Source organism: Microcoleus sp. Z1_A1 (assembly GCF_036700305.1).
GTDB lineage: Bacteria > Cyanobacteriota > Cyanobacteriia > Cyanobacteriales > Microcoleaceae > Microcoleus.
Map to the genome: position 1 here is coordinate 1 of NZ_JAUBOR010000004.1, position 57,671 is coordinate 57,671.

Genomic DNA, 57,671 nt, shown 5'->3' on the forward strand with positions numbered 1-57,671 from the left:
AGTTGTCCCAATATGAAAATATGTTCGATACTCTCTCCAATATTCCAAGGTGACTAAGACCTGTTCTTCGAGAGTTAGGATAGTGCGACGCCCTCTTTTGTCTTTCTGATTTTCTGACTTGAAATTTTCCAATGCGCTAACCATTGCTTTCAAGGTTTCAATCTTGATACCAAATCTACGTTGAAATTGATCGGGTTTTAAGTTTAGATAAAATTGATTTTTCATGATTTACTCGTTTTGTAACTACAACAGCACTTTATAGCATTTTATTTTGTTGATAACAAGACAAGAGTGAAAATAAGTTAAGAGTTGGGATTCAATCAACTTTCAGCAAAACTTTTCATTATATCATAAAATTATTTTGCAAGAGGTCTAATGAAAGTTTCTTATTCATTTTGGTTTGGCGGTCGTTATGGGAGCGAATCTCAAAGACGACTTGAGGAGCAATATTGTCCTCTCGATATTGTATGTAAGAAGGCCGATCGCCCTTTGGTCTGCCAAATACCACCATCGTATCAGGTGCTTGAGAAATATCGGGTCTGCCCTCAACCGGATACCAGAGTAAATCGGCTGCTACAAAAACGTTTGGGTCATTCTTAAACAGCGATTCGCAACCTTCTTTGATTGTGACAATTAATTTGTATTGAATTGTGCTATCTGCCATCGGCTGACCGTCGCTGGAAGGATAAATGATTTCTGCGGTTGTGACTTGCATTGTGGTTGTCTCCGAGAAGTATCTGAGCTGAATTATACTATTGTTTGAAGCAGCTACTGGGGTCGGAAACGGCACTGCATTTTCCCGCATGACATATTCAAAATAGCGTGCAGCGGCGCTTCAAAGCTGCTTGCAAAAGAGTGTTGTACAGTTTTTCCTTAACAGTATAAGCTCCGAATCTTTCCAAGTGCGGGTTGTTCATTTGAGCGTCGAAAAGTAGATAAGATCGATCGCGCAATCTCTCCACCAACTTCACCATCGCCACCTTAGAACCTTCGGGAATTCGGTAAAACATCGACTCCCCAATAAACGCACCGCCGATCGACAATCCGAGAATACCGCCCGCCAATTCGTCCCCGCACCAAGTCTCGAAGCTGTAAGCCCAACCGGCCTCATACAAACCCCAGTAAATCTTCTTGAGCTCCTTAGAAATCCAAGTCGTTTCGCGATCGGCACAACCCTCAACCACCGCCCCAAAATCGCGGTTCACAGCCACCGAAAATCGATTTTGATTGATTTGGCGACGCAGGGATTTCGGATAGGTAAATCTTTCATCCAGGGGAATCAGCGCCCGCTGTCGGCTGGAATACCACCCCAAACTCTCCTCGCCGTCATTTGCCATCAAGAAATAGCCTTGCGCGTATCCTTGTATAATTGTCGGTATATCATATTGCATATATTTATCAGTTGTCATTTCTCAGTTAACTTTTCAAAGTCAACATTAGCAATTAGGAATAATTATGTCTGAAACCATTGAACCTATTACCTTACCGCCCGCCAAAAACCCCGAACAAGAAGGCCAATGGCTCCAACAAACGCTGCTGGCATGGCTAGACTCCGAGTTTATCCCAGAAGCAGCCAACCAGCAAATAGCTAAAAGAGCTGCCCAAATCTATGTCCGCCAGCGCATGGAAGGCGAAAATGACGTGGGCAGCCTCGTAATTGCGATCGTCACCGAAATGCAGGCCTATGATTTTTCTAAAAGCTTCTACGGCGAATTTGCGATCGCCAACGCCGTCAGCGACTTGTTACTCGAAAGTCTCGGCATCGATAAATGCTGTGGCCAGTGAAGCAAGAAGGAGGAAAATTTAACTCATAAGTCTGAAACAAGAATCAACCCCAAACATAATCTTGCCGATTATTTATAAGTTTTTTTCCTTCTTCCTTCTTCCTTTTTCTTTAGAATAAATCTCCAGAAACACGACAATTTCAGAAAAACATCATCCGTATATCCGTGTCATCATCCGTGTCGTGCCTTCTTTCTTCCTGCTACCAGCTAGACTTCACAACACCGGGCAAAAGACCTTCGTGAGCCATTTCTCGCATCATGTTGCGAGACAGTCCGAAGTCACGATAGTAACCTCTGGGCCGTCCAGTTGCCCAGCAGCGGTTCCGCAAGCGAGTCCGCGAACTGCTGCGGGGTAGCTGTTGTAGTTGGCGGTGAATCGCCATTTTGTCCATCTGATTGTTAGCTTGGTCAAACTGGTCTTTCAGGTCTTCCCGCTTGTCGGCGTACTTGTCTACGAGTCTCTGGCGCTTTTTCTCGCGCTCGACCATGCTCTTCTTAGCCATAATCTGTTGATATCCTTAGATTAATCACAATCTACTATTTTACTATATTTTGGTGATTTCGGATCGCTTTTATTTGAATTATTTCTTTTGTCAACAAGATTTTTAGCAACAGGCAAGATGCCTGTTCCACAATAACTCTACATTTTTAGCAACAGGCAAGATGCCTGTTCCACAATAACTCTACACTTTTAGCAACAGGCAAGATGCCTGTTCCACAATAACTCTACATTTTTAGCAACAGGCAAGATGCCTGTTCCACAATAACTCTACACTTTTAGCAACAGGCAAGATGCCTGTTTCACAATAAATTAACACTTTTAGCAACAGGCAAGATGCCTGTTCCACAATAACTTAACACTTTTAGCAACAGGCAAGATGCCTGTTCCACAATAACTTAACACTTTTAGCAACAGGCAAGATGCCTGTTCCACAATAAATTAACACTTTTAGCAACAGGCAAGATGCCTGTTTCACAATAAATTAACACTTTTAGCAACAGGCAAGATGCCTATTCCACAATAAATTAACACTTTTAGCAACAGGCAAGATGCCTGTTCCACAATAAATTAACACTTTTAGCAACAGGCAAGATGCCTGTTCCACAATAAATTAACACTTTTGTGGTACAGGCATCTTGCCTGTACTTAGCATTTGTGCAACACCTAATTATTAGCAGAAGGGTAAAAATCTGCAATAACTCATTTTTTTTGTGGTACAGGCATCTTGCCTGTACTTAACCTTGGTGCAAGACCAAACTATTAGCAGAAGGACACAAATCTGCCAGTTCGCAAATATTGCAAGCCGGATTTCTCGCATTACAAACTGCCCTGCCGTGATAAACCAACCGAATCGACCAATTTTCCCAATCCGGCTGCGGCAACAATATCATCAAATCCCGCTCGATCCTTATAGGATCGGTATGTTCGGTCAATCCCAACCGCTGAGTCAAACGTTTGACGTGAGTGTCTACCGTCACGCCCATATTAATACCAAAAGCGTGGGCGAGAACGACATTAGCCGTTTTGCGGGCAACTCCGGGCAATTCTAGCAGCAGTTCCATCCGCTGCGGCACTTGATTGTTAAATTTATTGACGATCGCCTGACAAGCACCTTTAATGTTTTTAGACTTATTGCGGTAGAAACCAGTCGATCGCACGAGATTTTCCAATTCTTCTATATCAGCATTTGCCAAAGCCACCGCATCGGGAAAACGCTCAAACAAAGCCGGCGTTACCAAATTTACTCGCTCGTCCGTACACTGAGCCGAGAGAATCGTCGCCACCAGCAACTGCACGGGAGTTTCGTAGTTGAGAGTACAAGGAGCTTCTGGATAGAGGCGTTTGAGGCGAATCAAAATTTCTAGCGATCGTTGTTTTAAACTTAACTTTTTAGTCATTAGTCAGTAGTCATTAGTCATTAGTCAGTAATCAGTAGTCATTAGTCATTTGTTATTTGTTTTTAAATGGTTCCCAGGCACGACCGGGGAACCCATAACCAGAGGCTCTGCCTCGCTTGCGTAGGAAAAAAAGAGAGGGAAAAATAGGAAAATAGGAAAACGAAAAACTAGACATAAATCTTCCTTCTTCCTTCTTCCTGAAATCCGTTACATCCGTTACATCCGTTACAGAATCCGTTGCCGAACTTCCTTCTTCCTTCTTCCTTCATTTACTATTGCATGAAATTTCGCAAATCAAACCCAGCCAAATTAGCAGTATCGCGAATAATCAAGAAAACTCCCAAACCCAGCAACAACACCAAACCTGTCTGCATGACATTTTCCTGAATGCGGTTCGGCAGAGGCTTGCCCCGCAGTCCTTCGATTAAAAGAAAAGCTAGCTGACCGCCGTCCAAAGCAGGTAAAGGCAAGATATTAATCACAGCCAAATTGACGCTAATTAACACCGCATACTGAAACAAACTCGCAGCATCCGATTTGGCAATCCCTGCACCAATCGCCACAATCGCCACAGGCCCGGACAACTTGTCGGCAGTCTGGCTGAAATTGCTAAGTAACTGCCCGAAGCCTTGAACCGTCAGCACCACAATCCGCTCAAATTCTTTGGCGGCCTTGCTAAACGCCTCTACAAATCCGGCCCTCTGCCGCACCACAGTGCCGTTAGAAGTTAGTTGCACGCCAATGCGACCTTTGCCGTCGGGCGACTCTTCAGGAGTTACTGTCACCAGAAATTTTTGTTCTTGGCGCTGAATTTCCAACGCTAGGGGTTGGTTGGGATGATCTTGGATTGCTGCGACCAATAATTTGACTGCTTCGCCGGAAGCGCCCAATTCCTTGCCGTCAACAGACAGAACAACGTCGCCCGATCGAATTCCCGCTTGTTTGGCGGCCGAACTGACTTCCGCAGCGACTTCCGGGACTTTAACTCCCGGTAGGTAGTTGATTTCTGCAGCGCCGACAGTGCTCAATTGCACCACCAGCAGGAAATAAGCAAAAATTAAGTTGGCAACTACCCCTGCGCTAATGACGATCGCCCGATCGAGCACGGGGCGATTTTTGAGCAAATTCGGGTCATTTGGGGGAATTGTACTGTCGGGATCGTCGTCCGGGAAACCCACGAAACCTCCCAGGGGAAACGCGCGGAGGGCGTATTCAGTTTCCGGGCCTTGGTACTTCCAGAGGATTGGCCCGAAACCGATGGAGAAGCGGTTGACGTGGATGTGTTGAAGTCTCGCCGCCAAGAAGTGGCCGAGTTCGTGAACGACAATCAAGATACCTAAAACTGCGATCGCTGCCAAAACTGACATGAAGGATTCCACTAACACTTTTACTGGACTTTGATTTATTTTAATATCTTTTTAATATCGGTGGCTTCGGAGGGACAATTTTCAGTCAAACTGGAAGGTGGTGTTTTTGTCGGAAGTCCCGGCTGCTGCGATCGACCCGACGCTGCCAAACCGATCGCGCGATCGTACCTGAGTTTACCTCTAAAACCCATTCCCATTACCCATTCCCTATTACAAATTACCCATTACCAATTCCCTGTTAGCCATTCGCCATTATGAAAGACACTTCTTTGAATATTATCGCTATTTCTATCTTTGCCATCACCGTTTCCATATTGTTGGGCCCCCTATTCAACTTGCCAGAAGCCGTACCTGCGATCGCCACTTTTTGCCTGTTGGGGCTAGCCACCCTCGACAGTTTCCAGTGGCAAGGTCAAGGCGGTACAATTTTATTAGATTTGCTGGGAGGAACTTCCAAACAAAAGCGCGATCGTATCCTTCACCACGAAGCCGGACACTTCCTAGTCGCCCACCTATTGGGAATTCCCGTAACCAGCTACGCCCTCAATGCTTGGGAAGCATTTAAACAAGGCCAAACAGCCCAAGGCGGCGTCCGATTTGAAGACCAACAATTAGCATCTCAACTCCAAAGTGGCACTCTTTCCGCCCAACTTTTAGACCAATACTGCACCGTGTGGATGGCCGGAATAGTCGCAGAAAAATTTGTTTACGGCCGTGCAGAAGGAGGAGCAGAAGACCGCACCAAAATCAGTGCAATTTTAACACAACTGCGCCGTCCAATTTCCGAAATTCAACTCAAACAAAACTGGGGTTTGCTGCGAGCAAAAAACCTGATCGAAAGCCACCAATCAGCTTACGAAGCCCTAGTATCAGCCATGGAAAAAAGAGCAAGTGTTGCCGAATGCTGCGACATCATCCAGCAAAATTTATAGCAAAAAAATTACGCAGTTTTGCCTTATAAACCCGGTTTATATCTAGATTTCTCACAAAGACAGGACTTACGCACCGCCTCAATATATAGTGTTTTCTAGGGGCAAACCCCCGTGGTTGCCCCCATACCTGGAATGATGGCGTAAGTCCTAAAACACAAAAAATTTGCGTAGAAACCGAGTTTAAGAGCGTATTATAGGGATTAAAAATTAATGTCAGAACCAAATATTTTCCCAACAACACTGCAAACAGCAAACCCAAATACAGAAAAATTGTTGTGGCTGTTTGGTTTGCGGATCGACCCTGGCACCGAAATACCAAATCTATATACTCTAATTGTCTATGGAGAACAAGAGCCGCCCTTAGTAGCCGGCGGTCAACTTGTATTTTTTACCCGTCCAGAACTAGCGATTAACGCTCTCCAATTGTGCAATATCGATGTCAGCAAACTGGGAAAGCCACCCACACAAATAGACGCTATTTGCGACATTGCAGAAACGCTATACCTGCTCGATGCCGAAGATTTTGACGAGTCAGCTACTATCCTCAACTGTTTGAACGCGCTTTTCGATTTAGTGAAAGCTACTTTAATACCGATGCCAACTGAATACAAGCGCATACTTTATGATTTTGCCGACCATTTGAATATTGAGGAAGAGTTTGCAAGTTTTTTAGACACAGAAGATATTCAGCGATCGGAAATTGTCAATGCCATTTTGTGGTGTGTGGGAGCAATTACAGCTAAATCGAGATTGCTGACATAGCAATTTTAGATTTTAGATTTTAGATTTTAGATTGGGGATTTGGGATTTAAAGTAGTCCGGGACTATACTAATTACCACAACGTTGTAGGGGCGGGTTCACAAACCATACATAACAATGACCGACAATTCATATAAACCCGCCCCCACCCCACCGTAAATCTGAACGTACATTTAGCTGGGAAAGTTGGGTGGGGGCGGGTTTTTGAGATTGTTTGTTTTGGGGCGATTATTGTTGGTGAACCCGCCCCAACAAATCTATCAATTACCAATTATGAATTACCAATTATTCAGAATAATCCCGATCGCTACAAAAAACTTAGTATTAGGGCGTAGCGCGAGTTATACTCCTACTGGAAAGACTGTGACTGCCAAAAAATCTCGACATCAAAGTTTATGAGCAACACTTCCGGGCTTCGACCTGCAGCCGACAACCCCAAAACACAAAAACTCAGCCTCTCAACAAAATTAGCTTACGGTGCCGGCGACCTCGGCCCGGCAATTACCGCTAATGTTTTGGCATTTTACCTCCTAGTTTTCTTTACCAATGTTGCTGGTTTACCTGCCGGTTTAGCCAGTAATATTTTGGTAGTTGGCAAGATTTGGGATGCTATAAATGACCCGATTGTGGGGGTTTTGAGCGATCGCACTTCTCACCCTTGGGGCCGCCGATATCCTTGGATAATATATGGTGGCATTCCCTTCGGCATATTCTTCTTATTGCAGTGGATAGTACCTAGCACGGATCACACAGTGTTATTTTGGTACTATGTTGCAATCAGTATTTTGTTCAACACCGCCTACACGGCTGTCAATCTTCCCTACACTGCCCTGACTCCAGAACTTACTCAAGACTACAACGAACGCACTAGCCTTAATAGTTTTCGGTTTGCTTTCTCCATTGGCGGCAGCATCTTTTCATTAATCTTAGCTCTAATTATCTTTCGTGTATTTGAAAAAGACCCGAATCAACAATATTTAGTATTAGGTGCAATCTGTGCAGTTATCTCTGTCTTGCCTTTGTACTGGTGCGTTTTGGGAACTCGCAAGCACGTCGCAGCCCAACTATTAGAAAACGCCGAACTCGATAATTCTACATCCTTGCCACTGAAAGAACAGTTGCAGATTGCATTTAGCAATCGCCCTTTTTTGTACGTCATTGGAATTTATCTTTTTTCTTGGCTGGGAGTGCAGTTGACGGCTACTATTATTCCCTACTTTGTTGTTAACTGGATGCAACAGCCACAGTACGTTTTTAGCTTGGTGGCGATCGCAGTTCAAGGCACTGCATTAATCATGCTATTTGTTTGGAGTAAAGTCAGCGAGAGATACGGCAAAAAAGCCGTATATTTTATGGGCATGAGTCTGTGGATTATTGCTCAAGCTGGACTATTTTTTCTCCAACCAGGACAAGTATTGCAGATGTACTTATTAGCAGTCATGGCAGGTGTCGGAGTTTCCACGGCTTATCTAATACCTTGGTCGATGATACCGGATGTGATCGAACTAGACGAACTGCAAACAGGAGAAAGACGCGAAGGGGTTTTCTATTCGTTTATGGTACTGCTGCAAAAAATCGGATTGGCAGGGGGTTTGTGGTTGGTAGGTCAAGCATTAGAAGGAGCTGGATTTCTATCTACAGTTCCGGGACAGCCTGCACCCGTACAGCCGGAGTCGGCACTGTTTGCGATTCGAGTTGCGATCGGGCCGCTCCCCACAATTGCTTTAATTGCTGGGATGATTCTCACATACTTTTATCCCATAACCCGCGAAGTTCATGCAGAAATATTGTTGAAGCTGCGAGAAAGAAAAGCAGAAAATCAGTAAGCGCTAATAACCAATAGTTGGTAATTCGTAAAATCGAAAAATAACAACTACCGATAGCTAATCCGGGCGATATTAATAGCAATCCTCCCATCCTATGCAAACTATTTTTTTCTTGAACAATGTGTCATCTTCTTATGGCATCGGTTAATTTAAAAAAAACGTTGCGCGTTTCCTGAAAGGATTGCTATAGCTTGCTCGGAGGGCGAATAAAAGCGATAGTTTTAGTAATAGCCCCGGAACGCAGAAACCTAGTTTTTTTTACGAAAATACATAAATCGCGCCGCGCCATCCGCCCCAGTAGAAAAACCCCGAATGCTTGAGTTGTTCTAAATGTCGATCGAGCTTGAGAACACAAATTATTAAATTTTATGTCGCTCGCGCACTATCGAAATGAGTTTGCGATATGATCGCCACGGTAAAATAAGTATATACACTTAATCATTCATCTAACTCCTCAAAAAGTTTATAATTAAAAGAAGAAACAGATTTTTTTCGGAAATTGATTCGATTAGTTGCCGTTCCCAAAAATCTGCCGAATGTGGCTAATTATATCTACAGGGGAAATGCAACACTTTTTAGCCGATCAGTTAGCGCGTAAGTTAACAAGTGCTTTTGTCGTTGACTCCGAACCGAAAAATGGCATAGAGGACAAACCAATACCAGCGCAAGCGGCGGCTGAGGTGTTACGGTCAATTGTAAAAGTTTGGTAAAGTTATGGAACCCGCTGTCGCGAAGCTGAGCAACACCTGAAAAAGTTGGCTTCGTCGCCCGGAAACCCTAAATACAAGCACAACGCAGCCGAGCCAAATGCAGTCCGATCTAACTCTCCAGCAGTTGTAAAAGAACTTTTACCGCCGGCCTAGCATAAGGATTTAGTGATTTTTGTATACTATGTGAAAGTAGTGAGAACTATTAGAAGGAAGTGGGATCGACCAACCAATAATTTCGTGTGATATCCTTAAGCCAATGCTCAAAGTATCAACCTGAAGGCTCGCAGAAGAAAGCTGATTTTACCCACAAAATATCAAAGAGGTCAACATGGAAAGAGAACAGGACGCTCATATCGTACCCATTAGCAACCAGAGCCGACAGGTGCAGCAATTTTCCGTTGACGAGGGAGAAGATTTAAGCGCGCAGCCTCAGAAAGGATTGAATGTAAAGCCGTTGTTGAGGACTGTTCAGCGAAAAGCCCTAATCATTATTGGGATTATAGGTCTAGTAGTCGGCGGAGTTGTTTATCAGATCAAGGGAGCCAAGAAAACATATCAAGGCGATTTTCGGATGCTAGTGGAACCCGTGACAACGGAGGCAAGAATTGCTGACCCCTCTGCCCTAGCCAATCGCAGCGAGGGGGGAGGAGTACCTAGTAGAGATTTTTTTAGTTTGGACTACGCAACTCAACTTCAAATTCTCCAGAGTCCTCAGATGCTGTCAGCTATTGTTAAACAAGTCCAAAAACGATATCCAAAATTCACTGAGAAAATGCTTCAAAAAGAATTAGTCGTTTTGCGGCTCGGAGAAGATCAGATGACGATGACTAAAATTTTGGAAGTTCGCTTCATGGGGAATGAGCCTGAATTTGTTGAGTTCGTTTTACAAGAAACTAAAAAGAAATATTTAAAGTACAGTCTTGATGAACGCAAGACTCGGATTGGTGAAGGTGTTAAATTTATTGAAGACCAGCTTCCGGGACTCAATAAGCGCGTAAACGACCTGAAATCGGAGTTACAGGTGATACAGCAGGAGCAACAGATTACCAATCCTCAAGAACAAGGCGCGCAATTAATCCAGCAAGTTCGTGCCGTAGAAACTTTAGAGTTAGAAACTCAAAGGCTACTGCAAGAACAGAAAACGCTGTACGCTAACTTGCAAAAACAATTAGATTTTACACCAAATGAAGCTATTGCTGCTTCTGCTTTAAGCGAAGAACCTCAATATAAAGAGTTGCTGACCAAGGTTAAGGAAGTAGAAGGTCAGATTGCTGTAGAAACAGCTCGGTTTAAATCTGCTAACCCTATAGTGGAAGCTTTAGAGCGCAAGCGGGCAAATTTAGTAGCTTTGCTCAACCAGCAAACTGATAGAATTTTGGGGCAAAATTTAGTCGGTACCCAAGCCAATTCTAAAGTTCAGAATTTTCAAAATTCTATTCGCATAGGCTTGATTAAACAATTGGTTGATACTGCTAACCAAGTTGAGGTCTTAGAAGCTCGCCGTCAGGCCATCAGCCAAACTAAAAACAATTTAAACAGGCAAGCAACAGAATTTCCCACCATAGCCCGCCGCTACAACGAACTGCAACAGCAATTAGAAGTAGCCGCCCGCACCCGCGATCAACTTCTAAGCCAGCGGGAAACTCTGCGCGTCCAAGCAGCTCAAAGCCAAGTACCTTGGGAAATAATTTCTGAACCACGGATACCGCTAGATGAGAAGGGCAACCTGATGCCAGTTCCATCGAAAGCTAAAAACAAATTAGTGATGGCAGTTGTTGGAGCGCTAGTTTTGGGTCTGGGAACTGCTATCCTCATTGAAAAAATTCGCAATATTTTCTACTGTGCTGATGACGTGAAAGATGCGGTTGATGTGCCTTTATTGGGAGCAATTCCTCTGGACAAAAATGCTAGAAAATTGCCGCCTTCTATTGCTAATGCCTATGCTTATATTGAAGGAAAAGAGGGTAATAAGAAAATTGCTGCGGAATTTATAGAAGCTTTTGACTCTCTTTATACTAATATCCGCTTTCTTTCTTCAAATCGAACGATTAGCTCTGTGGCAATTGGTTCGGCTACAGTTGGCGAAGGCAAATCTACCGTTGCTTTAAACTTAGCTCACGTGGCAGCGCTGGCGGGTCAGCGAGTGCTGTTAGTAGACGCGAATTTGCATTCCCCCAGCCTGCACTTGCTGTTGGAAGTGCCTAATGTCAAGGGATTGAGCAACTTGCTAGACCATAAAAACGAACCCAATGAAATTATCCAACGATCGCATCTAGCAGATAATCTTTTTGTATTAACTGCTGGTATCCCGAATCCTGGTACTGCCAGACGGCTGGCATCATCTCAGATGCAGTATTTAATGGAAGAACTTCAGGCAAAATTTGACTTAGTTATCTACGATACGCCGCCGCTGGCTGACAGTAAAGATACGAATTTTTTAGCGGCGCGCACCGATGGCATACTGATGGTTGTAGCAATTCGCCAGGTTCCCTTTTCTGTAGTCAAAAAAGTTTTCAGTCAATTAGAAAATTTTGGCATACCATGCTTGGGCACAGTTGCGAATCATGCCCCTAAACGCAAGAAGTATCCAGCATCGAGAGCATCAGTTGTTGAAGATAAAAGTGAATATTTGAATTTGACACCAGCACCGTCTCGTATCCGCAAACTAGCTCCAAAAAAAGAGTGAAACCCAACAAAGAAGACCCCCAAAAAAAGATGCCCGCCCTCGACATGAGTCAATCGATTTTAGATTTTAGATTTTAGATTTTAGAATTGACTTGGGCGAGATAAATGCTCTTTCTTGAGGATTTTTGATTTTCGATTTGGGATTGATTCCACGGATAAATCACGTGGCGGATACCACATGAAGAAATTCGCGGTCATGGAACTCCCAAAATTTTAGATTCTTGTTCAATCTCCCAGATTTGTCTGTGGAGTAAATCGAAAATCAAAAATCCTTGGACTGAGCGCGACTTGAAGCTCGCGCTCGCCCAACCTCTTAGGCCGAAGTCTCAAATCTCAAATCTCAAATCTCAAATCTCAAATTGACTGAGTGCGGACTAATTTCCATCGGGGTTGGTAGGAAATGTAACGATAAAATTAGTCCAGCCATTGCTGCTTTCAACCTCAATTTTTCCCTGCAACTGTTCCACAAGTTTTTGAACCAAAGCTAAACCCAAACCTGTACCTCCTTGTTTCCAAGGATCTGCGTTGGGAACTCGATAAAATTTCTCAAAGATTCGAGGCAATTCCTCTATTGAGATGGACGATTGATTGCTGAGTGTAAATTGGATTTCTGAAGCCACAGCACTTGCTTGTCGCGAATTTGTCCTTTGTTCTCCTTGTTCCCCCTCTCCGTTTTTGCACTCAACTTTCAGAAAAATTTCGCCGCCATTGGCAGTATATTTGCAGGCATTGTTGAGGAGTTCGGCTAAAATTCGTCCCAAACTAGCGCGGTTGGAACTGATCGTGGGGAGGTGACGATCGCACTCTACTCGCAAATCCTGGTGGCGGTCGTGGGCCCGGGTGTAAAACGGGTCGATAATAGTAGGCAGCCAGAGTTCTAAGTTTACTGGTTCGAGGTCGATCGGACAAGTTGCAGCTTCGAGCCGCTGCAAATCTAGCAAAGCATTAATCAAGTCTGTTTCTCTAGTACATTCTGTTTCTAAAATTTCTAGATAAATCTGGCGTCGATCTAGCGTGGGAGAAATTCTCAACATATGAATAGCCATTTTTATATTAGCTAAAGGCGTCCGCAGTTCGTGAGAAACTGTGCTGAGAAATTCATCTTTAAGGACATTTAAATGCTGGAGTTCGTGAACTTTTTGCTGCAATTCTGCGGTGCGTTCTTGGACTTGGCGTTCGAGGTCGGTGTTGAGATTTTGGACTTGCTGATAGAGTTGGGCTTGCTGAATGGCGATCGCGATTTGAGTTGCCAGTTGCAGCAGCAAATCCACTTCCGAAGGCTGCCACTGACGGGATTGGGAACACTGATGAACACACATCATCCCCCACAAATTGCCGTCTTGCAAAATTGGTACAATCAAATAAGCTTTGATTTGCGCTTGGTGGAACCAGGCATATTTTTCGGCACTCAAACGGGCTTGGTCGATGTCGGGGACGGCATAAATTTCCTGTTCTATCACCGAAGCAGATTCTTGCCAAATATTATCGGGCAGGATTTCTCCTAAGATTGAAGGCCCATTTTCGGCAACTGATTCTGCCACTACAATGCCGTAATTGCTCGACTCTAAATGCAGGATGGCTACTCGGTCAGCTTGCAAAACTTGGCGGACTTCATCGACGCTGGCGTTGAGAATTTCTTCGAGGTTTAAGGATTGGTGAATCCGCAAGGAAATGTGAGTTAACAGCCGATCGCGCTGCAATTGTTCGTGGAGTTTTGCCGTCCGTTCCCGCACCTGCTGTTCCAGTTTGGCGTTGCGGCTTTGCAACAGTTCCACTTTTTCTGCTTGCAATTGATAAACCGACTGCTGCAACTGTTTGACAACTCGATACATTTCGGTGGGGTCGAGGACTCTGAGCAAGCTGGTCTGAGTAATAATGCCCAACAGTTCTCCGCGCCCCCCGCACACGACTAACCGCTGCACTTGTTGCTGCTGCATTTCTTTGTGCGCCGTCCATAGGGAATCGGAGGGTTGAAGAAATTGCAGGGGAGTTCTCATGATTTTTTGACCTGGGGTTTGCTTGAAATTTAGTTCAAGAAACTGTGCCTGCACAATGTCATATTCGGTAATAATTCCCAGGGGTTGGTGAAAGGAATAGTGAAAAATGGAGGTATAGTCATCTTTGGGTTTCTCCATTGTTAATTCTTTGTTTTTTGTAATCACTACGCAACTGACTTGATGCTCTGACATCAGTTCGGTTATGCTCAGCAGCGAGGCAGTGTGAGGCGCTGTAATTGGCGTAGTCATTAATTCTGCTACCCGCCGCAATTTAAGAATGTTTGAAGGCTGCAATACTTGGCGAATTCTTTCCCGTGTCAGCACTCCTACCAAGTGGCGAAATTGATTGACGATCGGCAAATAGCGAATCTTGTGCTGGCGAAATAAGGATAAGGCGGTAAACACGTCTTGGTCGTCGGATTCTGTGAGGGAGACCGACACCGGGGACATCACTTCGGAAATTGGTATTTTGTGCAGGGCTACTTTGTGCTGGCTGTCTATTGTGCCAGAAGCTATCAGCCTCACTAGGTCGGCGGGAGTTAATATGCCGATTAACAGTCCGCGGCTGGGGTTGTCGGATAAGTTGCCTGTGGTAATAGTCTGCTGGTTCTGGACGACGAACACGCAGCGGGCCCGCACCTTTTCCGGCGCGGCTGTTTCGGTCATCGCCCCCCGGTCTGAGGGTACAGGTGTTTTGACTAGGGGACAACTGTTTTGCAACTGACTCATCAGCGCGATCGCCACTGCTAAGGAAGTTTCTGGCCCGGCAGTGAGGGGGTAGCGATCGATCGCTTGTTCTAAGGCTGAGGAGTAAAAGGGCGGGTGGTAGAACGGCATAGTGGATGGCAGGTTGTCAGAGGGCGGCTAACGATCGGGCAAAGCCTTGGGGAACGGCAGAAACAGTTCACAAAAAACCGGGCAATACTTGACATTACCGGATTTTTTGTGGCTCTTTTCGTACAGGTGAAACCCGTACAGGTGAAACTGCAAACACCTCTATACGGTTGCTGCACTCCTCAAAGGGTGAGTTTCCGTTTACTTTTCTAATCATATTTAATGCTGCATTCACATCAGCATTAATCAGCGTTTCATTCCCCGACCGAAACAACCCACGTTTAACTCTCTTACCCTGGTAAGACTCTTGCTTACCGACAGGATATAAATCCAAAAAGCTGCACTTACTTGTATAAGATTCTTCTGTAACTGTTACCTTTATCCCCACTAACTCAGCTTTGTAAGTAATCATTTCTACGAGCTTGGCGTCAGGAATTGCTACAAACGTCTGATTCGTTTTTTTTCCTAATTGTAAATTTTGTTTCCACCCCACATTTTTCCCAATAACTAACTGCCCGATTTGAGCGTCCACCAACCGCTTGACTATCAAACTGCTGGTTTGATGAAGATAGTTTTCAACTCGATTGTTTCGCTTAAAGATGATTTGCTGGATTTGATGTGTGGTATATTTCCCTTTCTCAAGTTTTGACTGTAAAAATGCTCGGCGCTTATTCAAACCTTGATTGATTGATTTGAGCTGTTTTCCATCATATAGAGTTGGAGTAAATGTTGGCTTATTTGATGCTAAAGCGACGAGGTTATCAATCCCTAAATCTCTACCTGCTATGAGTTGAGGGTTTAAATCCACCAACGTTACAGGCTTTTTATAAACAACCTCAACAACGTAGGTCGCTGTGGCAGGAACTATCCTTACCTCTATGACATCTTGCGCTTTTGTAGCAATTATTATGTCACTTTGAGATAAATGAAGTAGCCCATTATTTTTCTTTTTTCCCCTTTGTCCTATCGATTGGTTATCATAAATTAACAAGTTACGTCCACAGGTTTTATGTTTGTATTTGGGAATTCGGGGGGGGGATGAAAATTGATGGATATCTCGGTAATAAGCCTTGATTGACTTTTTCCAAGCCTCCGAATCGTGAATAACTTGTTTGAGAACTTGAGTGCTAATTTTAGCAGGTAAGGATTTATAGTCGGCTGTGGGTTTTAGGATGGCATATAACTGTTTTAGACTCTTGGCAGCGCCAACTTTTGACTCAGAGTTAAAAAAGTGTTGCCTCATGTAAGAGTTACCATAATTGTAGAGTTTTTTGGACAGGAAAGATAAGTCATCAAACTGTTTAAAAAACTGATGCTGCCGATCTATGTAATGCCTTTCAACGACAATCATAATTTTTTTGGGGGATAAACGAAAAGTTTTTTGTTGCTTTGTTAAGCACTGTACAATAAAGTCTTGGGATTATCCGATATAGTGTAACACCTCGCCTATGCTTGCGACTTAAATAATAGACTTTCTAATTGATTATTTCCATTAATCTGAGCTTCAGATTAATGGAAATAATCCGCAATCTCATTCATCTCAAATACGCAGGGCGGTTTTTACGGCCTGCTTTTCCCCTGAGACTCCCCTATAATCAAAATAACCCGAATGTAAAGTTTTACTACAAGATTTATCCATAATGACAACTTTAAGCTTAGAGCAAATTGCAGCCAAGTTAGAAAGCCAAAATTCCGCCGATCGCATGGTGGCTTTGGCCAACTTGCGGAATGTGCCTGCTGCAGAGGCGGTGCCTTTGATTAAAAAGGTGTTGAACGACGAAAGTTTGCAGGTACGATCGATGGCTGTGTTTGCTCTGGGGGTCAAACCGACAGCAGAGTGCTATCCTATTCTAGTCAAATTGCTAGAAACAGACCCGGATTACGGCATTCGCGCTGACGCTGCGGGTGCTTTGGGCTATCTCGAAGATATCAGAGCTTTTGATGCTTTGGTGCGCGCTTTTTACGAAGATACTCAATGGCTGGTGCGCTTCAGCGCTGCTGTTTCTCTGGGAAATCTCAAAGATCCCCGGGCCCGCGATGTGCTACTGAAAGCTCTCGACAGCGATCAAGTGGTGATCCAGCAGGCGGCAATTTCGGCTTTGGGGGAAATTAAAGATATTGGGGCGATCGATCGCATCCTCAATTTTGCTCAGTCGGAAGATTGGCTGATCCGCCAGAGGCTGGCTGAAGCTTTGGGCAATTTGCCGAGTGTTAAGAGCGTTTCGGCTTTGAAATACCTAGAAAAAGATAGCAATTCTCAAGTATCTGAGGCGGCAACAATTTCTCTCGATCGTTTGTCAAAAGCAGAAGTGTGACATAAAACTTTTAGTATGTTAAAAAACCCGGTTTATTCAATAAACCGGGTTAATCCGTATGTTAGCAATCTTAATAAAATTTATAGACTATTCAGTAAAACCAGAATGTATTATTTAAGCTGCGAGGCTAAATCGCAAGTTAAAATAGTTGTCGATCTCCTTTAACCGAAACTAACCATGAATCAAGCGCCCAATCCCTTTAACTCAAATCCCTCCAATCCGCTAGACCCCTTGGAGCAAGAAGTTGACGAGCAAGGTGAAGCATTGCCAAGACAGTACCACCCAGCTACTAAAAAAACTCTGCAAAAAGTCTTTATCATCCTGGTAGTTGTTGGGGCAATTATTGGGGGAATTCTATCTATAGGGGTGATTTCGCTGATGCAGAAAGCCGGACTCACTGATGTGCCGGCAAGGGTACAGAATCCCAAGTAATCAACTCCGAAGAATCTGTCGATGCTGAATGCACTGATTTTCTGGGATGAAGCTTGAGTAACTATGATGTTTTGTATGGATGTTTTCAAAATAATTGATGCTTAAAAATTCTACGGCTGCGCCCGATCGCATTTCACAGCGACAGATTTCGGAAAAACTTGTCTCCTCCGGCTTTCACGCTCTTTCTGACCCCCTGCGGATTCAGATTCTGGAGTTGCTGCGAGAACAGGAGTTGTGCGTTTGCGAATTGTGCGATCGGCTTTCTGTCCCTCAGCCTAAACTCTCTTTTCACCTCAAAGCCTTGAAGGATGCAGCTTTAGTCCGCAGCCGCCAAGAAGGCCGCTGGATTTACTACAGCCTCAATTTAGCTCAGTTTGTCGCCCTCGAACAGTACCTCGCCGAATACCGCCGCTTCAGCCAGATCCTGCCGGCACGCCCCTGTTCTGACGCAGATTAACCCATCAACATTTCTTAATGTGTTGATTGCCTGTTTGTCTTCCCTCATACTTGACATATCAAATTTTATTGATATGATTCCAGTGTACCCCTTAGTTATGGCATTGGGTGAGGTCAATGAACCGAGCAGAAAAGGCCAAGGTTTCCGCACTAAGTATAATTGCTTTGACCATAGGTGCGATCGGGCTTCTCAGCTCCTGCGGACAAGTCCAGTCGCCAGAATCGCAAAGCATTAAAATAGACGGTTCCAGCACCGTGTATCCAATTACGGATGCGATCGCCAAAGAATATCAAAATACCAATCCCAAAAAAGCATCAATTACTGTTGAATTCTCCGGTACTGGTGGAGGATTTAGAAAGTTTTGTGCTGGCGAAACAGACATCAGCAACGCCTCGCGCCCCATCAGCGCAGGGGAAATGGAAGCCTGCAACAAAGCAGGCATCCGCTACTACGAATTACCAGTCGCCTTTGACGCGCTCACAGTAGTAGTCAATCCCAACAATAGCTGGGCAAAAGACATCACAGTAGCCGAACTAAAAAAACTTTGGGAACCCGCCGCCCAAGGAAAAATTACCCGCTGGAATCAGATTCGACCTAATTGGCCAAATCAACCTATAACCCTTTACGGTGCAGGCAAAGATTCCGGTACATTTGACTACTTCACAGAAGCAACAGTAGGTACTGCGAAATCCAGCCGTACCGACTATACAGCTAGTGAAGATGATAATGTTTTAGCCCAAGGAGTTATCAAAGATCCAAATGCCTTGGGTTACTTTGGATTAAGCTATTACGAAACCAATCAAAATCAATTAAAAGCATTAGGAATAGACAATGGTAAAGGGCCAGTTCTACCCAGCATACAAACTGTAGAAAACGCTCAATATCAACCCCTCGGTAGACCTCTTTTTATCTATGTCAGTTACACCGCTGTCCAAAATAAACCAGAGGTGGGCGAGTTTGTGCAATTCTACATGAAAAAAGCACCAACTTTAGTCCAGTCGGTCGGTTACATTCCCCTACCAAGCGAAGGCTATCAACTGATTTACAAGAATTTCTACAATGGCAAAGTTGGGACTTTCTTCGATGGTCAAGCTAGGTTTGACTTAACCATTGGAGAGTTATTACGAAAAGAGGCAAAATTTTAATTTTTTCTCATCAAGTTTCACTTACCAGTTAACTAAATGAACCATCCTCAAGCAACTAACTCACCTGTCAAAGCAGGAAGCAAACTCAGTTTTTTTGAAAGATACCTCACCCTTTGGGTATTTCTTTGTATTTTAGGCGGTATTCTTCTCGGTAGACTATTCCCTAACGTCGCCGTCACCCTTGATGCTCTCAGCTTTTATCAGGTGTCAATTCCTATTGCCATCTGTCTGTTTTTTATGATGTATCCCATCATGGTAAAAATAGACTTTACCCAGGCGGCTAATGCAGCGCGAACGCCCAAACCAGTGATTTTAACATTAGTCGTCAACTGGGTTATCAAACCATTTACAATGGTAGCCTTTTCTCAGTTTTTCTTAGGTTGGCTATTTCGCCCCCTCATTACCGGCACCGAAATAATTCGTGGCAGTGAAGTCTCCATCGCTAGTTCCTACATTGCAGGTACAATATTATTAGGAATTGCCCCCTGTACTGCGATGGTTTTAATGTGGGGATATCTGTCCTACGGCAATCAAGGACATACCCTCGTTATGGTTGCCATTAATTCCCTAGCAATGCTGTTTTTATATGCACCATTAGGCAGATGGCTGTTAGCAGCAAATGATTTAGTTGTTCCTTGGCAGACAATAGTATTGTCTGTATTGATTTATGTCGGTTTGCCCTTAGCCGCCGGAATGTATAGCCGTTTCTGGATTTTTAAACATAAAGGGCGAGAATGGTTTGAACGAGAGTTTATGCAATATCTGAGTCCAGTTGCTACGGCGGCCCTTTTGATTACGCTAATTCTTTTGTTTGCCTTCAAAGGAGAGTTGATTGTCAACAATCCTCTGCACATTCTTTTAATTGCTGTGCCTCTGTTTATCCAGACAAACTTCATTTTTCTGATTTCTTATGTAGCAGCTTTAAAACTCAACTTGTGCTACGAAGATTCAGCACCTGCCGCGCTGATTGGGGCCAGCAATCATTTTGAGGTAGCGATTGCTACGGCTGTGATGCTGTTTGGCTTAAACTCAGGTGCAGCCTTGGCTACAGTTGTAGGTGTTTTAATTGAGGTTCCAGTGATGTTAATGTTGGTAGAAATCTGCAAGCGAACAGCATTTTGGTTTCCCCGAAAACCAGAAACTGCATCGCTGCGAGACCCTCGTTGTCTGCCCAATTCCAATTGCTAGAATCTCATGAACGAATTCACTCATAAACCCAAAATTCTCTTTTTATACGGCTCTTTAAGAGAGCGTTCTTACAGCCGCTTGTTGGCGGAAGAATCGGCTCGAATTATTGAGGGGTTCGGTGCAGAGGTTAGGTTTTTTAATCCTCTGGAACTGCCAATTTACGGTAGCGTTCCCGATACGCATCCGAAGGTTCAAGAATTGCGGGAATTGAGCCTGTGGTCGGAGGGTCAAGTGTGGTCTAGTCCAGAAATGCACGGTAATATTACTGGCATTATGAAAAATCAAATTGACTGGATTCCTTTAAATATTGGGGCTGTCAGACCAACTCAAGGCAGGACTTTGGCGGTGATGCAAGTCAGCGGCGGTTCCCAGTCTTTTAATGCTGTCAATACTTTGAGAATTTTGGGCCGCTGGATGCGGATGTTTACGATTCCGAATCAGTCTTCGGTTGCGAAGGCTTATCAGGAATTTAATGAAGATGGGACGATGAAGGATTCGCCTTACCGCGATCGCGCGATCGACGTAATGGAGGAACTGTACAAGTTTACCTTGCTGTTGCGGGAGCAAACCGACTATTTGACCGATCGCTACAGCGAACGCAAAGAACAAGCAGCTAAAGAGGCGATCGCCCTAGCAAATCGCGCCCTTGAAACATCTAACTAACAACCACCAACTAACAACTAACAACCAACAACCAACAAATCCCATGAAAAAAGTAATGTTTGTGTGCAAAAGAAACTCCTGCAGATCGCAAATGGCAGAAGGATTCGCTAAAACCATCGGCGCCGGCAAGATTGGAGTCACCAGTTCCGGGTTAGAATCAAGCAGAGTTCATCCAACAGCAATTCAAGTCATGTCAGAAATCGGCATTGACATCACCGATCAAACATCCAACCCATTAAACGAATTCAATGCAGAAGACTACGACGCCGTAATTTCTCTCTGCGGCTGCGGCGTGAATTTACCCGAAGCGTGGGTATTGCGAGAAGTGTTTGAAGATTGGCAACTCGACGATCCCGACGGACAACCCATCGAAACTTTTCACCGCGTTCGAGATGAAATTAAAGCACGAGTTGAAACATTAGTGGACTCTCTCAAGTAAGATTAAGTAGACGGGCGGGCAGGATGCCCACCCCACAATAAAATTAACTTTTGTGGAACAGGCCGAAAAGCCTGTTCTTAAGAATGGTGCAAGATGTGAGTTTCAATTAACTTTGTAGCGACAGTTAAAATTTGTCGCTTTCGCATCCAAAGAATTAGTGCTAAATTATGAGAGGCGTTCCGCCGGAACGCCTCTAAATCCGTTGCGAGCAGAGACTAAAAAGTTTAGCACATGATTCAGACCGCAGTCACGCCTTTCAAAAACAAACTTCACTCAGCTTTAACTAAAAAGCAGATTACAGTTTTACAAATTAATCTCGGCAAACGCTGCAACCTCGCTTGCACTCACTGCCACGTAGAAGCTAGCCCGACACGAACAGAAGAACTTTCCCCGGAAATTTGCGACCAATTAATTGAAATCATTCGCCGCTTTCCTCAAATTCAAACTGTTGACCTCACCGGCGGTGCTCCCGAAATGCTTTACGGTTTTAAACCGCTAGCGGAAGCTGCCAGGGCTGCAGGTAAAGAGGTAATTGTTCGTTCTAATTTGACTATTTACTTTGAAAAAGGTTTTGAAGATATTCCCGAATATTGCGCGCAGCACCAACTCAGAATTGTGGCGTCGCTTCCCTGCTACCAAGCTGACAATGTGGACAAAATGCGTGGCAACGGTGTTTTTGACAGTTCGATTCGGGCGCTGCAAAAGCTAAATCAGTTGGGATACGGAAAAAACCCAAATTTAACTCTGGATTTGGTGTACAATCCACAAGTGCCGGCAACAGACAAGTTTTCGCTAACACCGGAACAAGGCAAGTTAGAGGAAGATTACAAGGTTTATTTAGCCGAAGATTTTGGGATTTGTTTTAATCAATTGTTCGCGATTACTAATTTGCCGGTGGGACGGACTAAGTTTCATTTGGAACATAAGAAACTTCACAAGTCTTATCTGGGGTTTTTGGAGGATAATTTTAATCCCGGTACTCTGGAACATTTAATGTGCCGTAACGAATTGTCGATCGACTATTTGGGCAATGTCTACGACTGCGATTTTAACCAAATGGAAAATCTGCCGGCGAAAACTGGCAGTGGGGAAAAGATAAATACTGCTAAATTGCTTGCATCTGGCAGTTTAGATGTGATTCAAGATGTGCAAACGGCTGCTTATTGTTACGGCTGTACGGCGGGTAGCGGTTCTAGCTGTGGCGGTACTTTGATTTAATTTAAGGGAAAAGTTGCGCTTTATTACAAAGTTTTTTAGCGCTAAAGCGCAACTACAAACCTTACGGTGTATGCAATGAATGAGTGGAGAGTTTAGGTAATGAATGATTCGCGATCGCCCGATGAAAATCCGCCGCCATCAAATAGGTGGAAACTGATTTTAGGGATTGGTTTAGCTGTGGCTTTAATTGCAGCGACTAGGTTTTTTAACTTTCAAGGAATTCTGAAAAATGCCTTGGAGTCGATCGCGAGTCTCGGCCCGTGGGGCCCGGCAGCTTTTATTCTCATTTACATTGTCGCAACCGTTCTATTTATCCCCGGTTCTTTGCTGACTCTCGGTTCTGGCGTTTTGTTTGGAGTCGTTGGCGGTTCGGTTTGTGTTTCCATCGGCTCAGTTTTAGGCGCAACTTGCGCTTTTTTGGTAGGGCGGTATTTAACTCGCGACTGGGTTTCCAAACAGATAGAGGGCAATCAAAAATTTAAGGCGATCGACTCCGCAGTTGCTTCTGAAGGATGGAAAATTGTGCTGCTGACGCGACTTTCTCCCATTTTTCCGTTTAATTTGCTTAACTATGCTTTTGGAGTCACGCAGGTATCTCTAAAAGATTATTTTTTGGCATCTTGGATCGGCATGATTCCCGGAACAGTCATGTATGTTTATATCGGTTCCCTGGCCGGGAGTTTGGCTGCACTTGGATCTAGCGGGCGATCGCGCACTGCTGCTGAGTGGACTCTTTACGGCATTGGTTTGGTAGCAACGATCGCCCTCACCGTTTATGCAACCCGCTTGGCTAAAAAAGCTTTAGACGAAAAAATTTCCCCTTGAAACCAAAGCACAAATCAGTAAAATTGTCAATAGAGTTTTGCTCATACATTATAATACATTAGAAATCTAAAAAACTCCGTATTTTCTCTGTGTTATTTACAATTATTTTGTTATACAAACGAGATAGATATTAAAGATATCGTAAAGCACAAACCTCAAATAGGTAAATCGAACGTCGAAATATACAATTGATGCCAAAATAGAAGGCGAGTGCCCAACCATAAGAAAAATTGTTTGCAATCCGGAATGTAAGTCTTACCATTTTAGATTTTAGATTTTAGATTTTAGATTGGGAATGACTGATGACCACCAGGGTTGGCAGCACCGGTCTACAGTTGCATTATTTTCTGAAACTGGTTTCACGACTTGGCTGATATTAATTCTGCCGAATGACCAATACAGTTTGATGAATTTGATTCGGAGAGAACATTTGATGATGCAAAACCCAGCAAATCAAGCCGGATCTGTGTCTGCGCCGCCGCCACACCAAACAAAAAAGCTGCGCCAAATCTGGGACAACATTAGCAATTCTGCTCAATCGCAGTGGCAGCAAGCGCACAGTCTTTGGCAACACAGACGGCAGCGCCGCCATTTGCTGACCCTGCTAATTCTGGGTACCACCGCTTTAACCATTAGCACAACAGCTTGCATCAGCTATTTTTTTGTACGCGGACTAATCCTTGACAATTTAAAGCAAATAGCACTATTAAAACTAGAAAAAGGCACCGATGAAATCGACCGCTGGCTAAGCAGCCGCAAAGCAGAAATAGAAACCATTGCTTACGATCCTACGGTTGGCACTCTCAATTGGCAATTAGTCGAACCCCGGTTGCAAGGAGAAATATACCGGTTAAAAGAGTATTTCATCCTGTCATTAATTCAACCCGACGGCTCATTTATCAATACTCTAGGCAACCGCGCGAACAGCAAAGACCGCCAACACTTTCAAAAAGCAATGGCCGGACAGCTCAACGTTTCCGACCCGCTGATCGGCCGCAGTACAAAAGTTTCTACGATTATTATTTCAGCTCCTATTTGGGCCTTACCTCCCGCTCCCAATCAAGTAATTGGAGTCCTATCGGGCAGCATTAAATTAGACCGAGTAACATCTGTCGCTAACAGCTTACTGTACGGTTCCGAAAGTTATGCTTTTGCGCTCAATTCACAAGGAGTGCCAATTGTTCATCCCAACAATAACTTAATCGGAAATATCGACCAGGAGGCCCCAAGCTTTTTACAGTCAAAAGACCCCGCTCTCTCCACAATTGCGCGGCAGATGATCGACCGCCAGACGAACATCGAACTGGTAAAAATAGATAACAAATGGGTGTATGTAGCCTATGCTCCCCTCAAGGAAGTTAACTGGTCGATGGCTTTAGTAATTCCCCGCGAAAATATTGAATCCCAACTGCAAGCATTAAATTTGCTGACATCCGTAGTCGCCGGACTGCTCATCCCGGCAATGCTAGCAGCCATTTGGCTAATTTACTCCTCCGAAAACAATCGCGCTCAAGCGGAGCGAGAAGCCATGCTCAACCGGATTGCTGGACGTATTCGCGCTTCTCTTGAATTAGACAAGATTGTGCAAAGTACAGTCGAAGAAATAGTAAGTTTGCTGCACCTAGAACGGGCGGCTTTTGGTTGGTACAAACCGCAAGAAAAAACGTTACAAATCCTGTGGGAATATTGCCCATCTGATTCTCCGACACAAGCCCTAAAGTTTGAGTCTTACTTTATCGAAAATGTGTTAGTACGGAGTGGTCAAGGCGAACCAATTATTCTTTCGAGCGACACTTGGGCGGAGGGTGTAACTCAACCGCCGGAACTTAAAGCTAATAGCTATTTAGCCGTACCTGTCCAGACTCAGAACCAGCCGCAGGGTTATTTAATTTGTAGCCACGCTACTCATTGGCTTTGGAGTCGGGAGGAAATTCAACTGTTAAAAGCTGTAGCAGACCAATTGGCGATCGCAATTACTCAAGCTCACCTTTACAGTCAAACCCAAGACCAAGTAAAACTGCTTAATAGTGCCTTAAATGAACTGAAAAAAACTCAAACTCATTTAGTGCAGAGCGAAAAAATGTCATCCCTAGGTCAAATGGTGGCTGGAATAGCGCACGAAATCAACAACCCCGTTAACTTTATTTCGGCTAATTTGCCTCACACCAGCAAATATACTAAAGATTTATTAGAGTTGGTGAGTTTATACAAAGAAGCATTCCCAGAGGTTCCCCAGGAAATCGCAGAATTTAGCGAAGAAATCGAGTTAGAATTTATCGAGGAGGATTTGCCGCATATATTGAATTCTATGAAAATAGGAAGCGAACGCATTCGCAGCATAGTTCTTTCTTTGCGGAACTTTTCTCGCCTGGATGAATCTGACAAAAAGCTAGCGGATATTCACGAAGGTATAGAAAATACCTTGCTGCTGCTCTCCAACCGCATTAAAAATAGAATTTATATAGTCAAGAAATACGGAAAAGTGCCTTCAGTCGAGTGCTATCCGTCTCAGCTAAATCAGGTGTTTATGAACTTGCTGAGTAATGCGATCGATGCCTTGAACGAGATCGATCGCCTGGATAAAATTATTACTATTTCCACGGGGGTAGTTCGCGAACATGGCGGTAAATTTCTGAAAGTGGCGATCGCCGACAACGGCCCCGGCATTCCCGACAGCGTTAAAGACCAAATTTTTAACCCATTTTTTACTACTAAAGATGTGGGTAAAGGCACGGGTTTGGGGTTAGCAATTAGCTACAAAATTGTAGTAGATGGACATGGTGGTAGCATCACAATTGCTAAACCTCCGGGGGGAGGAACGGAATTTTTGGTTAAAATTCCTATTAGTAACGGAAAGTAAAACGATTTTAGATTTTAGATTTTAGATTTTAGATTTGGGAAGGACTGATAAAATAAGAGTTTATAGCTTGTCTACAGTTGCCTTGTTTAAACTCGTACAAGTAGGAAGTGGGAAAGGAAGCCCGCAGATTTTGTAAAGTTTTAACGGAGGTAAGGGATAGAAGGAAGAGGGAAGAGGGGCTAAACAGTTTTAATTAATGCTAAATTTACGGCGGTTGGCTAAAATTAGAATAGTTTTTGTTAAAGGTGTTTTATGGCTGTTGGCAAGGATACAATTTTCGAGCGCTTTTTGTCGCCCCTGATGCGACTGGCGATCGACGAAGAAGCGCTGAAACGACTCTACGAAGGTATCGACTGGGAAACAGCGGGCGATCGCTACCGACAACCCAACTTAGTTTATCCCGAATATTACAGCAGCCAAAACTTTCACGGCATTAAACGCGGCTATCTCAACCCCAGTGCCGCCGTTTCCTACGATCCCATCACGCAATATGTTTTGCCTCCCCACGAAACAGTCGTCAGGCAAGGCTTAATTGACGCTGTGCGGGTGAAACCGCGCCGAATCATCGATTTGGGATGCGGCACCGGTTCGACAACGCTCATGCTCAAGCAGGCTTTTCCCGAAGCGGAAGTTGTCGGCCTGGACTTGTCGCCTTATATGCTGGTAGTTGCCGACATGAAAGCGCAAAAAGCCGGCTTAAATATCCAGTGGTTGCACGGAAATGCCGAAAGCGTTGCTTTTGGCGATGCTAGCTTCGATTTAGTCGCAGCTTCCTTGCTGTTTCACGAGACGCCACCTGCTGTATCGCGGGCAATTTTGCGAGAAAGCTTCCGACTGCTGAAGGTTGGGGGACAAGTGGCAATTTTGGACGGAAACCAAAAAACTTTGCGGCAGACAGAGTGGCTGACTGATATCTTTGAAGAGCCTTATATTAAGTCTTACGCGGCTGGCAGCCTCGATGCTTGGGTGGGGGCTGCAGGATTCGCGGGGGTGCAAACTCACGAACACTGGTGGGTGAATCAGGTGACGCAGGGCGTGAAACCTTTGCCGGGGGAAGATTTGGAACAGGCTAAGGTGGCGAGGGGGTGGAATTGGGGCGATCGAACTCCTGATTTTGATGGCGATTTACCGGGCATTCCAGCTCCGGCTTGACTTATTGTTGAGGTGTATTTTTCGCCCTTTGGGGGCGGGTTTCATAGATGGTTAGTTTTAGGTTGAGATGGTTGGTAAAACCCGCCCCTACTAACTTGCTAATGACTGATGATTAATGACTAATGACTAATGACTCTAAAAGCAGTTTTATTTGATTTTAATGGTGTGATTGTTAATGACGAGCCAATTCACGAGAAAATAATCGCACAATTGATGCTCGATGAAAATCTCCAGCTCAAACGTGGGGAGTTTCGAGAAATTTGTTTGGGAAGGAGCGATCGCGCTTGCATTACCGAACTGCTCAAGCGCCGGGGACGATATCTAACAGAAACATATCTCGATCGACTGCTGCAACGCAAGGCCCAAGCTTACAAAGCTCAAATAGATACTTTGGAGAAACTGCCGATTTATCCCGGTTTGGCAGAATTTATTGATAAAATTCGGCCCGCCGGACTGAAAATGGCCGTAGTTAGCGGGGCAATGCGATCGGATATAGAATTGGTGTTAGATCGGGCCGGTTTGGCAGCAAACTTTGAGTTAATTGTTGCAGGCGATGACTTGACGGCAAGCAAACCAGCACCCGACGGCTATCTATTGGCTGTGGAACTTCTCAACCAGAAATATCCCGACTTTAACCTGCAACCGATCGAGTGTTTGGCGCTAGAAGATACTTTTGCGGGGATTGAAGCAGCGAAAAAAGCGGGGATTCAGGTTGCGGGTGTGACTCACACTTACCCGTTTCACATGATTCAGCGCCAAGCTAATTGGACGGTGGACTATTTTGCTGATTTAGAGTTGGATAGAGTGGCGGCATTTTGCTCGATCGCCCCCACTGAGCCGGCTGCGGAAAACACTTGACCTTTTTAGCAGTTACGTGCTAGTGTAAGTGACGGTCTGCGAACGTGAGAGCAAGCAAAACCTGTCAGCCTTTTAGATTCGGCAATCTCGCATCTAAAATGCTAAATTAAAACTCAATCAGGGGAATTAGCTCAGTTGGTAGAGCGCTGCGATCGCACCGCAGAGGCCAGCGGTTCGAGTCCGCTATTCTCCATAAATTAGGGGTATTTCTACAGGTGACGATCGTACTCAAAGCGAAGTGCGATCGTCACCTGCTTTGATACTCGCCTATGCAAGTGCGATCGACTCGGTTGCTGCTTAAGTTTTAGCATCAATAACCTGTCGAGAGCGAGAAACCCGCTTTCTATGAGTGTGCGATCGACCCGGTTGCGGCCTAACTGGTAGCATCAATAAGATAATTTCTGTAAAGAAACCGGGTTTCTAATGTCACACTAATTCCTGAAAAGACGTATTTGGGCGTCTAAACCAGGTTTGCCAAAAAAATCCGCTACGCCCGCGATCCCAACCCTGATGTCATCAGTCAATCTAAAATCTAAAATCTAAAATCTAAAATGGTATCAGCCCGGTTTCTGCCGCAGTTGCCCTCAATCCCCACAAAACATTCATTTTGTCAAAAACAATAAGTTTTGTAGCTAAAAATACAACAGTCTGCTGACGCGAGTCTTAATATCAAGTCGCTATGTGTTATTATTCTCAATCATCAGACTCATCTGTTCAAGAGTAACAAGAAAAAATGACAAAGCGATTCGATCGGCGGAAATTCCTTTTATACGGTTCTGCTACCCTAACATCAAGTTTATTTCTAAAAGCTTGTAGAACTCCAACTCCAACAGCAACTCCAGCCGCTTCTCCCACATCAACAGGAACTACACCAGCAGCAGCCGGGGGCGGAAACACGATCAAAGTAGGAATTTTGCATTCCTTGAGCGGCACGATGTCCATCAGCGAAAAAAGCGTTGTCGATGCCGAACAATTAGCGATCGAAGAAATCAATAAAGCTGGTGGCGTTCTCGGAAAACAAATCGAAGCAGTAATAGAAGACGGCAACTCAGACTGGCCGACTTTTGCCGAAAAAGCCAAAAAATTGATCGACCAAGATAAAGTTGTCACCGTCTTCGGATGCTGGACATCCGCTAGCCGCAAAGCAGTATTGCCAGTATTTGAAGAAAAAAATCATATGCTCTGGTATCCCGTACAATACGAGGGTCAAGAGTGTTCCAAAAATATCTTTTATACTGGGGCAGCCCCGAACCAACAAATCGAACCCGCAGTGGACTGGCTGCTAGAAAATAAAGGCAAAAAATTCTTCTTAGTCGGGTCTGACTACGTTTTTCCCCGCACTGCCAATACAATTATCAAGGCCCAGCTAGCAGCCAAAGGTGGCGAATTAGTTGGGGAAGATTACATTCCTTTGGGTGGGACAGAAGTCACGCCAATTATTAGTAAAATTAAGGCAGCTTTGCCAGACGGCGGCGTCATTTTTAATTCCCTCAACGGCGACAGCAACGTAGCATTCTTCAAACAGTTGCAGGGTGCAGGTTTGGGCCCGGACAAATATCCGTCAATGTCAGTCAGTATTGCAGAAGAAGAAGTAAAGGCGATCGGCGTAGAATATCTTAAAGGCCATTACGCCGCCTGGAATTACTTCATGACTGTGGAATCTCCGGCCAATACAAAATTTGTGGAAGCTTTCAAGGCAAAATACGGCAAAGATAGAGTGACCAATGACCCGATGGAAGCAGCTTATATCATGGTTTACCTGTGGAAGCAAGCTGTCGAAAAAGCAGGGACAGCCGACGATTTGGAAAAAGTACGGGCAGCCGCTTTGGGTCAAACCTTTGACGCGCCGGGGGGCACAGTAACGATGGAAGTTAACCATCACCTTTCTAAATTTGTGCGGTTGGGCGAAGTTAGAGATGACGGTTTATTTAACATCGCATTTGCTACACCCGAAGCAGTGAAGCCGGTGCCTTGGAATCAATTTGTTGCTGAAACACAAGGCTTTGCTTGCGATTGGTCAGACCCCGCAAAAGGTGGCAAATTCAAAGTTTGATAAGTAGGTAATACCAATTTCAATACGCTTGGGTGAAGCCCGATCCCCCCTAGCCAAGGGCGGGCACGGGGAGTAGGGGTAGCACCGCCCCTACCAAGGGGGGAGTAAGAGCATTCTTTCGTCAATCCCTACTCCCCTTAATAAGAGGTAATATCATGTCCGGTCGATTACTCCTAATACGGTAGGGGCGGGTTCACGAAAAATATCTGCCAATAATTGACAATCTCAAAAACCCGCCCTTTTAATCGCAGTCACTCGATCGGACATGATATAACCGGAGTCTTCAAATTCCCCCTTAATATAGGGGAACTGGACTCTTCAAAGTCAACCCCTACTCCCCTTATTAAGGGGGATTTAGGGGAATCGAGATACTGAATCTAAGCATTTTTTATATAAAACTCGATGCTTAACTTGACACCAATGGGGTAAAATCAGCCCCTAATTATCCGCGAACAAAGTTAACCGACTTGATGCAGGAGTAACACAATTGGCGATATTAGATGGTTTATTTAACGGCCTTAGCATCGGCGCTGTTTTACTAATTGCAGCCCTGGGATTAGCGATTATTTTCGGGCTGATGGGCGTAATTAATATGGCTCATGGCGAGTTGATGATGCTGGGGGCTTATACAACTTTCGTAGTGCAAAATGTCTTCAAAGGTATCGGAGGATTTGCTTTTGAAACCTACATTTTATTTGCAATTCCCCTAGCTTTTTTAGTGGCTGCATTGGTAGGATTAATTCTCGAACGGGGAGTGATTCGCTATCTTTACGGGCGGCCGCTAGAAACTCTGCTGGCAACTTGGGGCGTAAGTTTAATTTTGCAGCAGTTTGTCCGCAGCGTGAGTTGGGTGTTGGTAATTGGGATTGCGGTGTTTTGTTTGCTGTTTTTTGGCGGTTTGCGGGTGCTGAAATCGCGCCTGGATTTCGATCGCATTCGCAGCACAATTATCGCCATAATTTTGCCTTTATCTTTGGGTATTTCCTGGGCGGTGAGCACCTTTTTAGGGCAAACTTACAAACTGGCCGTAACTCAACCTTGGTTTGGCGCTCAAAATGTGGACGTGACTGCACCGCAATGGTTGCGGGGCGGCATACCGCTGGGCAATTTTCAGTTGCCCTACGCGCGAATTTTTATTATTGTCCTCACCGGAATTTGTTTGGCGGGAATTTACCTATTTTTGCAAAAGTCTGTGTGGGGATTGCGGATTAGATCCGTGACGCAAAATCGCAGCATGAGTGCGTGTTTGGGTATTCCTACCGAACAAGTAGACGCGCTGACTTTTGCTTTGGGTTCAGGCTTGGCTGGTGTCGCTGGGTGCGCGATTAGTTTGATTGGTTCGGTAGGGTCAAATACCGGACAAAATTATATAGTCGATACCTTTATGGTGGTGGTTGTGGGCGGTGTTGGCAAGATTGTGGGGAGTGTAGTTGCTGCGATCGCGATCGGCACTGCCAATTACCTGATCGGTTCGGGAACTCTAGCATTAATGTTCGCTCCTATCAAGCCTTTAGCCGACTTCTTCACATTTTTCGCCACAACCAGCATGGCAAAAGTAATGGTATTCGCCTTAATTATGGCTTTTCTGCAAGTGAAGCCGGGAGGGATTTTCCCGCAAAAAGGGCGGACGGTAGAAAATTAAAAATTACAACTGCGAGTGTAGCGAAAAATGCAGAAAAAACATCAAAAACCCTGGGTAAAAGAAGCGGCAATTGTCAGCGCGATCGCCCTCACATTCATCTTACTCCTCCCAGGAATACTCCCCGACGTTCGGCTCAATCAATTAGGGCGATTTTTAGCACTAGCAATTGCAGCCCTCGGCATAGACTTAATTTGGGGATACACGGGTTTACTTAGTTTAGGACATGGGGTGTTTTTTGCGATCGGCGGCTACGCCTTCGCCATGCACCTAAAACTGCAAATTCCCCCAACCGCCAGCAGTCAATTGCCAGAATTTATGAACCTCTACGGCGTTACCGAACTCCCCTGGTTTTGGCAACCATTTTATTCATTTCCCTTCTCAGCATTAGCAATAGTTCTCATCCCCGCCATCTTGGGTGCACTTTTAGGTTATTTAGTATTCCGCAATCGAATTCGAGGCGTTTACTTTTCAATTCTCACCCAAGCAGCAACCATTGTATTTTTCAACTTCTTTAACGGTCAGCAAAAACTGATTAACGGCACCAACGGACTCACCGACTTTAAAACCTTGTTCGGAGCCACAGTCAATGACCGAGATACTCAATATATTTTCTACATTCTCACCATACTATTTCTAGCAGCAAGTTATGCCCTCTGCCGATGGCTGACCAGCGGACGCTTCGGTCGCCTGCTAGTAGCAATTCGCGACGACGAAGTGCGCCTGCGTTTCTCAGGTTACAATCCCACAGGATATAAAGTTTTAGTCTTTGCAATTTCCGCCGGTTTAGCCGGGATTGCCGGCGCATTATTTACCGTACAAACCGGAATCATTTCGCCAAAAGCAATGGATATTGCCTTTTCAATTGAAATGGTAATCTGGGTCGCAGTGGGAGGCCGCGCCACATTATCTGGAGCAATATTAGGAGCGCTGCTAGTCAACTTTGGCAAGAGTTTTTTGAGCGAACAATTTCCCGAAGTGTGGCTATTTTTCCAAGGCGCGCTATTTTTAATAGTAGTCACAGTCCTGCCCGACGGCATAGTCGGATGGCTGCAAGATCAAAGTTTCGACCAAATCCGCAGCTTGTTCAGAAAACCGAAGTACGTATCTACTTACCCCAGCCTGGAACAAGACCCCCAAGTGCAGCTCGAAAAAGAAGAACTTGAACATTGAGTGCAAAAATATCGTGTAATTTATAAGTAGGCTGACATAAATAAATGTCACCTACAACAGACAAACAAAGCAATCGCAATAGACTTGGGAAAATCTGCGTTTCTCTCTGAGGAGACGCAATATATATGTCCACCTACTTAGATATCCGTAGCAAGTAGCTTCGTTCTTTAACTTGAGGGACAACATATGGCAGATATTATTGACTACAAAATCTACGGCGACGATTTGCAACTCATCGAGATTGAACTCGACCCCAAAGAAGGCGTCAGGGCTGAAGCTGGAACCATGACATACATGGAAGGCGACATCCAAATGCAAACATCCACAGGCGGCGGCTTATTTCAAGGTTTCAAACGAATGCTGACAGGAGAGGGTTTTTTCATTACCACCTTTGTCAACGCCGGAAATCGTAAAGCCCGCGTAGCTTTTGCCGCCCCCTATCCGGGTAAAGTAATTCCCCTTGATTTAGGCCAACTTGGCGGTAAATTTTTGTGTCAAAAAGACTCATTTCTCTGTGCGGCCAACGGCATTGACATTGAGGTAGCTTTCACGAAGCGGCTCGGTGCCGGTTTCTTTGGCGGAGAAGGTTTTATTCTGCAAAAGTTGCAGGGTGACGGGCTAGCTTTTGTTCATGCGGGAGGAACAATAGTTGAGAAAAATTTGGGAGTTGGCGAAGTGTTGCGAGTAGACACCGGCTGTTTAGTAGCTTTTGCAGCGACTGTAGATTACGATATTCAGTTTGTTGGCGGGTTTAAAAATGCTTTATTTGGAGGTGAAGGCTTGTTTTTGGCAAAGATGACTGGGCCGGGAAAAGTATACGTGCAAAGTTTGCCACTCTCGAAGTTAGCTGAACGGATTTTAGCTGCTTCTCCACCTCCTATTTCGAGCAGCTCTAGCAGTTTTAGTTTAGAGTAAAATAACCATTTATGTGCTTGTGTAGGGTGCGTCAGCTAGCAGATTTTCCGGCTTACCCAGAGACTGTTAACTGACGCACCTTCTCAGAGAAAATCAGCGCTCTCAGGTGCGTCAGCCCACAGATTTTCTGGCTTACCGAGAGACTTTTAACTGACGCACCCTACCCGGAGAAATTACCTATGAATGGCAAAGTATTAGAAATAGAAAACTTGACTGTGAGTTTTGATGGTTTTAAAGCCATCAACGGTTTAAATTTTAGTATGGATGCGGGCGAACTGCGAGTTATTATTGGGCCCAATGGTGCGGGGAAAACTACTTTTCTCGATTCAATTACTGGGAAGGTGCAGCCGACTGAGGGCAGGGTGTTATTTAAGGGACAAAATTTACGCAAGTTGTCGGAAGATAGGATTTCGCGTTTGGGAATTGGCCGCAAGTTTCAGACGCCGCGAGTTTACTTGAATTTAACGCCACGCGAAAATTTGGAATTGTCTTGCAGTCGCCACAAAAATGTTTTTTCAACTTTGTTCCAGCCTGCTTCTGCTGCTGAAAAACGCACGGTTTCTGGTTTGTTAGAAACCATTGGTTTAGTTGCTAAGGCTGATATTTCGGCGGGTTTGCTTTCTCACGGGGAAAAGCAATGGTTGGAAATTGGAATGTTGGTGGCTCAATCTCCTGATTTGTTGTTGGTAGATGAACCTGTGGCGGGTTTGACGGATGAGGAAACGATGTTAACTGGGGAGTTGCTGATTTCGTTGGCCGAAAGTCATTCGGTGTTGGTAATTGAACACGATATGGAGTTTGTGCGGCAAATTGCGCGGCAGGTGACGGTGTTGCATCAGGGTGCGGTTTTGTGTGAGGGGACTATGGATGAGGTGCAAAATGACGATCGGGTAATTGAGGTATATTTGGGAAAACCTGACAGTTGACAGTTGACAGTTGACAGTTGACGTATCATCTTTGGTAAATTAACCACAAGATTTGTAGGGGCGGGTTAACCAACAATCTTTCATCCTCACCGACAATCTACAGAAACCCGCCCCAGCGACCAAATTTGAGCGCGGGTAATTCAACGGACACGAGGCCAATTACCAATTACCAATTACCAATTACCAATTATCCATTACCCATCTAAAAACTATGCTACAAGTTTCTAATTTGAATGTTTATTACGGCGAAAGTCACATTTTGCGCGATGTCGATTTAAGCGTAAATGCTGGGCAAATGGTTTGCTTGATCGGCCGCAATGGTGTGGGCAAAACTACTATGCTAAAAACGATTATGGGGTTGTTGCAACCGCGCAGTGGCACTATTGCTTTTGGCGGAGAATCTATTGCTTCTAAGTTGACTTACCAGCGGGCTAGATTAGGCATTGGTTATGTGCCTCAAGGGCGTGAAATTATTCCACGTTTGACTGTAAAAGAAAATCTTTTGTTAGGTTTGGAAGCGAAACCAACCAAAACCAAAAATCCTGAAGTTCCTGATGAAATTTTTGAGTTATTTCCGGTTTTGAAAACTATGCTCGATCGCCTGGGAGGTGATTTGAGCGGGGGACAGCAGCAGCAGTTAGCTATTGCTAGGGCTTTGATGGGTGAGCCGCAGTTGCTGGTTTTGGATGAACCTACGGAGGGGATTCAGCCGTCGATTATTTTAGATATTGAAGCTGCGGTGCGCCGTGTGGTTGCGACTAGGGGAATTTCTGTTTTGTTGGTGGAGCAACATTTGCATTTTGTGCGGCAAGCTGACTGGTATTATGCTATGCAAAAAGGGGGGATTGTGGCTTCTGGAAGCACTAGCGAGTTAAGTGATGAGGTGATTCAGAGGTTTTTGGCTGTTTGAATAGAATTGAAGGAAGTTCGGCAACGGATTCGCTTGCGCGAGATGTAACGGATGTAACGGATGTAACGGATGGAAGGAAGAGGGAAGAGGGAAGCAGGAAACGAGGGAATGAGGCAGAGCCTCTAGATATTTATTCCCAGGCTGAGCCTGGGAACAAGGGATTCCGTTCGGACGCCATCCCCACTTTGTTTGAAAAGAAGCGATTTCAATCGCGCCGGAAACGAGACTATATTAATTATTTTTCCTGCCGTCTGGCATTGTGGTGCCGGCCATGCTTGCTCGATCGATAGTAGCGCCATCTATATTAGCATTGCGGAGGTTGGCATCGGAAAGATTGGCATCTCTCAAGTCGGAAAATCGCAAGTCTGCACCGTCTAGATTTGTCTTTGTCAAGTTAGCTTTTCTAAGGTTAGCGTTGCTGATTCTCGCTCCTACTAATTCGGCTCCGCTTAAGTTTGTGCGAGCTAGATTGGTGTTGACAAAATCTGATATCTCGAAGCGACTACCGCTGAGGTTGGCATCTGATAAATCTGATCCTGTCAGGATGGGATTTTTTAAGTTAAGGTTAACTAATTTTACGGCTCGGAGGTCGCAGCGGGAGCAGCTTTGAGTTAGCAGCAGCGTTTCGACGTTGGCGTTGATTTGGTCGATTTGTTGCTGGGAGAAATTTTCGGCAAATTGTGGGGAGACGTAGCCGAGCTTTTTGGGGTCGTTTGCTTTTGGTTGGGGTGTTTGGATTGGGGGTGTTTGGATTTGTTGGGGTGTTTGGATTTGTTGGGGTGTTTGTGGTTGGGGTGTTGGGATTGGTTGGGGTGTTGGGATTGGTTGGGGTGTTGGGATTGGTTGGGGTGTTTCTATTTGCCCGATCGCACTTAGTTGCAGCCCCACCTTCGGCAAATCGAGAGTTCCTGCAAAAATTAGTAGGGCGATCGATAATATTGTGATTTTTCTCATAAATAAATAACAAGAGTGCAAAAATACCATTGATATTGTATGATACTCCGAAAAGCGAACGCCCTACATTGAGATCAATAAATCTCAACTTAGATCAAATACTTCGGAACCGTCTGGTGTGCCAATTATCTTTTATATTGCTGTTTAGCAGTCAGTATTTAGCAGTCAGTATTTAGCAGCGAGCTATGAAGATTCTGTTAGTAGAAGATGACTATCGCATTGCCCAAGCATTAGCAGAAGCCCTCACCGACCAACATTATGCCGTAGATATAGCCGCCGACGGTCAAGAAGGTTGGAACTTTGCAGAAGCTTTTACTTATGACTTAATTCTGCTAGATGTGATGCTGCCAAAATTAGATGGAATTAGCCTTTGTCAGCGCTTGCGCCGACAAGGTTTAAAAACCCCCGTGTTAATGCTAACAGCCAGAGACACCAGCAATGATAAAGTCATGGGATTAGATGCGGGAGCCGATGATTATGTCGTTAAACCTTTTGATTTGCCCGAATTAGCAGCAAGAATTAGAGCCTTACTGCGGCGGGGAAGTACAACTTTACCACCAGTATTAGAGTGGGAAAATCTGCGTTTAAACCCGAATACCTGCGAAGTTACTTATCGCGATAATTTGCTGCATCTTACACCAAAGGAGTACAGTTTGCTAGAATTATTCCTGCGAACAGGAGGGCGCGTTTTAACACGGAGTGCTATCCTAGACCATATATGGGCTTTTGAAGACTCGCCAGGAGAAGAAACCGTAAAAGTTCATCTCCGGGGTTTGCGGCAAAAACTGAAAGCTGCAGGTGCACCAGCTAATTTTATTGAGACTATTTATGGCATCGGTTATCGGCTCAACCAAAACCTCTAATCCCCAATTTCAAGCTTTGGGATGGCGTTTATTGCTATCTTACTTAACAGTAATGGTAGCTATTTTAGGAACTTCTGCTATTGCTGTTTATGAATTATTTGCCAGCAGTCTGTATCAAGAATTAGACCAGAGATTGGAGGTTTTGGCTCAAGCAGCTTCTCACAGTTTAGTTGCGATCGAAAAGCAGCATATTTCAGAAAATCCAGAAAAAAAAGGCGATGAATCTGACCAAGAAAGTGAACAGCGCAATGATGATATTCAAATTGAACTCCATCGGAAAAAAGTAACGCGCCAGTTAGATAAAGACGGAGACTTAGACATTCCCTGGCAAAATCTGCGGGAACCAGATCAAGCTGTAGAATGGTTTAATGAAGCAGGTAAAATGTTAGGAAATTCCGGCAATACTTTACCGCCAGTACCGATAAAATCGGGTTTCCAAACCATACAAAACGGGCAAATTCGCTCGGCGACCATTCCAGTTTACATTTCTTATGATAATAAAAAGCAAGAATTAAAAGGTTATATTCGCACCAGCGAATCTACTAAAGAAGTCGAAGAAGTTCTCAGCAGACTCCGCTGGAATTTGGGTTATGGGAGTATTATTGTTATGAGCTTGACTGCGGTTGGTGGTTTGTGGCTGACTAAGCAATCTCTCAAGCCAATTGAGGATAGTTTTCAGCAGTTAAAACAATTCACTGCTGATGCTTCCCATGAGTTGAGAAGTCCGCTGACAGCGATTAAAACTTCTGTGGAAGTTATGCAGAGTCATCCAGAGAGAATTCATGCAGCGGATGTTAAGAAAATGGCGGCGATCGCCTCTGCTACTAAACAGATGACTCAGTTAGTTGAAGACTTACTTTTATTAACTAGAATGGATGCACCAGCAGCCAAGATCGCCCGCGAGTGGATAGCGGTGCCGTTAGATGAACTATTAGAGGATTTGCTAGATTTGTGGGAACTGCAAGCTCAAGAAAAGCAAATTATTCTCAAGTCAAATTTAGCCATTAATACGTCTGTAATGGGAGATGCTGCACAGCTAACTCGTTTGTTTTCCAACTTGCTCGGAAACGCAATTCATTACACACCAGCGGGCGGAAGTGTGACTGTTTCTCTGAGCAGACAGAACCGATCGACAATTGTGAGTGTAGAGGATACTGGTATCGGCATTGCTCCAGAAGATGTAAAGTTAGTTTTCGACAGATTTTGGAGAGCAGATCGAGCCAGAAATCGCCGCGAAGGGGGTTTGGGGATGGGATTGGCGATCGCCCAAGCAATTGTCCAAAGCCATCGAGGAGAAATTAGCGTTACCAGTCAGCTAGGAGTAGGTAGCTGTTTTCATGTAAAATTATCCTCAGTAGCTTAAGAGTTGATATTAATAAAAAACCTTAACTCTTCTTCCCAGATTCTCCTTGTTCACCGCTTTCTCCAATGCTGAATTTGTTGATGGGAAGTTAACAGCAGGTTGGTACGCCCAACAAGTAAAAAATAACGCTCAACTAAAAAATGATGCGGCTCCAACTCAAGAACTCAGAAATTTAGTCAACCAAGCACTAAAACGAAATTCTTTATTCCAAATAGCGGCGCGCCCTAAAGCGATGCGTCCGATTATGTTGAGTCGCTATCAGGGAGGAATGTACTACGGCACACATATTGATAATGCGATTATGGGAGATGAAGAACTAATGCGATCGGATTTGTCTCTCACTCTATTTCTCAGCTATCCTGCAAGTTATACGGGCGGGGAATTAGTGATTGAAAGTACCCAAGGACAACAAGCTTTTAAACTTGCTGCTGGTTCAATGGTTGAGCAGGACTTACGCAAGAGACCAAGGAATAAGGGCAACCACCGGGGGGATTGCCCCTACATTCACACGAGATATAGATGTCGTGCGTCCAGGACTATTTAGGAGGTTTTGGAGGCGGATGAAATACATTTTAGGTCTTTCCGAGTTCTTTACTTTGTTTTGTCATAGTAATTATGGTTATCAAAGCGGTACTTCAGGGAGTTTTAGCAATTATGGATACACAAGTGACGGCACTTTCTATCAAAATGAAATTATTTGCAACATGAATTACCCATTTTGACCAAAGAAACCGGGTTTTTTACCGAATCTGCGGGGATCACAAAATATTTTCGCAAAAACCCGGTTTCTGCCTACCCGTGCGTCCAAGAGAATCTGATTTGTCAACAACAAAACCTCTAAAAAATAGGAGAATAAATAGATGGCTAGGATTAATTTTCGCAAACTTCACCGCCAAGTTGCACCGATTATTTTCATCCCTTTACTATTGACTGCATTAACTGGTGTTACCTATCGGCTCGCACAAAGTTGGTTTGGTATAGAAGATGATGCTGCCGAGATTTTTATGGTGATTCACCAAGGAAGCTATCTCGGAAAGGAACTCAGACCTTTTTATGTGCTTTTGCTGGCTTTGGGAGTGATTGGGCTGATAGTCACTGGTTTGACGATGACCAAATTTTTGGGTGGCGCACGCCCTGAAAGACCAGGTGCTAAACTTGATTTTCGTAAGGTTCACCGTATTGCTGCACCGATTATTTTATTGCCTTTAACAGTCAGTACGGTGACAGGTGTAATCTATCGAGTTGGCAGAAGCTGGTTTAAGATGCCGAAAGAGGTAGGAGAAGTTTTTTTGAATATCCACCAAGGAGAATATTTGGGAGATTTTTTGATGCCAATCTATGTGTTTTTGGTGGGTTTGGGTGTGATTTTGCTGCTGGTAACAGGAATCAATATGACTGGTATTTTTCGGAAACGTCGCCCGCAAACAACAGAGGAAGATAGCTAATATAGCCTTTCTCAGAAAAATGAGGTACTCATGGGCATAGGGCATAGGGCATAGGGCATAGGGCATAGGGCATAGGGCATAGGGCATAGGGCATATCTCACTTTTTTGAGAACCGCTATAGATTTTTTTTCCGGGAATGACTGATGAATATCGTGGTTTTAATCCTCTTTACAGTTGCATCTTTTTTGGGGAACTGGTATACAATAATTATCTGGTCACTGACCTTTAATTAAGATGATGAATAGAGGTATTGAAACGGCAAAAAAAAGTCTAAATTCAAAAAATGTATGGGAAAGTCGGCTACAAGGAAGTCGCACCAGTGCATTTCTCAGTGAAGTATTAAGTAACAGCGGTCACTTTTTAATTCTGAAGACTTTATCAGACTTGATATTAGCGGGTTTGTTCCAATTTATCACAGACCCAACTGAATATTTACTGATAGTAGCAATGCTTGTTCAGGCTTGGTATCTGTCGAGCTCGAAATGCCACCGTTTTTGGGGAAACCTGATCTGCGTTGGTATCTATACGCTGATTGATGTGCCGATAGACGGGCTAGATTTTTTCCAAAATCTGAGTCACATTGTCTTTTGGTTATTTTCTCTGATGATTGCTACTTTGCAAGGATTGCGATTCCATTGGGCTAAGGGTATTGATGATTGGCTGATTCCACTGGAAAGTTTGGTAAGGGCTCTGATGGTGGTAGCTTTTTATGTTGTGATTGGGATTAAGTCTCAATATTTAATTGCTAATTTAGAATTGATAGTGACATTTTCGCGGACGGCAACGCACTGGTTTCTTACTTGGAGTATGGTGTTTATCGGTTTGCTTTTGGGGTTGCAGTCACTACAGATTGTAAAACAAAGAAAGCAGCTAGAAAAAACAGCTCAACTACTAGGAAATATGGCAAAATGGGGAATGGGAAGTCATGTAGTAGACACAGCGCTTAATAATCCAGCAGGTTTGGCTTTTCAAAAGTGCGATCGCACGATTTTATTTATGGATATTCGCGGTTTTACAAGTTGGTGCGAAAAAACTTCCCCTGAGACAGTTGCAGCGGTTCTCAATGAATATTACCGTTGTGTTGAACCAGCAGCTTCTCAGTTTCAGCCTTTAAGAATAACTTTTACAGCCGATGAAATTATGGCTATTTATGCTACGCCACAACAGGGAATTGCTGCGGCTAAATCTATGAGTAAAGCTGCTTCAGAAATGCTTGAATTATATGGAATTGGTGCGGGATGCGGGGTGCATTGCGGAAGCGTTATTGAAGGGCTATTTGGCGGTGCAGATGTTCGGACTTATACGGTGATTGGTGATGTTGTCAATACAGCTAAACGCTTAGAAAGTGCCACGCCTGGTGGTGCAATTACTATTTCTGATGCTGTTTATCAAGGGATGTCACAACATCTAACGGTGGAACCTTGTGAACCGATAGTGGCTAAAGGTAAAACAGCAGCTTTAATTGCATGGCGGTTAATATAGCTAGCCGTCACGGATTGCGAACATAGAGTAAAAAAATGGCGATATATTCAATCAGAAAACTCTGATTATATCCTCTGGTGAAATAGCTCTAAGTTTAGATAAAAAACTTCTGTACCGTCTGGCGAGCGAATTAACTTTTCTACGGCGTTAGGGAGTTGATCTTGGCGGTACAATTCGGGAATTTCGCAGAAGTTTTCTTCGGATATTTCCAATATTTTCGGCATATTAGGAACCGGAATTCCCAGGCGATCGCTCTTATTTAAACTGCAAACAATCAGGTAGTTGTTGTCGGCAATAGTCTGGATGCTGGGAAATATTTTAGATAAACTAATCAGCGTAATTAGTTCTTCTTGGTGTCGCACTAAACTTTGACCGCTATCTAAAAAACCGTAGGGAGTAAAGTCTTTAACAATACGCTGCACTCGTTCTATAGGAACAGCATAGTAGACGTTCCCCAGTTCAAAGGAAACCATTTTTTTAGGGGCAATTCTAACAGTGGCTTGTTTCTTGCTCCGAAAGCGGCGATTGTAATTGGCGTGAGTCATTCGATTTTAGATTTTAGATTTTAGATTTTAGATTGAGGATTATTGGATTGAAGATTATTGGATTTTAGTAGGTAAGTCGGCTGCGTAGTTGACCACTATTATTCGCTGGTGCAATTACTTTTGATCTAAGTTTTGTTTGAGATTAGGGATTATTTGAGTGGAGATTTGAGATTTTGGCTTAAATTATTGAGTGGTGGATTAATTTGGGTATAGCTTGTAAAAGTTGGGCTTCGCTGTAAGGTTTGGTGAAGTATTGATTGGCGCCTAATTCCATTGCCATTTGCCGATGTTTGGGCCCGCTACGGGATGTCAGCATGGCTACGGGAATCTTAGCAAACCGCTGGGTCGATCTGATCGATCGCAACAATTCAAATCCATCCATCCGAGGCATTTCAATATCCACGATCGCCAAACTGCAATCAAGACCATTTTGCAACTTTTCCAGGGCATCCACGCCGTCTTTCGCCTGTACCACCCGGTAGCGAGCACGAGTCAGCGTCAGAGACAACAACTGGCGAATTGTATAGGAATCATCCACTACCAAAATCTGCGGTGACCGACTCGCACTCGCCGGCATCTCCTGCACTTTACCGGAGACAGCGGCGATCGAACTATTTACCACAGGTTGGCCCACCAAATCGTCCACATCCAGAATATTCACCACGCGCCCGTCCCCCAAAATCGTAGTCCCCAAAACGCCGCGAGGCTTGGATAGAGGCGGTGGCAAAGGTTTAACCACAATTTCCTGCTGACCGATCAGCCGTTCCACGGCCACCGCCAGCATTCCTTCGGTAGAAGCCAAAACCAGGACAGGAATTTCCTCTTGGGTCAAAGGGTCAGGAGAGGGGGCATCCGGCGGGAGGACGCTGTATTCGAGCAAATCTTGCATCCTCACCAAACGAATAAATTCTTCCCGCCACCACAGCATCGGCTGATTGCCGGCAATGTGAACTTCCGAGGCTTTAATGTGCAGAATTTCCTCGACTGCATCCAGCGGCACTGCTATTTTATTGTGATCTGTCTTCACCATCAAAGCATCAGTAATCGACAGCAGCAGTGGCAGTTTAATGATAAAACTCGTACCTTTTCCCAGGCGAGAGTCTACCTTCACAGTCCCCCGCACAGTCCGCAAATTTGTTCGCACCACGTCGAGCCCGACTCCTCGCCCCGAAAGGTCACTGACCCCTTCTGTAGTGCTGAAACCCGGCCAAAACAGAAAATCGTAGAGTTCGGCAATGGAAAATTCTTGAGCTTGTTCCTCCGTAGCCAAACCCTTTGTGACAATTTTACGGCGAATCATTTCCGGGTCAATGCCTTTGCCGTCATCGGCGACAGTAATAATAGTTTGGCCGCCTTGGTGGCGGGCTTCTATTTCAATTTGACCGCTGGCCGGCTTGCCGCTTGCTTTCCGAACTTCGGGAATTTCGATGCCGTGGTCGAAAGCGTTTCTCACTAAGTGTATTAAGGGATCGCGCAAAGCATCGAGCAAACTTTCGTCTATTTTGGTATCTCTTCCCACTAGCAGCAGGTTGACATCTTTATCGTATGTGATACACATCTCCCGCAGGGCTCTGGGCAAGTGATCGACGGCGCGACTGAAACTCACGACTCGCAACTGCATGACGCGGCTGCGTAGTTGTTCGGTAATGCGGCGCAGTTGGTCGGTACTGCGCTCGAATTTCATGGCTAAGGTGTCTAATTTGGTGGCGGATTGAGAAATTGCTTGGGCAGTTTCGATGACTTCGGCGGCTGTCGAGTGGAACTCTGTATAACGATCCATCTCTAAGATATCGAAGTGAGCATGGGCCGGAGAGGATTTGCCGTTAGCAATCATGGGGAATTCTGTTTCTGCGGCTGCAAGTTTTCCCAATCCAGAGTTCCCGTTTCCCCCTCTCCACTCTGCAAAGCTCAGTCTGTCGTATTCTTCTCGCAACTGACCGCCGAATTGGTTCAAATCTACGATGTTGCGGCGGATGCGCTTGACTTCGCCCCGCAGTTCGGATTCTTGAAGTTCTAAATTTGTACGGTTGATGACTAATTCCCCGACTAGATTCACCAATTCAGTTAAGCGTTCTAAGTCTACCCGGATTGTCGGCCTTTGCGGGTTGGGGACTGGGAGAGAGGGGGAGATTTCGGGGAGAGTGGAGGAGGGGGAGATTTCGGGGGGAGTGGGAGTGGGGGAGAGTGGGAGAGTGGGAGAGGGGGAGATTTCGGGGATGTCGATCGCCCTTCCTTCCAATATTTGTTGGCGTGCGGTTTGCAAGTTTTGGGCGATCGCCCAACCGTCGGATTGCAACCGTTGTAGAGTCAAGTCGGGAGAGTCGATCAAAGCGCTGAGGGCGGCGGCGACTTTCCCAAAATCCGGCAATTGCAGCATTCCAGCCAAACCGGAGAGTTGGTAGTAAACCTGCTTGAGGGCGGTGACAGTTGTTGCCAAATCTGCCTCGTCAGCTTGGGAAAGCTCGGTTTCTAGGCGATTGAAGAGTGCCGGCACTTGCTGTTCAAAAATCAGTTTCAGGGTTTCCTGGGCGGGCGATTGACTGGCTGCGGTGACTGGCGACGGTTCTGACTTGCCGTACTTGGCCTGGAACTGGGCGAAAATTTGGGCGATCGCCTCCAAGTTTTCCGTTTGATCCGGAGTTGTGACATCGGAGTGTTGAACTGATTCGATCGTAATCTTTTTGAGAGCATCCACCCCCTGCAGCAAAACACTCACAGTAGTCGGTTCCAGGGCCGCCAAGTCTGTGCGATCGCGCAAAATGACAAAACAGTCCTCCAGCGTGTGAGCCGCCGCCGATACGTTTTGAAAGCCCAACATCGAACCCGCACCTTTAATCGAGTGAGCCGCCCGAAACATTTCTTTAACGGCAGCTTGTCGCTCTTTCAAACCCGCAGCTTCCATCGCCAGCAGATTCGTCTCCATTGACTGAAGAAACTCTTCGCATTCTGCGGTAAAAGCATCTATTAATTCGTTTAAATCGTCATCATTCATATTAAATTAGTCATTAGTTAGCAGTCATAAGTCATTAGTCAGTTCTTATATTATGTCCGGTTCATTTCAACCCGCACCACCCAAATAATCTGGTGAAACCGGGTTTCTTCCTAGATTTATCGTACTCAAACCGAATTTTTCGGAGAAACCGGGTTTCTTCCTAGATTTATCGTACTCAACCCGAATTTTTCGGAGAAACCGGGTTTCTTCCTAGATTTATCGTACTCAACCCGAATTTTTCGGAGAAACCCGGTTTCTTGCCCCAACGACAGAAATGCGAGCGCACTTTTTGCGTTGGGAGAGGGGGCGGGTTTATGCAGATTGTCGGTAATAATTCAAGATTTTTGATGAACCCGCCCCTACAGAATTGTGGTATTTAACCGGATTTAATATGACCAATGACTAATGACTAATGACTAATGACGAATAACTAACTGCGGAAATTCGCCACCGACTTTTGCAATTGGCCCAAAGAACCAGACAACTCGTCCAAAGATGCTTTGACATCCGCACCTTTTTGTGCGGTAGTATTAGCAATCTCGTTGACTTGCTGCATACTGTTAGCAATTCCCTCAGCAGAAACAGTTTGCTTAGCAGATGCAATAGTAATATTCTGCACCAAAGCATTCATTTCTCGACTAACTTCGATGATGGCATTGAGGTGGGTTTTAGCTTCGCTTGCTAGCTTAGTGCCTTCCACTACCTCCAGCGTCCCCGATTCCATTGCCTTCATCACGCGGCTGATTTCTTCTTGAATTGTACCGACAATTTCCGAGATTTCCTCCGTAGCGCCGGCGGATCTTTCTGCTAATTTCCGCACTTCTTCGGCAACAACTGCAAAGCCTAAACCTTGTTCGCCGGCTCGCGCCGCCTCAATAGTAGCATTCAGAGCTAATAAATTAGTTTGCGAAGCAAGTTGAGAAATCGAAGTCACAATTTTGCCAATTTGCTGCGAAGATTCGCCCAAACGCTTCATCATTTTCGAGGTAGAGGCGATCGTCAACCGGAGCCCGTTAATGCCTTCGACAGCTCGATCGACCGCCATACCGCCGACTTCAGCCGTTTGAGAAGACTGCTGAGCCACTGTTTCGGCCCGCACCGAAACATCTCGCACGTCGCGGATCGAATTCACAATCCGCTCTATTTCGCGCATGATGGCAGATATTTTTGCTGCTTGAATTTCTGCCTGTTGGGTGAGTTGACTGGTATTGTTAATTGACTCGTCGGTGGCAGATGTTACCTGTTCGGCTAAAGTTTGAATTCCCGTTACTACTTTCCGCAGAGAACCGATTAAGAAGTTGAAAGAGTCGGCGACAGCACCTAAAACATCGTTAGTCACTTCCGCCCTGACTGTCAAGTCGCCTTGAGCCGCGCCTTTAATTTCTCCCAACAATTTAAGGACTTGCTGCGTCAGAGAATCAGCTTCAGCTTTACGTTCTGCTGCTAATTTTCCTAGTCGTTCTTCTGCCTCTTTGCGCTCGGTAATGTCAAAGCGAATGGCGATATATTTGACTATTGTGCCACTGGTATCAAAGATGGGGGAGATCGTCGAATCTACCCAGTAAAACGAGCCATCTTTGCGTCGGTTTTTGATTTCCCCTTTCCACACCAAACCGCGAGAAAGTGTCACCCACATTTCTTCAAAAAATGATTTGGGATGGTAGCCGGAATTGACGAGGCGGTGGTTGCGGTGCAGGAGTTCTCCCATGCTGTAACCGGAGATTTCAATGAATCCGTCGTTGACGTAGGTAATCATGCCTTGCAGATCGGTCTCGCTGACGATCGCCGATTCGTCTAGGGCATTTTGCCGCGTTTTGAGTTCTTGCAGCAAGCGTTCCTGTGTCTCGGCCAACTGCTGCATTTGCTGCTGGGACGATCTTTCCTGGGTGACGTTGCGGCAAACGACTACGCCGCCTTTGAGTGCGCCCGTTTCGTCTTTGAGCGGCCGGCCGGTAATTTTCACCCACAGGCCCTCTGGATTCCCTGCGTGGCGGGTGAAAACCTCTACGTTCTCAGGAGATTCTCCTCTAATTGCCCGTGTTAAGGGGATCTCGGCTGTGGGATAGGGAGTTACCGTATCGGGCAAGAATAAACCGTATCTTGCCGACCATTCGTCGGGAAGAGTATCTGTCGAACCCGTGCCAAAGATATCTGCGGCGGCGGGATTGAACAACACAAAATTGCCTTTTTCGTCGGCAGCAATTATGCCGTCGCCAATGCTATTTATTAGCAGTTGCAAGAGATTGGTTTGTTGCCGAAATTGGTCTTCGGAACGGGCTAATTGGGCTGTTGTTTTTTCCAGTTGCACCATCGCCTGTTTGCTTTCAGTAACGTCGCGAGCGACTGCATACATGAGCTGTTGTTCGGTTTCAGGTCGCACTTTCCACGACAGCCACTTGTAGGAACCGTCTTTGCAGCGGTAGCGATTTTCAAAAGATTTTAATTCGGCGCCACTAGCTACTTTTTCCGCTTGTTTTCGGGTTGATTCGCGATCGTCTGGATGGACTAAATCGATATAATAGTTGTCTTCGAGTTCATGCGCCTTGTAGCCGAGTGTGTTTTCCCAAGAGGGATTGATACGCTTGAATTTGCCTTCAAAACTTATAATACAAATCAAGTCTAGGGAAAGGGTAAAAAATCGATCGCGCTCTTCTTCTGCTTTTTTGCGATCGGTAATTTCGATCGCCACACCGCCGACACCGATGGGTTTGCCGTCAGCTCCGGGCAAAGGAAAATATGACGCCAGCCAATCTCGCACGAGGCCCGGTTCGTTGACGGTTGTACCCGACACCTCAACGTTTAAAAACGGTTGGTTGGTGGCGAGAATCTGCTGCAACATCGGCTGTAGGGTATCGACCATTTGGGGTACAACTTCCCTCACCGTCTTGCCGAGGTGTTCGGCAACTGAGACGCCTGTGGTTTCCGCTAATTTCTCGTTAACTTGGACGAAGCGCAACTGCTCGTCAAAAATAAACATTGAGGCCGGGGCGGCTGTGAAAAATGCGTCAAACCGGGTTTGACGCAAAACTAATTCTCGTTCTAGGGCTTTGCGATCGGTGATGTCGCGAGCTTCGGGAATCAGCAGCACGACTTTGCCGCTGTCGTCTACGATCGGCTTGAGGGAGAAGTCCACAGTTATCACAGCACCCCCAGCAACGAGCACGTCGGCTTCGTAGCGGACAACCTCGCCGGCGGCGGCTTTTGTGATCGCAGCTTGCACTTTTTGCTTGGCTTCTGGGGAAATTTGCCACCACAAATTATCTGCAAACTGCGTGCCTACGAAGTCTTCGCGCTCCATTCCGGCGATGTCGAGGGCTGTTTGGTTGGCTTCCAAAACGGTTCCGTCTGGTTTGAGCAGCCCCACTAATTGAAACGATTGGTCAAAAATGGCTCGGAACAGTCTTTCGCGATCGCGCAGCATCTCTTCTGCGCGTTTGCGATCGGTGATGTCGCGACTAACTGTTGCGAACCCCATCGGCTCGCCGGTTTCTGGGTTTTTGACCGTAAATAGGGTGAAGTCAACCGGAAAGTCTTCGCCGGTTTGAAAGTTCCTCAACCGGAATTCACCCTGCCAAAAACCGTCTCGCACAGTAGCCGGCACGATTTCTTCTTGGAAAATCTTACCATTTTCTACTGAGAAGAAGTCATACATACTTTTGCTTTTGACTTCTTCAATATTTGGCAATCCTGCTAGTTTCATTCCCGCGACATTCAGGTATGTTGCCTCTCCCTCCAGGGTAGCCGTGCCGATAAAATCAGAGCTACTTTCTACTAGCGAAATCAATCTTTGCTTTTCGATTTCTGCTTGCTTGCGCTCCGTGATGTCGTTGTTAGTTTCTAAAATTGCTTTCGGTTTTCCCTGTTCGTCTCGCTGCAAATTCCAGCGACTGAATACGGTAATTTTGGTATCATAATTGGTGGTGTGAATTAATTCTCCTTCCCAATAATCCTGCTCTTCTAACTGTGCCGAAATAGCGGCTAAAGGCTGGGGATAAATGGTGTGCAATAGAGTATGGGTGACTTTCCCCAGGGCGGCTTTTTTTGTCCAGCCGTACATCCGTTCGGCTCCCTGACTCCAATAATTAATGGTGCCGTCCATATCCCGAACGATCAAGCCATCGCTGGCAAGATCGAGCATTTGCAAGTTCTGCTGCAAGGCTTCTTCTGTGCGCTTGCGTTCTGTAATGTTGCGGGCGATCGTTGAGATAAATTCAACTTCTGAATTCTCGGATTTGTGGGCAACAATTACTTGAGAAACTGGTATTTCTTCGCCGTCTAAACTCTGCCAAACTGTCTCGCCGCTCCACACCCCGTCCCGGCAAGCTGCGGGGATGCCGACGTTCACAAGAGTGTCGATACTTTTGGGGGATGTCAGGTCAGAAATGCGGATTCCGGTTAAATCGGCGTCCTCGCCAACTCCCAACATTTCTCTGGCTGCGCGGTTGATATAAATGGTGCGCTGTTGGGTGTCGGCTATGCCTACCCAGTCTGTTGTGGTTTCTAAAATTGCTTTGAATCGCAAGAGTTCTTGTTCAGATTTCCGGCGCTGTGTGATGTCGCGCGCGAAGCCGACCATTCCTAAAATGTTGCCTTCTGCATCTTTGAGGGGCAATTTCTGGGTGTCGAAGGTGTGTACTTTGCCGTCGGCTAAGGTGGCTAAGTCGTTGGAGGCGGGCGCGAGGTGGTTGCCGGCCCGGAAGTTTTGGATTTGGTTCTCGGAATCGGTTTCGGCCTGGAAGTTGGCGAAGATGCGATCGACCGATATACCAATTTCTGCGTCGTCTTTGCCGATAATTTCTGCTTGGGTTTTGCCGAAGGCGGCGGCGAAACCTGCATTGACTAGGGTGTAGCGCAAGTTTCGATCTTTGACAAAAATGCAGTCTGGCGTAGCGTCAATGACTGTTCGCAGCAAGTTTTGGGAGCTTTCTACTTCTGCCAGTGTCTGCCGCAGTTGTTCTTCCATTTGCACGCGATTGGTGATATCTCTAATCGCGCAAACGAGAAATTGTCTACCGTCGGCATCTACAAAGGTAGATTTTTTGGCGGAGACAAAGCGGGTGTTTCCTGCTTGGTCTGTGATAGTTTTTTGGATTTCGGTGCTGGTATTTGTCAAAAAAACTAATTCGTCTTTTTTTCGATATGTCTCTGCTTCCTGTTTGGGCAAAAACTGGTCGTAGGATTTGCCAATTAGTTCTTCTCTGCTGTGACCTAGGTGTTGACAAAAAGCATCGTTTAATATTAACCAGCGGTGCTGTTTGTCTTTGACGTAAATCGGGTCGGGGATGCTGTTGAGGATGTTGTTTAAGAATTGTTCTGAGGCTTTTAATTGCTCTTGGACTGCGGTGCGATCGCGAATTTCCTGTTCCAATTGTGCATTAGTTTGCAGGAGCTGCTCGGTTCTTTCATTCACTCGCTGCTCTAGTTCTGCCGTTAGCTGCTGCAAGGTCGCTTCTGTCTGTTTGCGCTGGGTAATGTCGCGGCCTTCGGCGAGGATTTGAAATACTTCTCCTGTTTCATTTAACAGGGGCTTAAAGGACACATCAATTACTGTCACATGGTTGTTGGGGCCGGTGATTTCGTATTCTTCCCGGACAAACTTGCCTGCCGAGACTTGTTTAATGTTCGTTTTTAGGCGCTGCTGGTTGGTTGGAGATGATGCCCACCCTGGTGTCAGCCAAAATTTCAGCCCCAGCACTTCTGATGCTTGGAAATCGCCCAATTCTAGCGCTGTCTGATTTGCTTCGATCAGAGTACCGTCTGGATCTAATACTGCGATCGCTTGAAAAGCTTGGTCGAAGATTGCGTGAAATCGCTGGGTAGTTTCGCTCAGTGCTTGTTCTGTTTCTTTTTTAGAGCTCAAGATTTGCTTGGAACCTACTAAGAATCCGTAACGGTTGGACAAACTCAAAAAAACGAGCGCCACCATTACAGTTATCCAATCGAACACACTTTGTGCCACCTGAGAGTGGGGCAGCCCTAGGTATTCGGCGGCGTGGCCGCTGTGGCCGAAAGCGCAGCTCCAAAATATGCCTGCTGTGGCTGTGGCGAAGATGTCGAACCCGAATTGACGGTTTCGCCACAAACCTAAGCTGATTATCCAGGCGATGGCAAAGTAACACACACAAATGATGCAATTAGCAGCTCCAGTTACCACCGATTGGGAGAAGTCAGGCAACGTCAGGGTGAAAGTCGTTGCGATCCAGGTATAGAGAATTTCGATCATAAGATTAAGGATGGGCAAATCGGATGCGGGCGATCGTTAGTTAAATTTATTCATGCACAGCCGTTGCAGACTTATCTGTATTGTTGATTTTTACCAGCGTTCGGAATGGGCGATCGCTTCTACATCGACAATCATTAGCAAGCGTCCTTCGGAATTGTACAGACCTTTTAAGAATGGAGCTAGGTCAGGACTGACATCTAGTGCTGAGACAATGCGATCGGGATTGAGAGGTAAAACTCCTTCGACGCGGGAGACGGCTAATCCCAGGCGCATTTTCGACAACAATCTCACGTCTCGTGGATCGGGCGCTTCTACCACTAAGATGCGGCTGTTTGGGTGGTAGGTGTCAACCGACTCAATACCTACAAACAGTCCAAAGTCTGCCGCTGCTAAGATTTCGCCCCGCAAGTTGGTTAATCCCAGCAAAAATGGCTGGGTATTGGGAACCAGGGAAATCGGTTGTTCCTTGAGGGAAAGGACTTCCCGCACTGCATCTAATTCTATGCCGAACAGACTGCCTCCTTGACCGAACAGGAGAAATTGCTTTGTTGCACTTGTCTGATTCCCCCCAGCGGGGGGAGCCGTTATTTTCATGGCTTATTTTTAGTTTCTAGTGTAGCTTACAAATTAGAGTGTTGCTTTGACCCTAAAGCCGATCGCCCATCGAGTTTTTCAGCATCACTTTGGGTGCCTCAAATGTTTCCGTTAAATAAATCGCGGTTGGGCAAATAAGCAGGTTTTTATCATTAAACATAAACTTTTATGGAATTCAAAAACCCAGTTTATTAAAAAAAACGGGGTTTGTCGGTATAATGTTTTTTGGGAAGCGGCCGATCGCTTTATATTCGGTTTACGCTGAAAGCAGGCGCTGCACTATGTGGACGAGTTGTTGAGGTTCAAAGGGTTTACTGACGTAAGCGTCGGCCCCTAAATCAGTTCCCCAAGCTTTATCGATCTCGGTGTTTTTATGAGTACAAAATACTACGGGCAATTTGGCAGTTGTGCGATCGCCCCGCAATTCTCTGATCACTTCAAACCCGTTCATTCGTGGCATCACTACATCTAAAACGACCAAAGCCGGAGGGGTTTTGCGGATCAGGGCGATCGCTTCTTCGCCGTCACCTGCCCGCATCACATCCAATCCGGCATCTTGAAGAATGCGGCAGATAATTTCTAGTTCGCTCTTAACGTCGTCCACTACTAAAATTTTGGACATGATTCCCCACTTCCTTGCTGTTATTGACAGCGGACTATGTTTATTTAGAAGCTGACGCGATCGGCGGCGATGGGACTATACCGCTTTGCGGACAAATTAATGTACTTCCAAATACATTATATAGCCGATCCTAGGGCTGAAGGTTAGCTGTCAGCGATAAAAAACGATAAAAATTTACTTGACTAACAGAATCGCTCTGAATAAATTAATCGGCAATTAGTAATTGATTCGTGGTAATTCGCTGTTTTGAAACCAACTACTCTCAGTAGAAAGCTCCCTAAGCAGACAAAAGCCGGATATTCTACGTATTTTTTTTAGCTTGATTCCCAATAATCTAGTTGTGGACAGTGCCTAAATGAGGGTGCTAAAATATTTAAGTATCGGAATTAATAGCAATTTAAAAGGAGCCATAGCGAGATTACTACAGGTATTCAAATAAGTTTTTCTTGTTAAAATACAGCACAATCTCCCTGAGCAGTCGCTATTAGGAATGAGAATTAAATAACTTCCACTTTTGAAAGTGGGATGGGCGTCCCGCCCGTCCAAAACGGACGGGCGGGACGCCCATCCCACAATAACAATTAAAATTGTAAGTTATTTAATTCGCGATCCTAAGTGGACTGAATGATACAAGAATCTCTGCCCTTCTAGGGCCCAGAGTTGTCAAATTAACAGCCTCCCAGCGTTCCGCGTTTTTCTGCAAACTTCGATCGGGGGGCGCGATCGAAAACGCTTGATTTCACATGAGAGGAGAAGCCTCTGTCCCTGGGAACCCTTGCCTGGTTAGCGCTAGGTACAGCTACTGTATAGTCCATTTCCTCCCTCTCTACACCACCGCCTGAGAGGATTTCATCTACTGTAATCTTTTTCAGGGAATCCTGGTCTACACTGTGAAAATTTTCTTCAAATTCTTGATTATTTTCCATACCGACCGCCATTGAAAAAAGTGACTAAATAAAAAATTACTAAATATAATATATCCTCAAATCAAGGATCGAGCAATACCCGAAATTTATTTTTTGCTATGAACTCTATGTGTTATTCTGAGTTTGGTAAAAGCTGTTTCTGCTTAGACCGCGATCGCCCCCTTCCCAAATTAAGAAATTTACCCTCTAAAAATTGACATGATTACTGTTGCACTTCCCAAAGGCGGACTGTTAGGAGATAGCATTCGGCTGTTTAAATCGGTTGGATTAGACTTCAGTGCTTTTCTCGATTCCTCGAACCGACAACTTCAAATTTATGACCCGACGGGCACTGCCAAAGCTTTGCTAGTAAGGACGCACGACGTACCTGTTTATGTGGAATACGGTCAAGCGGATTTGGGGATTGCTGGCTATGATGTTTTGCGGGAAAAAAAGCCGAAAGTTGCCAATTTAATTGATTTAAATTTTGGCAAGTGTCGGCTGTCTGTGGCGGTGAAGGAATCTAGTTCTTATCGACGAACGGTGGATTTGCCTCCTCACGGGAGAGTTGCTTCTAAGTTCGTACACTGTGCAAGGGAATATTTTCACAATTTGAATTTGCCGGTGGAAATTGTGCCGCTTTACGGTTCTGTGGAATTGGGGCCTATTACGGGTATGTCGGAGGCAATTGTGGATTTGGTTTCGACTGGCAAAACTTTGCGAGAAAATGGTTTGGTGGAAATTGATGTTTTGTTTGAAAGTTCGGCTTATTTAATCGGTCATCCTCTGAGTTACCGTTTGAATGCGGGGGGGGTGAATGAGTTGATCGGGAAGTTGAGAGAGCAAGTTTTGACCGCTGTTTGATGGTCTAAAATTAGAGTAGACTTATGGCATAAATCTTTCAGTAATAGGGAAAGCACAGACGCAACGCAGATACAATTCACGATAGTTAGGAATGAGAATTAAATAACTTCCACTCTTGAAAGTGGGATGGGCTCTTATAGCCCGTCCTTTTTGGATGGGCTATAAGAGCCCATCCCACAATAACAATTAAATTTGTAAGTTATTTAATTCACGATAGTTAGCGACTTTTTCCAGAGTTCTAAACTCTTGTGGGAAGTAGGGTTTTGGCTTCTCGCCCGCCCTAAAAGTTAAATCTTTATGAGCTAGTATTTGCCGTAAGAAATAGGACTGAAATCCTCAGTACGAACTGGTTCTATTTAGTTGATTTCTGAGCGCTTACTTACAGGTATAAAACCTAGTTTTTCCTGGCAGCGATTGATATAAAAACTGACGACTGTATCAGCAGGGTTTTGTTCGATTAGTTGCTGAAAATATCCCAAGGCTGCGACAAATCTTTCGGATTGCCATCCTTGAATTCCTTTGTCAAATAAACCCTGGGTAAGCTGCTTTGCCTCAGAGTCGGGACAAGAGGCTGCCCAGATTTCGTAGATTTCAATAGCTTGCTGTTTGCCGCGCGGCGTTACTCGATCGATCCAGCGATAGTAATAATTGTTGCTGGGCAAATGGCTGTCAGCAGCAGTCGCCCCAGAAGTAGAAATAATACTCTCCTGTGTTTCCATTTCTAAGTCGCACTTTAATAATAGACTTTCTTTTGAGTGGGAGTTGGAACTTATGCCATTTAGAAATTCTCTCGCATGAACAATGGCATTTTCGCTAACAATAATTTGGCAGCCGTATATTTTAGTTAAATTTTCTAACCGAGAAGCTGTATTTACCACATCGCCGATGACTGTAGAGTCCATGCGGCGATCGGAACCTAAAGTGCCGATCATGCCGATACCTGTGTTAATTCCCGTACCAATATTGACGGGAGATTCTAAATTGTATTGGTGGCGACTGGCATTAAATTCTTGCAAGGTTTCTTGCATTGCTACTGCGGCTTCGATCGCATTCATGGCGTGAGAATTTGGCTGGTCAAATACTGCCATGATTGCATCGCCTAGGTATTTGTCAATAAACCCGCCGTGAGACGTGATGCACTCGTTCATTTTAGTAAAAAAAGCGTTCAACCATTCAAAAGTCTCGCGAGCTTGTTGAGATTCGGCGATCGCAGTAAACCCGCGAATGTCGCAAAATAAAACAGTCAGCTCTTCTTCTGTGGCATTGCCCAACTGAATAGATTCTATTCCTTGCGGCGCAATTCGTTCGAGAAGTTGCTCTGGCACAAATAGCTGAAATTTTTCTGACAGATATTCGTTGGCTTCCCAAGCTGCGGCGATTTGGCGTTTGCTTTGCTCTTTTACCTGCTGGTGGAATTGGGAAGATACTGCTTGCGATCGCATTTGACTCAACTGCAAAATATTTTCCACTTTCGCCAGCAACAAGCGACTGTTAAAAGGCTTTGTCAAATAATCATCTGCCATCATTTCTAACCCTTTGATGCGAGATATATCGTCATCGAGGGCAGTTAAAAAAATCACCGGTACAGTTTGCAATTCCGTATCCTTCCGTAGGATATCGCACACATCAAAACCGTCCATCTCCGGCATCATAATATCTAGTAAAATTAAATCGGGTCGAGAGGCGCGGGCAAGCGAGAGCGCTTCATGGCCAGATAGCGCTGATACTGTAGCGTATCCTTTTAGGTGCAATAACTCTTCCAGTAAAATAAGATTAGCTGGCTCGTCATCAACCAACATGATGCAGGGCGACTTGTTTGACATGGAATATGATAGGTAAAGTTTGGCCACCGATCGGCAAGGACAAAGGATTTAGGTATTTAGCTAGGATTGACGCACGATCGCCTAGAAATCGGATTTTTTCCGAAAATACTGCATACAGACTTTTAATCGGGGTAAAAAACCCGGTTTCTTTAGTCTAATAGCGTCCAGAACTGATTGTGTTGTGTTCTTTAGTCTTTCCCCTCGTTTCTGAAAAGAGATGTCCCCGATCGATCGCCGAAATAGTTGAGTTAGGTTAATATAAGTTGATTTTACATTCAATCTAAAATTTATCTACTATTGAGTTTAGCGTTTCGCATCATGAAATGTAATAAATTACACCTCTGTGGCAGTGAACCCAGCATTAGTGGCAGTTGGAAAAGTCGGAGGCCCAGCAGTGGCAAATACAATAGTGCGATCGAAGACAGCCTCACGTGGGGCTGTTTTCTTTTTCCCTAATAGTCTTGGACGCACGGGTGGCCAGAAACCGGGTTTTTTTACGAAAATCCTCTGCTGTAGTCCGCAGATTAGGTAAAAAACCCGGTTTCTTTGTCGGCCCTGGCGTAAGTTCTGTCTAAAAAACCGATTCCTACGATCGGTTATCGACCATGAGGTGTCAAATCAGTGCGATCGGGCAAAGCAAACACAACTTTCAATCGGATATCGGGGACTCGCTGGCGACACAACTGAAGATGTCCGTCAGCGTCCGATCGATTGCGGTATCGCCCGACAATCGCCCATTGCAAATTGGGAAGCAAACGGGCAACCGCCCAAGGCTTGAGGCACTCTTTATAGGTCATAATTGGTTTATCTCCATTGCAAAAGGGAGCCAGAGCCAGCGCGGACACTTGGTAGGTAGAGGCGCTGGCTTTTGACTTGATTATTCATTTTATAGCGCTAGCGCATATACGTCAATGCGTATGCTTAAATACGTAGGTGTGAAAGTTCTAGTTCTGACACTGAAATACTCATAAGCTAATGGGTATGTATCGAGTAAAAGTTAGAGTCAAAGAGCTTTGCGAAGAGCGGAACTGGAG

Annotated in this window: 48 protein-coding genes, 1 tRNA gene and 1 pseudogene (1 of these 50 running past the window's edge); 32 read left to right on the top strand and 18 right to left on the bottom strand. The window is 45.1% G+C overall.

The window, feature by feature from the left end:
* From QT973_RS03540 to aat, 3 genes and pseudogenes are all read right to left on the bottom strand, one after another.
* Window positions 1-225, bottom strand: a 225-nt coding sequence (locus QT973_RS03540; protein ID WP_333390639.1) for a transposase family protein, incomplete at its 3' end; no start/stop codon positions are given.
* Between the two features lie 151 nt (window positions 226-376).
* Window positions 377-715, bottom strand: a pseudogene (locus tag QT973_RS03545) (Uma2 family endonuclease); the annotation flags it as partial.
* 97 nt (window positions 716-812) lie between these two features.
* Window positions 813-1,409 (bottom strand): leucyl/phenylalanyl-tRNA--protein transferase, encoded by a 597-nt coding sequence (aat, locus tag QT973_RS03550; protein ID WP_445242611.1) that lies wholly within the window; start codon window positions 1,407-1,409, stop codon window positions 813-815.
* A 46-nt stretch (window positions 1,410-1,455) separates the two neighbouring features.
* Between aat and QT973_RS03555 the strand changes: the two genes are divergently transcribed.
* Window positions 1,456-1,785: a hypothetical protein gene (locus QT973_RS03555; RefSeq protein ID WP_190740107.1), complete on the top strand. Its 330-nt coding sequence runs from the start codon at window positions 1,456-1,458 to the stop codon at window positions 1,783-1,785.
* Window positions 1,786-1,984: 199 nt separating this feature from the next.
* Here QT973_RS03555 and rpsN read toward each other — a convergent pair whose 3' ends face one another.
* The 4 genes from rpsN to QT973_RS03575 form a co-directional block, all read right to left on the bottom strand.
* Window positions 1,985-2,287, bottom strand: a complete 303-nt coding sequence (gene rpsN / locus QT973_RS03560) for a 30S ribosomal protein S14 (protein ID WP_006633844.1) — start codon at window positions 2,285-2,287, stop codon at window positions 1,985-1,987.
* A gap of 733 nt (window positions 2,288-3,020) precedes the next feature.
* Entirely contained in the window at window positions 3,021-3,683 is a 663-nt protein-coding gene (nth, locus tag QT973_RS03565; protein WP_333272438.1) for an endonuclease III, read from the bottom strand.
* A 272-nt stretch (window positions 3,684-3,955) separates the two neighbouring features.
* Entirely contained in the window at window positions 3,956-5,050 is a 1,095-nt protein-coding gene (rseP, locus tag QT973_RS03570; protein WP_333210715.1) for an RIP metalloprotease RseP, read from the bottom strand.
* A gap of 35 nt (window positions 5,051-5,085) precedes the next feature.
* On the bottom strand, window positions 5,086-5,247 hold the full coding sequence (locus QT973_RS03575) for a hypothetical protein (protein ID WP_333096380.1): 162 nt from the start codon (window positions 5,245-5,247) through the stop codon (window positions 5,086-5,088).
* A 57-nt stretch (window positions 5,248-5,304) separates the two neighbouring features.
* Here QT973_RS03575 and QT973_RS03580 point away from each other — a divergent pair, with 57 nt between their 5' ends.
* From QT973_RS03580 to QT973_RS03600, 5 genes are all read left to right on the top strand, one after another.
* On the top strand, window positions 5,305-5,982 hold the full coding sequence (locus QT973_RS03580; RefSeq protein ID WP_333055619.1) for an ATP-dependent Zn protease: 678 nt from the start codon (window positions 5,305-5,307) through the stop codon (window positions 5,980-5,982).
* A 210-nt stretch (window positions 5,983-6,192) separates the two neighbouring features.
* Window positions 6,193-6,744: a hypothetical protein gene (locus tag QT973_RS03585; RefSeq protein WP_333055618.1), complete on the top strand. Its 552-nt coding sequence runs from the start codon at window positions 6,193-6,195 to the stop codon at window positions 6,742-6,744.
* Between the two features lie 393 nt (window positions 6,745-7,137).
* A complete protein-coding gene (locus QT973_RS03590; RefSeq protein WP_333244087.1) occupies window positions 7,138-8,568 on the top strand; it encodes an MFS transporter in 1,431 nt (476 codons plus the stop codon).
* A 536-nt stretch (window positions 8,569-9,104) separates the two neighbouring features.
* The gene (locus QT973_RS03595) at window positions 9,105-9,278 is read left to right on the top strand and encodes a hypothetical protein (protein ID WP_333055616.1); all 174 of its coding nucleotides are present in this window, start codon (window positions 9,105-9,107) and stop codon (window positions 9,276-9,278) included.
* A 328-nt stretch (window positions 9,279-9,606) separates the two neighbouring features.
* A complete protein-coding gene (locus QT973_RS03600) occupies window positions 9,607-11,964 on the top strand; it encodes a polysaccharide biosynthesis tyrosine autokinase (RefSeq protein WP_333055615.1) in 2,358 nt (785 codons plus the stop codon).
* Between the two features lie 373 nt (window positions 11,965-12,337).
* Here the strand turns inward: QT973_RS03600 and QT973_RS03605 are convergent, their stop codons facing one another.
* Both QT973_RS03605 and QT973_RS03610 read right to left on the bottom strand, forming a co-directional pair.
* Complete coding sequence (locus QT973_RS03605; RefSeq protein ID WP_333055614.1) at window positions 12,338-14,797, bottom strand: CBS domain-containing protein; 2,460 nt, start codon at window positions 14,795-14,797, stop codon at window positions 12,338-12,340.
* Between the two features lie 94 nt (window positions 14,798-14,891).
* On the bottom strand, window positions 14,892-16,145 hold the full coding sequence (locus tag QT973_RS03610) for a transposase (RefSeq protein WP_333055613.1): 1,254 nt from the start codon (window positions 16,143-16,145) through the stop codon (window positions 14,892-14,894).
* A 289-nt stretch (window positions 16,146-16,434) separates the two neighbouring features.
* On the opposite strand from QT973_RS03610, the gene QT973_RS03615 reads away from it, so the two are divergent.
* The 19 genes from QT973_RS03615 to urtE all read left to right on the top strand — a co-directional run bounded on the left by QT973_RS03615 (window position 16,435) and on the right by urtE (window position 35,962).
* Complete coding sequence (locus QT973_RS03615) at window positions 16,435-17,109, top strand: HEAT repeat domain-containing protein (RefSeq protein ID WP_333055612.1); 675 nt, start codon at window positions 16,435-16,437, stop codon at window positions 17,107-17,109.
* Window positions 17,110-17,286: 177 nt separating this feature from the next.
* Window positions 17,287-17,541 carry a hypothetical protein gene (locus QT973_RS03620; RefSeq protein WP_172188171.1) on the top strand — a complete coding sequence of 85 codons (255 nt, stop codon included), beginning with the start codon at window positions 17,287-17,289 and terminating at the stop codon, window positions 17,539-17,541.
* 97 nt (window positions 17,542-17,638) lie between these two features.
* Window positions 17,639-17,998: a metalloregulator ArsR/SmtB family transcription factor gene (locus tag QT973_RS03625; RefSeq protein ID WP_333055611.1), complete on the top strand. Its 360-nt coding sequence runs from the start codon at window positions 17,639-17,641 to the stop codon at window positions 17,996-17,998.
* Between the two features lie 116 nt (window positions 17,999-18,114).
* Window positions 18,115-19,143: a PstS family phosphate ABC transporter substrate-binding protein gene (locus QT973_RS03630; protein WP_333260806.1), complete on the top strand. Its 1,029-nt coding sequence runs from the start codon at window positions 18,115-18,117 to the stop codon at window positions 19,141-19,143.
* A gap of 36 nt (window positions 19,144-19,179) precedes the next feature.
* The gene (gene arsB / locus QT973_RS03635) at window positions 19,180-20,331 is read left to right on the top strand and encodes an ACR3 family arsenite efflux transporter (protein WP_333055609.1); all 1,152 of its coding nucleotides are present in this window, start codon (window positions 19,180-19,182) and stop codon (window positions 20,329-20,331) included.
* 6 nt (window positions 20,332-20,337) lie between these two features.
* Window positions 20,338-20,994: an arsenical resistance protein ArsH gene (gene arsH, locus QT973_RS03640; protein ID WP_333055608.1), complete on the top strand. Its 657-nt coding sequence runs from the start codon at window positions 20,338-20,340 to the stop codon at window positions 20,992-20,994.
* Window positions 20,995-21,037: 43 nt separating this feature from the next.
* Window positions 21,038-21,433 (top strand): arsenate reductase, glutathione/glutaredoxin type, encoded by a 396-nt coding sequence (gene arsC / locus QT973_RS03645; RefSeq protein ID WP_190732266.1) that lies wholly within the window; start codon window positions 21,038-21,040, stop codon window positions 21,431-21,433.
* 231 nt (window positions 21,434-21,664) lie between these two features.
* A complete protein-coding gene (gene arsS, locus QT973_RS03650; RefSeq protein ID WP_333055606.1) occupies window positions 21,665-22,651 on the top strand; it encodes an arsenosugar biosynthesis radical SAM (seleno)protein ArsS in 987 nt (328 codons plus the stop codon).
* 99 nt (window positions 22,652-22,750) lie between these two features.
* Window positions 22,751-23,476 carry a TVP38/TMEM64 family protein gene (locus tag QT973_RS03655; protein WP_333055605.1) on the top strand — a complete coding sequence of 242 codons (726 nt, stop codon included), beginning with the start codon at window positions 22,751-22,753 and terminating at the stop codon, window positions 23,474-23,476.
* A gap of 295 nt (window positions 23,477-23,771) precedes the next feature.
* Complete coding sequence (locus tag QT973_RS03660) at window positions 23,772-26,336, top strand: ATP-binding protein (protein WP_333055604.1); 2,565 nt, start codon at window positions 23,772-23,774, stop codon at window positions 26,334-26,336.
* Between the two features lie 252 nt (window positions 26,337-26,588).
* A complete protein-coding gene (locus QT973_RS03665) occupies window positions 26,589-27,488 on the top strand; it encodes a class I SAM-dependent methyltransferase (RefSeq protein ID WP_333210705.1) in 900 nt (299 codons plus the stop codon).
* A 129-nt stretch (window positions 27,489-27,617) separates the two neighbouring features.
* Window positions 27,618-28,346 (top strand): HAD family phosphatase, encoded by a 729-nt coding sequence (locus tag QT973_RS03670; protein ID WP_333210702.1) that lies wholly within the window; start codon window positions 27,618-27,620, stop codon window positions 28,344-28,346.
* A 120-nt stretch (window positions 28,347-28,466) separates the two neighbouring features.
* A tRNA-Ala gene (locus QT973_RS03675) sits at window positions 28,467-28,539 on the top strand.
* A gap of 540 nt (window positions 28,540-29,079) precedes the next feature.
* Complete coding sequence (gene urtA, locus QT973_RS03680) at window positions 29,080-30,399, top strand: urea ABC transporter substrate-binding protein (protein WP_333055601.1); 1,320 nt, start codon at window positions 29,080-29,082, stop codon at window positions 30,397-30,399.
* Between the two features lie 487 nt (window positions 30,400-30,886).
* Window positions 30,887-32,041, top strand: a complete 1,155-nt coding sequence (locus tag QT973_RS03685; RefSeq protein WP_333055600.1) for an ABC transporter permease subunit — start codon at window positions 30,887-30,889, stop codon at window positions 32,039-32,041.
* Between the two features lie 27 nt (window positions 32,042-32,068).
* Window positions 32,069-33,211: an urea ABC transporter permease subunit UrtC gene (gene urtC / locus QT973_RS03690; protein ID WP_333055599.1), complete on the top strand. Its 1,143-nt coding sequence runs from the start codon at window positions 32,069-32,071 to the stop codon at window positions 33,209-33,211.
* Between the two features lie 186 nt (window positions 33,212-33,397).
* Window positions 33,398-34,126, top strand: coding sequence for a TIGR00266 family protein (locus QT973_RS03695; protein WP_333055598.1), 729 nt, complete (start codon window positions 33,398-33,400; stop codon window positions 34,124-34,126).
* A gap of 179 nt (window positions 34,127-34,305) precedes the next feature.
* Window positions 34,306-35,052, top strand: coding sequence for an urea ABC transporter ATP-binding protein UrtD (gene urtD / locus QT973_RS03700; protein WP_333055597.1), 747 nt, complete (start codon window positions 34,306-34,308; stop codon window positions 35,050-35,052).
* A 211-nt stretch (window positions 35,053-35,263) separates the two neighbouring features.
* On the top strand, window positions 35,264-35,962 hold the full coding sequence (urtE, locus tag QT973_RS03705) for an urea ABC transporter ATP-binding subunit UrtE (RefSeq protein WP_333145659.1): 699 nt from the start codon (window positions 35,264-35,266) through the stop codon (window positions 35,960-35,962).
* 231 nt (window positions 35,963-36,193) lie between these two features.
* Here urtE and QT973_RS03710 read toward each other — a convergent pair whose 3' ends face one another.
* The gene (locus QT973_RS03710; protein WP_333390645.1) at window positions 36,194-36,916 is read right to left on the bottom strand and encodes a pentapeptide repeat-containing protein; all 723 of its coding nucleotides are present in this window, start codon (window positions 36,914-36,916) and stop codon (window positions 36,194-36,196) included.
* Between the two features lie 185 nt (window positions 36,917-37,101).
* On the opposite strand from QT973_RS03710, the gene QT973_RS03715 reads away from it, so the two are divergent.
* The 5 genes from QT973_RS03715 (at window position 37,102) to QT973_RS03735 (ending at window position 42,069) form a co-directional block, all read left to right on the top strand.
* Window positions 37,102-37,779: a response regulator transcription factor gene (locus QT973_RS03715; RefSeq protein ID WP_333055594.1), complete on the top strand. Its 678-nt coding sequence runs from the start codon at window positions 37,102-37,104 to the stop codon at window positions 37,777-37,779.
* Complete coding sequence (locus tag QT973_RS03720) at window positions 37,745-39,142, top strand: HAMP domain-containing sensor histidine kinase (RefSeq protein WP_333055593.1); 1,398 nt, start codon at window positions 37,745-37,747, stop codon at window positions 39,140-39,142. The genes QT973_RS03715 and QT973_RS03720 overlap by 35 nt, the downstream gene beginning before the upstream one ends.
* Before the next feature lie 46 nt (window positions 39,143-39,188).
* Window positions 39,189-39,686, top strand: coding sequence for a Fe2+-dependent dioxygenase (locus QT973_RS03725; protein WP_333055592.1), 498 nt, complete (start codon window positions 39,189-39,191; stop codon window positions 39,684-39,686).
* A 316-nt stretch (window positions 39,687-40,002) separates the two neighbouring features.
* Window positions 40,003-40,587, top strand: coding sequence for a PepSY domain-containing protein (locus QT973_RS03730; protein WP_333055591.1), 585 nt, complete (start codon window positions 40,003-40,005; stop codon window positions 40,585-40,587).
* A gap of 234 nt (window positions 40,588-40,821) precedes the next feature.
* Complete coding sequence (locus QT973_RS03735; protein ID WP_333058419.1) at window positions 40,822-42,069, top strand: adenylate/guanylate cyclase domain-containing protein; 1,248 nt, start codon at window positions 40,822-40,824, stop codon at window positions 42,067-42,069.
* 65 nt (window positions 42,070-42,134) lie between these two features.
* On the opposite strand, the gene QT973_RS03740 is transcribed toward QT973_RS03735, so the two are convergent.
* The 6 genes from QT973_RS03740 to QT973_RS03765 all read right to left on the bottom strand — a co-directional run bounded on the left by QT973_RS03740 (window position 42,135) and on the right by QT973_RS03765 (window position 53,971).
* On the bottom strand, window positions 42,135-42,614 hold the full coding sequence (locus tag QT973_RS03740; protein WP_333231679.1) for a chemotaxis protein CheW: 480 nt from the start codon (window positions 42,612-42,614) through the stop codon (window positions 42,135-42,137).
* Window positions 42,615-42,792: 178 nt separating this feature from the next.
* Window positions 42,793-45,606, bottom strand: a complete 2,814-nt coding sequence (locus tag QT973_RS03745) for a hybrid sensor histidine kinase/response regulator (RefSeq protein WP_333272466.1) — start codon at window positions 45,604-45,606, stop codon at window positions 42,793-42,795.
* 430 nt (window positions 45,607-46,036) lie between these two features.
* Window positions 46,037-51,829, bottom strand: a complete 5,793-nt coding sequence (locus QT973_RS03750; protein ID WP_333390649.1) for a PAS domain S-box protein — start codon at window positions 51,827-51,829, stop codon at window positions 46,037-46,039.
* A gap of 90 nt (window positions 51,830-51,919) precedes the next feature.
* Window positions 51,920-52,423 (bottom strand): chemotaxis protein CheW, encoded by a 504-nt coding sequence (locus tag QT973_RS03755; RefSeq protein ID WP_333080154.1) that lies wholly within the window; start codon window positions 52,421-52,423, stop codon window positions 51,920-51,922.
* Window positions 52,424-52,679: 256 nt separating this feature from the next.
* Window positions 52,680-53,045: a response regulator gene (locus QT973_RS03760; protein WP_333058429.1), complete on the bottom strand. Its 366-nt coding sequence runs from the start codon at window positions 53,043-53,045 to the stop codon at window positions 52,680-52,682.
* 668 nt (window positions 53,046-53,713) lie between these two features.
* Window positions 53,714-53,971, bottom strand: a complete 258-nt coding sequence (locus QT973_RS03765) for a hypothetical protein (protein WP_333053123.1) — start codon at window positions 53,969-53,971, stop codon at window positions 53,714-53,716.
* Window positions 53,972-54,169: 198 nt separating this feature from the next.
* On the opposite strand from QT973_RS03765, the gene hisG reads away from it, so the two are divergent.
* On the top strand, window positions 54,170-54,814 hold the full coding sequence (gene hisG / locus QT973_RS03770) for an ATP phosphoribosyltransferase (RefSeq protein ID WP_333053122.1): 645 nt from the start codon (window positions 54,170-54,172) through the stop codon (window positions 54,812-54,814).
* 356 nt (window positions 54,815-55,170) lie between these two features.
* Here the strand turns inward: hisG and QT973_RS03775 are convergent, their stop codons facing one another.
* Together QT973_RS03775 and QT973_RS03780 are read right to left on the bottom strand one after the other, a co-directional pair.
* The gene (locus QT973_RS03775) at window positions 55,171-56,637 is read right to left on the bottom strand and encodes a response regulator (RefSeq protein WP_333209668.1); all 1,467 of its coding nucleotides are present in this window, start codon (window positions 56,635-56,637) and stop codon (window positions 55,171-55,173) included.
* A 596-nt stretch (window positions 56,638-57,233) separates the two neighbouring features.
* The gene (locus QT973_RS03780; protein ID WP_333146849.1) at window positions 57,234-57,434 is read right to left on the bottom strand and encodes a hypothetical protein; all 201 of its coding nucleotides are present in this window, start codon (window positions 57,432-57,434) and stop codon (window positions 57,234-57,236) included.
* 184 nt (window positions 57,435-57,618) lie between these two features.
* Here QT973_RS03780 and QT973_RS03785 point away from each other — a divergent pair, with 184 nt between their 5' ends.
* Window positions 57,619-57,671: the start of a helix-turn-helix transcriptional regulator gene (locus tag QT973_RS03785; protein ID WP_333390715.1), read on the top strand. Its footprint extends 172 nt past the window's final position; 53 of the gene's 225 nt are visible here — the first part of the coding sequence; the start codon lies at window positions 57,619-57,621; the stop codon falls past the right edge of the window.

Excerpts from the sequence above, each read along its gene's own strand:
- aat (WP_445242611.1), bottom strand. The coding sequence starts at position 1,409 with ATGACAACTGATAAATATATGCAATATGATATACCGACAATTATACAA.
- QT973_RS03555 (WP_190740107.1), top strand. The coding sequence starts at position 1,456 with ATGTCTGAAACCATTGAACCTATTACCTTACCGCCCGCCAAAAACCCC.
- rpsN (WP_006633844.1), bottom strand. The coding sequence starts at position 2,287 with ATGGCTAAGAAGAGCATGGTCGAGCGCGAGAAAAAGCGCCAGAGACTC.
- nth (WP_333272438.1), bottom strand. The coding sequence starts at position 3,683 with ATGACTAAAAAGTTAAGTTTAAAACAACGATCGCTAGAAATTTTGATT.
- rseP (WP_333210715.1), bottom strand. The coding sequence starts at position 5,050 with ATGTCAGTTTTGGCAGCGATCGCAGTTTTAGGTATCTTGATTGTCGTT.
- QT973_RS03575 (WP_333096380.1), bottom strand. The coding sequence starts at position 5,247 with ATGGGAATGGGTTTTAGAGGTAAACTCAGGTACGATCGCGCGATCGGT.
- QT973_RS03580 (WP_333055619.1), top strand. The coding sequence starts at position 5,305 with ATGAAAGACACTTCTTTGAATATTATCGCTATTTCTATCTTTGCCATC.
- QT973_RS03585 (WP_333055618.1), top strand. The coding sequence starts at position 6,193 with ATGTCAGAACCAAATATTTTCCCAACAACACTGCAAACAGCAAACCCA.
- QT973_RS03590 (WP_333244087.1), top strand. The coding sequence starts at position 7,138 with ATGAGCAACACTTCCGGGCTTCGACCTGCAGCCGACAACCCCAAAACA.
- QT973_RS03595 (WP_333055616.1), top strand. The coding sequence starts at position 9,105 with ATGTGGCTAATTATATCTACAGGGGAAATGCAACACTTTTTAGCCGAT.
- QT973_RS03600 (WP_333055615.1), top strand. The coding sequence starts at position 9,607 with ATGGAAAGAGAACAGGACGCTCATATCGTACCCATTAGCAACCAGAGC.
- QT973_RS03605 (WP_333055614.1), bottom strand. The coding sequence starts at position 14,797 with ATGCCGTTCTACCACCCGCCCTTTTACTCCTCAGCCTTAGAACAAGCG.
- QT973_RS03610 (WP_333055613.1), bottom strand. The coding sequence starts at position 16,145 with ATGATTGTCGTTGAAAGGCATTACATAGATCGGCAGCATCAGTTTTTT.
- QT973_RS03615 (WP_333055612.1), top strand. The coding sequence starts at position 16,435 with ATGACAACTTTAAGCTTAGAGCAAATTGCAGCCAAGTTAGAAAGCCAA.
- QT973_RS03620 (WP_172188171.1), top strand. The coding sequence starts at position 17,287 with ATGAATCAAGCGCCCAATCCCTTTAACTCAAATCCCTCCAATCCGCTA.
- QT973_RS03625 (WP_333055611.1), top strand. The coding sequence starts at position 17,639 with ATGCTTAAAAATTCTACGGCTGCGCCCGATCGCATTTCACAGCGACAG.
- QT973_RS03630 (WP_333260806.1), top strand. The coding sequence starts at position 18,115 with ATGAACCGAGCAGAAAAGGCCAAGGTTTCCGCACTAAGTATAATTGCT.
- arsB (WP_333055609.1), top strand. The coding sequence starts at position 19,180 with ATGAACCATCCTCAAGCAACTAACTCACCTGTCAAAGCAGGAAGCAAA.
- arsH (WP_333055608.1), top strand. The coding sequence starts at position 20,338 with ATGAACGAATTCACTCATAAACCCAAAATTCTCTTTTTATACGGCTCT.
- arsC (WP_190732266.1), top strand. The coding sequence starts at position 21,038 with ATGAAAAAAGTAATGTTTGTGTGCAAAAGAAACTCCTGCAGATCGCAA.
- arsS (WP_333055606.1), top strand. The coding sequence starts at position 21,665 with ATGATTCAGACCGCAGTCACGCCTTTCAAAAACAAACTTCACTCAGCT.
- QT973_RS03655 (WP_333055605.1), top strand. The coding sequence starts at position 22,751 with ATGAATGATTCGCGATCGCCCGATGAAAATCCGCCGCCATCAAATAGG.
- QT973_RS03660 (WP_333055604.1), top strand. The coding sequence starts at position 23,772 with ATGACTGATGACCACCAGGGTTGGCAGCACCGGTCTACAGTTGCATTA.
- QT973_RS03665 (WP_333210705.1), top strand. The coding sequence starts at position 26,589 with ATGGCTGTTGGCAAGGATACAATTTTCGAGCGCTTTTTGTCGCCCCTG.
- QT973_RS03670 (WP_333210702.1), top strand. The coding sequence starts at position 27,618 with ATGACTCTAAAAGCAGTTTTATTTGATTTTAATGGTGTGATTGTTAAT.
- urtA (WP_333055601.1), top strand. The coding sequence starts at position 29,080 with ATGACAAAGCGATTCGATCGGCGGAAATTCCTTTTATACGGTTCTGCT.
- urtC (WP_333055599.1), top strand. The coding sequence starts at position 32,069 with ATGCAGAAAAAACATCAAAAACCCTGGGTAAAAGAAGCGGCAATTGTC.
- QT973_RS03695 (WP_333055598.1), top strand. The coding sequence starts at position 33,398 with ATGGCAGATATTATTGACTACAAAATCTACGGCGACGATTTGCAACTC.
- urtD (WP_333055597.1), top strand. The coding sequence starts at position 34,306 with ATGAATGGCAAAGTATTAGAAATAGAAAACTTGACTGTGAGTTTTGAT.
- urtE (WP_333145659.1), top strand. The coding sequence starts at position 35,264 with ATGCTACAAGTTTCTAATTTGAATGTTTATTACGGCGAAAGTCACATT.
- QT973_RS03710 (WP_333390645.1), bottom strand. The coding sequence starts at position 36,916 with ATGAGAAAAATCACAATATTATCGATCGCCCTACTAATTTTTGCAGGA.
- QT973_RS03715 (WP_333055594.1), top strand. The coding sequence starts at position 37,102 with ATGAAGATTCTGTTAGTAGAAGATGACTATCGCATTGCCCAAGCATTA.
- QT973_RS03720 (WP_333055593.1), top strand. The coding sequence starts at position 37,745 with ATGGCATCGGTTATCGGCTCAACCAAAACCTCTAATCCCCAATTTCAA.
- QT973_RS03730 (WP_333055591.1), top strand. The coding sequence starts at position 40,003 with ATGGCTAGGATTAATTTTCGCAAACTTCACCGCCAAGTTGCACCGATT.
- QT973_RS03735 (WP_333058419.1), top strand. The coding sequence starts at position 40,822 with ATGATGAATAGAGGTATTGAAACGGCAAAAAAAAGTCTAAATTCAAAA.
- QT973_RS03740 (WP_333231679.1), bottom strand. The coding sequence starts at position 42,614 with ATGACTCACGCCAATTACAATCGCCGCTTTCGGAGCAAGAAACAAGCC.
- QT973_RS03745 (WP_333272466.1), bottom strand. The coding sequence starts at position 45,606 with ATGAATGATGACGATTTAAACGAATTAATAGATGCTTTTACCGCAGAA.
- QT973_RS03750 (WP_333390649.1), bottom strand. The coding sequence starts at position 51,829 with ATGATCGAAATTCTCTATACCTGGATCGCAACGACTTTCACCCTGACG.
- QT973_RS03755 (WP_333080154.1), bottom strand. The coding sequence starts at position 52,423 with ATGAAAATAACGGCTCCCCCCGCTGGGGGGAATCAGACAAGTGCAACA.
- QT973_RS03760 (WP_333058429.1), bottom strand. The coding sequence starts at position 53,045 with ATGTCCAAAATTTTAGTAGTGGACGACGTTAAGAGCGAACTAGAAATT.
- QT973_RS03765 (WP_333053123.1), bottom strand. The coding sequence starts at position 53,971 with ATGGAAAATAATCAAGAATTTGAAGAAAATTTTCACAGTGTAGACCAG.
- hisG (WP_333053122.1), top strand. The coding sequence starts at position 54,170 with ATGATTACTGTTGCACTTCCCAAAGGCGGACTGTTAGGAGATAGCATT.
- QT973_RS03775 (WP_333209668.1), bottom strand. The coding sequence starts at position 56,637 with ATGTCAAACAAGTCGCCCTGCATCATGTTGGTTGATGACGAGCCAGCT.
- QT973_RS03780 (WP_333146849.1), bottom strand. The coding sequence starts at position 57,434 with ATGACCTATAAAGAGTGCCTCAAGCCTTGGGCGGTTGCCCGTTTGCTT.